Raw genomic sequence first — 57,671 nt, forward strand, 5'->3', positions numbered from 1 at the left:
ATGGCGGCTATTCCGTATTTTCGGGTTCTGGAGCCATTGAGCGTCTTTTTTCAGCCGTTAGAGTTGGGAATGTATTACCTTACGGCGAGTGTGTACCCGGTCAATTTTGTGATCGCCTTCCACTTTTACTACAGCTTTCCCCAGGGGGCACCGAAATCAAGGTTTTGGGAAAGTGTGAAGTATGTCCTCTATGCCCTCAGCATTGTGCTCACCATTGCCTATCGTGGGCTGGATGTGGTGACGTTGCTTCCAACCCCAGACGCATTAGCCATTTTTACGTCCTACACAGTTCTATTTCAGCTTCAGACAACACTCACGTTGATTTTGTACTTGCTGGTATTGTCTGGAATTTTCGTGGTGGTGGTTCGCAATTACCGATTGGTGCCACAAGGAGACCAGCGACGGCGAATCAAACTGGTGGTTTACAGCACTGCCGCCGGAGTGGCTCCATTTCTTTTAAACATTGTCCTCGAAGTATTTACCGGCCTGGTCAGTACCGGCCTGTTACTGATTTCAGAACTGGCCCCCATCATTATTCCGGTTGGGCTTGGGTACACGATTATCAAGCACCGGGTGTTCAACATTCAGGTGGTGATCCGTCGTGGTGTGCAGTACCTGCTGGCCAAAAATGCATTGCGGGCATTGATTTCATTACCTTTAATTGCGTTTGTTGTCACCGTGTTTGTGAACCCTAATCGAACAGTGAAGGAAATACTGGTTCAGAATCAACTCCTGGTTGCCGTTTCATTCCTGGCTGGCATTGGCCTGATTTTTCGCCAGCAGGTGACTCGGTGGGTTGACCGCAAATTTTTCCGGGAAGAATACAATCAGGAACAGATTATGTTGCGGTTGATTCAGGAAATGAAAACCTTGAATTCATTTTCTGAAATTTCAAAACTGGTCAATAAAGAAGTAGACGCGGCGCTGCATCCAAAATCAATGTATGTTTTTGAGAAAGAACAGCATCTGCAGGCCCAAACCCTGGTCTATTCGACCCACCGACTTCCCCAGCAGCTTTCGATCCCGGACAATTTTCAACTTTTAAGGACGGTTGAACTCGACCTGCAGGTGTTGGAAGCACCATTTATCTTAAAAAAGCCGCTCCCCAGACACGAACTGGAGTGGCTTGAAGAACTAGGCGTCAATTTGATTATTCCGATGTGTGGAACGGATCACGGTTTGATTGGATTGCTACTGCTCGGAGAAAAAAAGTCCGAAGAGCCCTACACCCCAACTGACCAAAAGTTGTTGCTGGTCATTGCCGAACAAATGGCGGTCGTGTATGAAAATACCCGGTTAAAGGAACGGGTTGGTCGGGAACAAACCATGCGCAAGCAAGTGCTGGAGCGTCTCGAAGAACAAAATATCAATATCGTCAAGGAATGCCCTGACTGTGGTACCTGTTATGACAGTACTGATGAGTATTGCACGAAAGATAATGCCGAACTGGTCTTGTCACTACCCGTCGAGCGGGTGATTGAGCGAAAATACCGGCTGGAGCAATTGCTGGGAAAGGGTGGCATGGGAGCCGTCTATGAGGCCACCGATTTGCGGCTCAACCGGCGAGTTGCGATTAAAATCATTTTAAGCAGCATGTTTGGGAATCCAGCGGCACTCCGACGGTTTGAGCGTGAAGCCCGGGCGGTTGCCATGTTGAACCATCCAAATGTAATCGCCGTGCATGACTATGGTCGAACCAGTACTGACGGTGCCTTTCTGGTGATGGAACTCATCACGGGCATTTCCTTACGGGAAGCAACGCGGCGACAGGGCGGCACTTTGGGTTCGGATCTGGCAGCCGATTGGTTTGAGCAAATACTAAACGGCATCCAGGCGGCCCACGAATCTGGAATTGTCCATCGGGACCTGAAGCCAGAAAATATTCTACTGGTTGACCAGCCCAACGGTCAGAAAGTTTTGAAGATTCTGGACTTCGGGTTAGCCAAAATAAAGCCAACTGATGGAACGGAAGTCAGTAACATTACAGAGGCCGGGACTGTCATGGGAACGATGGGATATATGTCTCCCGAACAATTTTCAGGTGAGGAAGTTGATGAACGAACTGATTTATTTACCGTGGGTGTGATGGTGATTGAAGCCTTAACCGGACAGTTGCCCTTTCGCAAACGGACCATGAACGAATATCTGGCGTCGCTGATGTTTGATCATTTTCACCTGAGAGGGGAATCCCCCGAGATTCAGGCGCTTGACCGGGTACTGCAACAGATCCTGGCCAAAGAGCGAACCGGGCGTTATCCAACCGCGGAAGCGTTGAAACGAGCACTGATTCCCGCAATCCGTCGGTGTCCACCACTGGTGGTATCTCAAGCAAACGAAGTAGAGATTCATCAGACATTGGAGGGAATCAGTGGGGGCACGGGTATCAGAACGCTCCCGGATTTTGGCCGCGGTGATGACAATCAAACAATCTCAAAATTTGGTATCTCAGGTGATCATCAAACGTTGGGTGATCTTTCAATTGGGAATAATCAGATAACCGGTTTCAACCCAGGTGACGAAAAAACCAGGGACTCATAACCCAAACCCTGGTTTTACCTCCGATCAGGTGATCTGAAAAACACGAAAAACCACAGGATTCTTTCGTTCAGTGACTGACCAATCCCTCAGGGAATGGTATTGTTCACTGCTGGACTGCTTCCCCGCAAAGTTTAGCATTTATTTTGGTTACGGTAACTTATAATGGCTTCATCTGACCCAATCAGCACCCTGTCCCCTCCCTTTGTTCCTTCAGACATTGTTCTTCCTCATTCAAATAAATCTGACGTAGCGGAAGCCGTTTCAGGATGGTATTTCCGATTGAACCAGATTCACCCGGTCTGGATCGCTGCGATTCTGTTTGGAATCATTACACTGGTGGGGTATGGAAAATCCCGAAATTACACGGTGTTAAATTATAAGGCGGCAGATTATATTTTGGAGGACCGTGCGATTCGGTTTCTGGACTGGGAGCATGTGTCCTACATCTTTACTACCGTCCAGCAACTTGGGTATACCCCAATCCCCCGGCTGTCTTTTGCCCTGGATTGGGCCCTGTGGGGAACCGACCCAGCCGGTTACCGTGGAACCAACTTTTTACTGTTCTGGTTTGGCGTGACGCTGGTTTTCCTTTTCTTTTATGAAGTAACAACCAGACGGTTTACTGCCTGGGTGATTGCGCTGTGTTTTGCCGTGCACCCTGCGCAAATCGAAAGTGTCGTCTGGCTGGCTGGTCGAAAGGATGTGCTGGCAACTGTCTTTGGATTTGCGGCCCTCTGGATGTATCGCCGGGCTGTGGTGAATCCAGAAATGGTCCCGCCACTATTGACAGCCCAGAGGTGGCCACGGTGGGTGTGGTACTTCGGAAGCCTGATCCTGTTTATCCTGGCACTACTGACCAAAATCCAATGGGCCGGGCTATGTTTGGTCATTCTTGCACTCGATATCTATGAGCGCCGGCTCAGCTCGTGGCGGGTATTACCTCGATACATCCCTTTTTTAGCGGTTGGTGGTTTTTTATTTGGATTAACCCTGAAAATACAAATTGCGCAGACCGGAAAGCCACCATTGATTGATATTGGAGCAGTCTGTACCCGAATTGACCGATTTGTACTGACCCTCTGGCACATGATATGGCCAATGAACCTTGTCCCTGCCGAACCGGATCCATTCATGTCAACCTGGTTTTCCATATTGGGGTTGGGTGTACTTGCCTTGATCCTGGCCGAAGCCAGTTCGAGTCTCCGCAAAGGGCGACGCGAGATTTTTTTTGCAACAGTCTGGTTGCTGGCTTTTCTAGCCCCCTGGGCCAGTTTTGCTGGTATTTCAATCATGGGAATTGACCGGGTGATGTCAGTGATTGTTATCGGTATTTTATTTCCTTTGGCAATGGGAATCAGCCGGTTGTCTCCTAAAGTAGCTTGTTCAATAGTCGCGACGGTAATTATCTTCCTGGCAATAAGTACTTTCCGTACTATTTCAATGTGGGAAAAGGATTGCACTGTCTGGCGGGCGGTTGTAACCAAATATCCAACTGAAGTGTTTGCTTTGGCCAACCTGGTTTATGCTGAAACTGAAGCTGGGAATTTACAAGAAGCACAAAAAGCCTACCAGCGCGGGCTTAAGATTACAGAAACTCTTCCAACCATTTATCCGGCCTTGTATGGTGCTGGGGCGGCATTGGCTGAAAAACTTGGTGATGAGCCGCTTAAACAGCTTCAAGTCGGATTTAGAGATGCCCCGTATCAACCCCAACTCATGTCATATGCTGGACAACTTGAAATTTCGAAGGGCCGGTGGGATCGGGCTGAGTATTTCTTCCTGGTCGCTGATCGAATCGAACCTTCGGCGGGGCGGGCGGGGGTTTTAGCTCAGGTGTACTTAATGTTAAACAAGCCAGATAAAGGGCTTGGGTATATTCAAGTCGCACTCAAGAACGACCCATTTCAAGAAGACCACTGGCTCCTGAAGGGAAAGCTCTCAGAAGCGAGTGGAAAATTGGATGAGGCAAAAGCAGCCTATCACCGAAGTATTGCTCTGGCGCCAAATCTGATCGAACCACGGTTTCACCTGGCTCAACTCGCCTTCCGGCAAAATCACTTTGCAGAGACGATATCTCTGTTAAACCTTGACAGTACGACCTCTCCACATCTGGTTCTTTCAGCCAGTGCCCTGGATTTACTGGCAACGGCGTATCAAAAACAAGGGAAGCCAGCCCTGGCCCTGGCCACCATGATCCAGGTGACTCAAAAGGAAGACAATCCAGACTATTGGATTAAGCTGGCGCGACTTCAACTTGAACTTCATCAGGACCCAGGTGACTCACTGAGTCGCGCCCTGGCTTGTGATCCCGAACGACGCCAGGGGCTAGCGGCAGATCCCTCACTTGCCCCTTTCTTGGGGTTGAAGTAGGGGGGAGCTGAGGGCATAAGCGCCAGGATAAGGGAGCAGCGTCCGATCTGGACAAGGGAACAAGGGGACACGGGGACAAGGAGAAAAAAACCTTCTCCCGCTCCCAACCGGAAGGCATTCACGCTCTCAACGTCGGTGGAATGCTCTCCTTGTCTTCGTGTTTCCCCGTCTCCTTGTCACACACCGACTCACCTTTCCTTGTCCTGGCGCTTATGGGGGCCGAGAGGTAGTGTTGTCAGGAAAAAGGCTTCAATCTGGATCCTGTTTGTCTGGAGCTGGGTTCCTGACGAAAACCTGATATCAAGATACCTGGGTTTTTGACACAACAGCTTTATTTTCAATAATATACCATCCGATCAGGGAAACGAGGCAGGATGGGATCACGACCGCGAGCCAAAAACTGGTCCCCGGAATCCGGCAGGCAATCTCAGCGCTGGCGGCAGCAAGTAAGCCCACGTACGACCAGGACATAAACCGAATATGCTTTGAAAGCCAGTATTGGCGCGGGTGTTGTCGAATCGCGTACCAGACACCAGCCACTGTGTATCCAAGACTGATCAAGGCCAGGATATGAAATGGGCCAACAGTTTTGAATAACCGGTACAAACTCAATGCCGTAAGATTCAACCCCATCATGGCCGAAAAATACAAATGGCCGAATGTCCGGTGGAGCCGGGTTCCTTTGGGGAGTGTTACCACCAGGAAGCCAAAAAAAATTGCAGTTCCTCCCAAAATAGTGTGGATCAATCCAATTGTACTCATGCTCTTTTCATTTAGGTGAGAGGAACCTCGAATCCAGCCAAACACCAGGCCGCAGCCTGCTCAAACCCTGTCTCCTCTCCCCAACTCCTTTCCAGTTTGTTCAATGGTGTGAGGATAGAATGCTCTGGCGACTGTACGCAGCCAGGCAGGGGACTTGAAAACCCTGGTTTCTGAACGGTTGAAATTGGCGACTGAACGGGCGTTTGGCACAAGCTGGGCAGATTGGCAAACCTGACTGGTTTTGAGACAATCAGGTGTTTGATTCCACCATCAGTTTCTGCCTTTCGATATGTCACACCAACAAGTGAGAGTTCCGAGCCCTGACTGGCGGGCGACGGCTTTGCATCCAGCCTGGCAGCGGTATTGGCAAGAGATGGCTTCATTTCTGCCCTATTTTTTCATCGGGATTTTCCTGGCCTTGATTCCGACTGGCCTCAACTTTTTTGATTGGCAACGCAAGGGAAAACTCTGGAGTGGAGTACTCAACTCGCTGACCTTCAGCACCACCATCAGTTGTACAATCTGGGTCACCTTTGCCGTGGTGTATGGTGTTGCCACCTGGTTATCGATTCGTCAGCATCAACCAATTTTATTGAAACCCTCAATGCGGTTGATCGGAAGCGGGTTGGTGGGCAGTGTGGGAATGATGGTTGGGATTTGGCTGGCACTCAAGATTCAAAGCTGGCGGTTCAACCAGGTCCTTTCACTGTCAAGTTACTTTTATTCGATGCTCCAGGGCCTGTTTTTTGGGTTGCTTTTTTTCTTCCATCTGGCCTACCGGTTTGCCAGGGAAGATGCGCTCAAGCTGGAGGCGAGAGTGGCTGAAACCCGGTATCAGGCGCTTGAACATCAAATGCAGCCGCATTTTCTGTTCAATGCTTTGAACAGTCTGGCTGAACTCATTGAATCAAAACAAGATTCAGCCGCTGAAATGGTGTATAAGCTCTCTGATTTGTACCGGGCGATTTTGACAAATTCACAAACCAAAACAGCAAGCCTCAGCTCCGAATTGTTCATCGTGCGGTCTTATCTGGAGTTGGAGCAACTCCGATTAGGGCGCCGGCTTTCATTTGAAATCGAATCGTGCGTTGACGATCAGTCGGTTTTTGTTCCAGGGCTGGTTTTGCAAATGCTGGTTGAAAATGCAATCAAACACGGTGTGGCGCCTTCCCTGGATGGTGGAAAAATCATGATTCGGGTGATCCATCAGACTGATGGCTGGTATGGAGCTGAAGTGGTCAATACCGGGTCGTCCGCTGGCCAGACTGAACCCGGAACCCAGACCGGGCTGACCAATATTCGGGAACGGCTGGACCTCCTCTATGGCACAAACCACAATTTTGAGCTACGGAACAACGCACGTGGCGGCACAATCGCCAGTTTCCGATTTTCGGGAGTTCATCTTGTCTAACGAGCGACGTGTTTTAATTGTGGATGACGAGCCCCTGGCGCTTCAGAAGCTTCGCCGGTATCTGGAGGGGAGCGGTTTTGCCCTCCACATTGTTGAAGCTGAAAATGGCTTGCGGGCGGTGGAATTGATTCACGAATTTCAACCGGAGATTGTCTTTTTGGATATTCAAATGCCTGGTTTTTCGGGGTTTGATGTGTTGCGGCAATTTGAGCAGCGTCGGTTTTTGGTGATTTTTCAGACGGCGTTTGACCGGTTTGCGATTCAGGCGTTTGAAGAACAGGCGTGTGATTACTTGCTGAAACCGTTTACACCTGCCCGCTTTCAAAAAGCACTCGGCAATGCCATGGGGCGGCTGGTGGATGAAGAGAAGCTCCAGCAACTGGAGTCGAAACTGGCTGAACGAGCTGGACCGTTGCGACGGCTTGCGGTCAAACAGGGACTGCGCACTAAAATTCTGGAAGATCACGAAATCCACTGTTTTGTCAGTCGAGACCACTGTACCTGCGTCTATTTTGGCAGTCAGGGCGAAGCGATTCTGGATCTTTCCCTCACTTACCTGACGACACGGTTAGATCCGGCCCGGTTTCGGCAATTTCATCGCAACAATATTGTTCGGATCGAATCGGTACGCCATCTTCACCACACCCGCACTGGCGAAGTGATGATCGAACTCTGCAATGGTCTGAAACTTCCCGTTTCCCGCAGCAACCGGCGAATCGTTCGTGAATTACTCAAGGAAATGTGTTAGTACTCAAAAGTATTCTTCTAGGCAACCAGATTCCAACCTTTGCCTGGTGATAGTGATTTTCGACTACCTGCAAAAGAAATGCCTGATCTGTTGTGAGGGAAGTTTGAGGTCTTTTCATTATATTAAGTTCCTCCAGGTGTGGAGCGGTGGCTAGCTCGATTCAGATCAATCAATGCTACAGGTAAAACAAAACATAGTCTCAGAGTCCTAAATCCCTATTTTCAGATTTTTATGGATGATCAATCTCAACCTTCCCTGGGGTCACTCTCTATCAATACCAGCCCGGTTGACCACGGTTCCGTCGAAAAAACAGACTGGCCGCACTGGCTTGGCTGGATTCGATCTGTCCACCCGCTATTCCTTGCAACACTGGTGCTTGGGATCCTGGTTTGGGTAGGGTTTGGTCATTCCCGCGACTATGCCTGGCTCAAGTTTGACACTGAGAAATACGTTCTTGAGGATCGAGCAATCCGGTTTTTGGATTGGGAACATATTTCTTCGATTTTTTCCACCTACTATTTCATTAATTACAACCCGCTCCACCGATTATCCTATGCCATTGATTACGCCCTCTGGGGGTTTGATCCTGGAGGGTTCCGCAGCACTAACTTTCTCCTTCATTGGATTGCCGGGGTATTTGTCTTTCTCTGTTTTTACAAACTCACCCATCAGCTCACCCCAGCCTGGCTGACATCTATTTGCTTTATTATTCACCCCACGCGGGTTGAAAATGTAGTCTGGCTTGCGCAACGCAAAGATGTTTTGTCGGCTGCTTTTGGTTTTGCTTCGATTTGGATGTACCTCAATGTCTGGCGTGATAACTGCTTGCAAAATCAATCTGAGGCCCTACAGGGAGCAGAGGAGTCGTCCGGCCCTGCTTTCAACTCATTGTGGTTTATAGGCAGCCTGTTTCTGTATGCCTGCGCACTGGCTTCTAAAGCTCAATGGGTTCCTTTGTGTGGCATCTTGATACTCATTGACCTGTATCAGAGGCGGAAATTGACCTGGAAAGTGTGGATGGGCTATGTTCCTTTTTTCCTGTTGTCAGTTGTGTTTGCCTGGTATGCCATTGATTCACAACTGATTGTTGGAAAAAAAGGTGCCTACAGCACACTTACCCTGGTTGACCGCCTTTCTAAACCCTTGCTTGGAATCGGTTATTATCTGTGGCGGATCGTCTGGCCGGTAAATTTGTGTCCCCGGTATCCAGAGGTGTTCAGCTTTCACCGAGAACTCATCGGATTAGGTCTGCTGACTGTTGTTCTTGGGGGGATTGGAATGGTTTGGAGTTGGAGACAGCGACGAGAGTTCTTCTTTGGGGCTGCCTGGTTCCTCTTTTTTCTGTCACCAATACTCAATTTTCTGCCAGGAAATCTCGTGGTTGCTGATCGCTATTTGTATGTTGCGATGATTGGATTGATGCTTCCGCTCGGCCTGAAGCTCAGTCAATATAGGACAGAAATCGGATTTGCCGTGATTGGCTTGGTGACTGTTTTACAGCTTGGACTGACTCTCCGTTATGTGCCCAAATGGCAAGATGACTTTACTCTTTGGCAGTACACAGTTTCGTTAAGTCCAGATAACATCTTTGCCTTCACTGCTTTGGGACAAGCCCAAATTGAGCGAAAGGAATATGCTGCCGCCCGGAATTCACTAAACCAGGCAATTGCGATTGGTAGGTGGTTCTCCCCAATTTATTTGACCCTGGCTAAAGAGGAAAAAAACTTGGGAGGAGATGCCATGGCTATCCTTGACCAGGCCAGGCAAAGGTGGCCTGACGTTTCTGAAGTGATGGCTGCTTATGGCTACTACTGGGTACTGCACCAAAACGACCTGGAAGCTGAAAAATGGTTTCTTCAGTCGCTCCGCCAGAAATCAACGATTGAAGTTTTAAAACACCTGGGCACCGTTTATGAAAGGTTAAATGAGCCGGACAAAGGGCTTGAGATGACATTTAGAGGGTTGCAAACTTACCCGTTTGATGAAGAATTCTGGCTAGTGCTGGGCAGACTTTTAGAAATGAAAGGGAATTTAACCCAGGCTGAGGAAGCCTATCACCAGGTGGCCCGTCTTGCTCCAGAGGTGACGGAAGCCCATTACCGGTTAGCTCATTTTGCCTACCAGCGAGGTGATATTCAGACTGCTGAAAACTCTTTTCAAACCATGTACTTAAACCTGAACGGCAAACAAATGCCCGCACCCGCATTAAACCTTTGGGCAGCGGTTTATCGTCAAAAGAAACAATATACACTCGCAATTGCAAAGTTAACCGAAGCACTTCATATCCAGGAAAATGCAGATTACTGGCTCAATCTTGCTTTACTGCAAGTTGAGATTGGGGAGAACCCACAACCTGCCATCGAGAAAGCCATTACCCTGGATCCTTCATATAAGGACAAAGTGGCCAAGCACCCTCGATTGGGCCCGCTGCAAGCAACGAGTTCCCAGAAAGCATTGATCAGACCTTGACGCTATGCGCTGGCTTCTCGTATGTTTGCTGGCTTTCCCAGATAGAGACTCCTAACAACGTTCCTCTAAACTTTTCTCAGTGGTTTTACGGCAATGAATACTCGTCAATTTTTTGATCTTTCCGCAGTTCGTTCACCCAAACGGTGGATTCACATACTGATGGCCGTCACTGGTTTTGCAGTGGCTGCTTTCTGGTTGTTTTCAACTCCGGCAACTTCACACGGGCAGGTGCAAGATGGTTCAGCGACTGCCCGTCCATCCAGTCCATCTCTGGACGAGTTTCTCACCCCTGAAACTCGATTCCAGTTGCCTGCGGCGCTGGTCAATGCCCCGCTCGAAGATCCAGAGGACGCAGACGATGAATTTGAAGTTGACGACACCGCTGATGCTGCACGTCAGGGGACAGCCAAAACTCCGAAAATTAAAAAAATTCAACCCAAACGGGTTGCCGCTGCCGGTCCCGAATTTCGACTCCGGGTCAATGGCGAAAACTTTAAAAATGGCGCCGCGGTGTTGCTCAATGGGACGGCGGTTCCCACCATTTTCCGCAACCGCCGAAGTCTGTTTGCCCAGGTTCCAACCAGCTTAACCGTGACGGCTGGAACTGTTTCCGTGGTGGCTAAAAACCCGGATGGCACCACCACCCAACCCGCTTCATTTGAAATCGTGAATGGATTGGACGGACTGGAAATCACGGCCCTGCAACCAGCGATTGTGCTCGAAAGCACCCCTGATTTTGTGCTGAAAATTGCCGGAACTGGTTTTCGCGATAAAATTGAGGCGCGGGTGGCGGGTATCAAAACCGCCCAGCTTGTGCGTCGTCGGGAGCCAGATGGACTGGTGTTGTTGCTGGTGCGATCACGCGATGTGGCCAAAGCCGGTTCGGTGCCAATCCAGGTTCAAAACAAAAATGGTCTCTCCAAAGTGTTTAATCTGTTGATTGCACCGCCGCCACCGCGAATTGAGTCAACAGACCCAATTCGGCTGGAACTCAATGCCGCTGATACCGAAGTCAAAATCCGAGGCCGAAACTTCACCAACAAGGCCCGCGTCATCGCCAGTGGCACCGTTATTCCGTCGGAATTTGTCAACGACACCCGGATTGACGCCACCTTCCCCGCGGCATTGCTCAAAGAAACCAAACAGCTTGAAGTTGCGGTTGAAATCCCGGATGAGGGAATTTCAGATTTTGCCTTGCTGCCAGTGGCTGAAACGGATCCGATTATTTTTGGAATTTCACCGACCCGGATTGTCGCCGGTGAGCCTGATTTTCAGTTGAATATCAGCGGAATCAACCTGACCAAGCAAAAGAAGAAAACCCGCGTTCTGGTCAATGGCGAGTCCGTCAAGTTTGAAGATACCAGTGGACGCGAATTACGAATTCAAATCAAAAAGGAACTGGTGGAATCTCCAGGTTCCATCACGATTATGGTGACCGTGGATGATGTCACCGCCAACACCGCAACGTTGCTGGTTGAGCCGGCCACCACCACCTCAACCATGGCTGGTGATACCCCTGGTTTTCGGGACGGTGTGACCACCAAAGCCTGGTTTACCCGCCCCAGCCGGGCCGCTATTGGCGCCGATGGCAAAATTTATATTGCTGATCAACTCAATCATGCCATTCGTCAGTTTGATCCATCTTCTGGTCAAGTCACCACAATTGCCGGGGATGGCATTCAAGGATATGTTGATACCGCCGACATTGACACCACCGACAAGAATGAAAATAACGACCGGGTGCGATTTAACAATCCACTTGGGGTCGCCGTGGATGCGGCAGGTGTCATTTATGTCGCTGATTTTGGCAATGATGTGATCCGCCGGATTCGCCGCACCGACTCGCAGGTGACGGTTGATACATTTGCCGGTGAGAACATTTTGAGCAAAAACGAAGACACTGGCTTTAAAGAACGCGTCGGTCGGTTTGGGTTTATCAACGGCGATGGCGACGAATCCCGATTCAGCGGACCTGACGGCATCATTCTGGCACCAGATGGAAAATTATATGTGGCCGATGCTTTTAACAATGTGATTCGGGTGATTACACCGCAGGGTGAAGAGCCGCCAGTCGTATCGGCTGTTTTTGGATTGGCGTCGCCAGGAATTGTGGATGGTGAAGGAATTGGGATTCGGTTTAATCGCCCAACGTCCATCGCCCTCAAGGGAACTCAGTTGTACGTGGCTGATTACGGGAATAATCGCATCCGAGTCATTGATCTCACTGGTCCAAGCGTTACTACCTTAACCGGCGTGGTGGGTGAAGGGAATAACGACGGCCCACGGTTTACCGCCAAATTGAATGGGCCTCTCGGGTTGACCGTCATCGGCGACGAGGTTTTTGTGGTTGATAACACAAGCAATCGCATTCGCCGGGTTGAGCCAAACGGAGAAATCAGCACCGTTGCCGGCAAGGTCGAGGAATTTGCCGATGGCCTTGGCCCCAAAGCCCGATTCCGCCAGCCGCGTGATTTACTGACCATTGGTCAAAGCATCTTTGTGGTTGACCAGGGCAACCACCGCCTCCGCCAGGTGCAGTAAAGACCGTATGATTTCTTTTATCAATCGTCAGCGTCGTGAACGGCTTGAAAGAACTGTGATTTGCCAGCTTGCCGAGCAAACCGCTGACCTCCTTGGGCTCAGCCGGTTTGAAATCAGTCTGGTGTTTGTCGGTGACCCGGTGATGCAAACGCTCAATCAGCAATACCGGGGAATTGATAAACCGACCGATGTGCTGTCATTTCCACTCATTGAGCTTCCCTCGCCCTATGAATCAGGTGCTGCCACTCAACTCAAGCGGTTTCAAGTAACTGAAGGGGATATTCTGGGTGAAGTTGTGATTTCAACCCATACGGCGCGTCGGTATGCGCAGGAACTCAACTTGACATTCCCGGTTGAAATTAAGACACTGATCATTCACGGAATATTGCATTTACGCGGATATGACCATGAAACGGACCAGGGGGAGATGCAACGCCTTGAGCGGAAATTGCGCAAGCAACTCATCACCAACCAGGTCGAATGGTAGCTCGGGGTGTGTGGTCAATCTGGGTTGAGACGAGTTTCTTTTCCTGGAAGCCTGAGAGCACTGGCTCCCAGCTTTCATTCCAGCCTTGTTCTCAACGTGATATTCTCCGAGACAGCTTGATTTCCTTTGTTGCCCCTCGATTTTGGCAATTCTTTTCTTTCACCTCGACTCCGTGCAGCAATTTGAAGCTTCAAACCCTCAAGCGGATTTGTTCACAGCCTTTTGGATGTGGATGTGATCAGTGAGCTGTTAAAATTTTTTCAACATCTGAATTTGCTCTGATTGACAGGTGTGCTGGTGTTGAGGCCGCAGTTTTGCGGGCTGTAACCGCCCGGTTTTTCAATTATGGATTATGAGATAGCTTTGGCCAGCTTCACGCTGGTCGTTCTGGTGATTTTGTCAGTCGTCGAAAGCGCCCATGGCTGCCTCAGCGATCTGGCACTGCGGTCGCTTGCTTCCGAAGCCCACAGTGCCCATCCAGCCAGAGCCCGATTTTTGCGCTATTTGTTGGACCATCGCCAGTTGTTTTGGTTGACCTTATCATTCGGAATCCAGACATCCATCATTCTGCTCGCTTTGTTGCTGGCTGACCTGATCGGCCACTTCCAAATCATCCCCCCGATGTTTGTTTTGCCGCTGGTGTTTATCGTCACGGTCACCCTGGTTCTGATTTTTCGTCAGTTTTTACCTCGATTGCTGGTTCAAAACTCACCAGGGCCATTTCTGATGCGGTTGTTACCCGTCTTTGAGCCCTATTTTCGAGTTGCCTACCTGTTTGTCTTTCCCGTCCACGAAATCCTCAAGACGTTTCGCGAATCCCAGGACCTCAGCGTGACCCCCGACAGTTTTCAAACGGCTGGCTCCGACGAAGATTTGAAAGCACTGATTGATGTTGGGGCAGAAGAAGGCATCATTGAGGAATCCGATAGTGAACTCATCCAATCCATCATTGAGTTTGGCGACACGGTGGTGAAAGAAGTCATGACCAAGCGTTCAGCCATGGTCTGTATTGAGGATTCAGCCACAATTGAGCAAGTCCGCGATCTCATGGTCCAGGAACGACATTCACGGCTGCCGGTATATCAGGGGAACCCAGACAATATTGTGGGTGTGGTCTATGTTCGCGACCTGCTGGGATGCTGGAGTGAAAACCAAACGACTGAATTAGCCGGAGTGATTGCCCGTCCTGCCTATTTTGTCCCTGAAAACAAGTCCGTCGCTGATTTGCTGGAAGATATGCAAAAGTCAAAAACCCAAATTGCACTGGTGATTGACGAGTTTGGTGGTGTCGCCGGGTTGGTGACGATTGAAGACATTTTGGAAGAAATCGTGGGCGAAATCGAAGACGAAGACGTCGAGGAAACCAGTCCCGAAGAACTGGAGATTGTCGAAGAAGGGGAAGGCTGGTATCTGGTCAGGGGCAGTACTGAAATTCGCAAAATTGAAGTGCTGTTTGATGTCGAACTCGAAGCCGATGATTTTACAACTGTCAACGGGCTGATCATTAAATCCCTCGAACGCGTCCCCAACGCTGGAGAGCAGTTCTTCCTGCGGGGGTTACACATTGAAATCCTCGAAGCTGACGGGCGCGCAATTCGACGAGTTCGGCTTCAATGGCATGATGGTACTGAATCAACGATGGCAAACCGCGAAACGGAGGCGGCCAATTCTTCCAATTTTGAACTTTAGACAGAGCAGAAATAGTGAAATAGTGAAATAGTGAAATAGCTTAGCGTTACGTCTCAGATTGGTTTCTGTCAATGCCTTAATTTTTGTGGTTTTGACTATTTCACTCCTTCACTACCTCGCTCCTTCGCTACCTTGCCAGGCTGGTACATTTTACATGCCACGACGTAATGCCCACCCACTTCCACCCCTGACTGAAAACCTTCCGGGAATTCTTGAGAGTTATCAATTTTTTCTTCGATACACCAGGCCCTACCGTTTGTTGTTTATGGTGGCATTTTTTGCCCTTGCGGTAACCAGTGGGCTCAGCCTTGCCTTTCCATTTTTATTTGGAAGATTGGTGGATGTGGTTTTTCGGCATCAAAATATTGACCGCCTGAATTCATTTCTATATGTGCTGGTCGTGATTTTGGTGGTGCAGATTATTTTTAATGTTGGGCGCTCCTATTGCCTGCACTATATCTCGGAAAAAATCGTCACTGATATTCGCAAAGACCTGTATGCCCACATTCTCAAATTGTCGATCAACTTTTTTGCCAATCGGCGGGTTGGGGAAATTGCCTCCCGATTAAATGCCGATGTGACATCAATTCAGGCCACCATTACTTCCAATCTGGTTGATGCTGTCCGTCAAATTGCCTGGGGGATTGGCGGCGTGACCGCGATGGCCCTGCTCAATTTGAAAATGACCCTGTTAACCCTGGCAGTATTACCATTTTTGGTGATTGCCGCGATGCTGGTTGGTCGCATTGTTCGCAGCCGGAGTCTGCGAGTTCAGGATTATCTGGCCAAAGCAAACGCTGTTTTAAAAGAATCGTTTTCTGGGATTCGAACCGTGCAGGCGTTTAACCGCGAACCTTTTGAATTTAATCGCTATATCACCTATATCGAAGGTGCTCACCACGAAGCCCTCAGCCGCGCCAAAGCCCGGAGCATTTTTACTGCTTTTGCCGAAATTACCTTGTTTGGCGGCATCCTCTTGATGTTGTGGTTCAGTGTTGGTGAAATCAAAGGGAACCGTCTGTCTGCTGGACAGTTAATGTCTTTTTTGTTGTATGCCACTGGAGTCAACGCCGCCATCGGTGCTGGTGCCGGGCTGTATTTGGCGGCACAACAGGCGTTGGGCGCGTCACAACGAGTGATTGAACTCTTCAAAACCCAGCCGGAAGTAATTGACGACCCACGGGCTGTTCCGCTTACCAAAGTTGAGGGTAAAGTCGAGTTTCACAATGTATCATTTTCCTACCCTGGGCACGAAGAAAAACGAGTGCTGGATGGCGTCTCGATTACGGCCAATCCAGGGGACGTCATTGCGCTGGTGGGGCTCACGGGGGCTGGAAAATCAACCATTATTTCCCTGATTCCGCGATTTTATGACGTGCTTGGCGGAAGCATCACCCTGGATGGTCAGGACATTCGCCAGATTCCCCTGGTTGATCTGCGCGAACAAATTGCGATTGTTCCGCAGGATGCCGTCTTATTTCATAGCACGGTACTGGAAAACATCATCTATGGGCGGGTGGATGCCACCGAAGCTGAAGTGGAAGTTGCTGCCCGGGCCGCCCATGCCCACGATTTTATTCTGGCGCTCCCCAACGGCTATCAAACCGTGATCGGAGAACGGGGGATTAAGCTTTCTGGCGGCCAACGCCAGCGGCTTTCGATTGCTCGGGCGTTGCTGAAAGATCCCAAAATCCTGATTTTAGACGAAGCGACCAGCTCGCTTGATTCCGAGTCGGAACGGCTGGTTCAGGACGCCCTCGACAAGTTGATGCGGAACCGAACCAGTTTTGTGATTGCTCACCGGTTGGGCACGATTCGGCAGGCGACTCGGATCCTGGTGCTTGATGACGGAAAAATTGTTGAGGAAGGTACCCACGAAGAGCTTCTGGATGCGGATGGGCTCTATAAGAAGCTCTACTCGCTCCAATTTCGCGATATCCAGAGCGAGTCGCCAGAATTAGCCGTGTCAGAGTTTGAATTTGAAGAAGAACCCGTCGAAACTGAAGAATGAAGAATGGGGAATAAAGAATAAAACCAGGCGAGAGCGTTGAATCTGATTTGGTCAGTGACTTGCTTGTGGTTGGATGAACTACTCGCTACTCACTTTATTTCGTCTCTTCATCAAATAAATCATCAACCAGCATGGTCCATCCCGATAAAGCCGGTTCAGCTTCGGCAAAGTCACCGCGTCGGTAAATCGTTGGATGTTCAGGGTTTGTCGCCCGATAGACCCGAATGACCTCATCACTTTGCAAATCAACATCCCAGACGACTTCGGTCCCAGCCTGAAAATAATCAGCCCGCCGTCGGTGGAGTTCTTCTTCTGCCTGAAGCCCATAGTCATTTTCACTGCGAATCTCAACTGCCAGAACTGGTGCCTGAGGAAAAAAATCTTTATCCGTTCGGGGGCCGATGTAATAAGCAACATCCGGGCTCAGATGTTTTCGGTGTGGCAGGTGAACAAAAAACGCCGCGTTTCCAGGAACCGCGATTCCAAGTTTATTGGTTCGAGCAAAAACCCGCAGGCTGGCGAAAATTTCTCCGCTGACCTGACTGGTCAAGGCTGGTTTCGCTGGTTTGAGTAGCAAATCTCCGAACATCATATGCGTCACGGAATGAAGAATAAAGTTAGTGGTTAGTGGTTAGGGACTGTAAAAAATCAACTTCCCGTTTTCGTTTGGGAATCAGGCATTTGGATTGAGCATCCTGAAAGGCTGCAGTTCGAATAGCCGGTGGTTGCTCAGCTACAGGGAGCTACCACCGGGAAACGGCTCGTTCGCCCAATCCCTCCCCGCTTCGCCCGCGCCCCGTGGGGCGCGGGCAAAGCGGGGAGGAACAAAGGGGTGGCCCTTGTGGGTCCGGTGGTAGGCCCAAAGCGGCCAACCGACCGGCTATCCGAACGGCAACGCTTCGCGGTGCACAACCAAAAACCTGAACGTAAAAGGGTGACCACGCTCCCAGGAACTTATTTTTTAACGATCCCTTAGTGGTTAGAAATCAATATTTTCGAAGAAGAACCAGGAACCAAGAGCTAACCACTAATCACTCACTAGTTTCTTCATTCCTCAGAGGACAGCCAGTGAACGTTGGACACCAATGTGCTGAAAATAGGCTCGGGCCCGGTTGGCGTCAGAGTTGATCTGAATGCGGAGTTCATCCAGCCCATTAAATCGTTTTTCATCGCGAAGCCGGTGCAGAAAACGCGTTCTCAGGTTTCGTCCATACAGGTCGCCCTCAAAATTCAAAATATGGGTTTCAACCACCCGATCAATACCCCCGACCGTGGGGCGAACTCCAATATTGGTGACACTTTGTCGCCAGACTCCATCAATCAAACTAGCGGTCACATACACACCATCCGCCGGAATGACCCGATTGACAATATTAAGGTTGGCGGTTGGAAAAGAAAGGGTTCGACCCAATTTGCGACCTTCGACGACTTTGCCCTCGATGCCATATGGCCGACCGAGCATCCGGCGCGCCAGATTGACCCGGCCAGCGCGAATGAGCCGCCGGATCATAGTTGAACTGATGCGGCGATTGCGCAACAACACTTCTTCAGCCTCAGCCGCGACAAAGCCAAATTCCCCAGCCATCTGCCGCAACAGGTCAATTCGACCTTCTCGGCCCCGTCCAAAAGCAAAGCCTTTTCCAAGGTAGACTTCCTGGGCTTTGCACTTTTCCCAGAGGTGTTTTTGGATAAACTCGCGAGCGGTAATGGTTGAAAATTCGGGAGTAAACTGAACAATAACAACTTGTTGGATGCCAAGAATTCCCATACCTTCGATGCGCTGTTGCAAGGTTTGTAGCAACGGCGGGGCTGTTTCTGGGTGCAAAACAGCCCGGGGATGCGGATCAAAGGTAATCACGGTGGGTACACAGCCGAGGTCCGCCCCGCGTTGGGCCAGGATCTTCATAATGGATTGATGGCCAAGGTGGAGCCCATCAAAAACTCCAAGCGTGAGCACCGTTGGAGTGGAAATCTCATCAATGGCATCAAGGCCATGCAAAATTCGCATAAATGGTGAGGCAGATATTTTCTCTGCTGATCAAGGATTTCACGCCTCGACTGTCACTCGTAACCCGTCATAGGCTAACTCCACCCCTGACGGGAGCTGCGCTGAAGCACGGGCGTGATTCATTTTATGAGAGATATGCGTGAGCAACGCACGTTGTGGTTTGAGCAGCGCAATATACCGTAGAGTTTCTTCCAAATGTAAGTGGGTTGGGTGTGGTTCGTACCGTAAACAATCCAAAATCAGCACTTCAAGACCTCGGAGTTGATCAAGCGCCGGTTCCGGAATCACATTGCAATCTGTCACATAGGCCAGATTTCCAAACCGAAAGCCCAGGACTGGAAGTTTACCGTGGAGAACTTCGATGGGGGTGATTTCAAGGCCAAACAGGGTAAAGGGACCCCCAATCGTATGGGGCACGATCAGCGGGATGCCCGGTCGAGGCTCGCGTGGAAACGCATAGCTGAAAACGCGTCTCAGTCCCGCCCAGGCAATTTCATTGGCAAAAAAGGGAATTGGCCCCTGTTTGTGGTTCAGTGGACGGATATCGTCCAGGCCGAAAACATGGTCCGCGTGGCAATGAGTGATCAGCACTGCATCCAGTGATTTGAGCCCAACCCGGAGCGCTTGCTGACGGAAATCAGTTGACGTGTCAATCACAATTCTGCGATCCCCGTGTTCAATCAACAACGAGACCCGAAGGCGGTTGTCACGCGGATCAGTTGACAGGCAGGTCTCACAGGTGCATCCAATCGCTGGTACACCTGTTGACGTGCCGGTTCCTAAAAAGGTGACGTGCATAGCTTTTTGAATGAAGAATTGAGAATGCCATTAAACCATTGTATCAACTTGAGTTGCGATGTCTTTCAACTTACCCTTGTTCTTGCTCGAACCCCTGGATGCGTGGCTGGAATCTGATGACTAACTTTGGGTTACAGATTTTTTCTTGGTGACTTTTTAACCTGGTTTCTTCATTCTTCATTCTTCATTGCAGAGGTTCTCCCGTCATGGCGGCAAAGCGATCTTTCAGGTTGTGCAACACCTCATTGAGAACTTGAGACTCTTCGCGCGCCAGGTTATTTCGGGTCTTGATGGTGAGCATGTCGAGCACCTGAATCAGGTGATGAGCGGTGCCAAGGTCAACTTCAACCGGGCCATAGCCGGGATTGACCATCCCTAAACACATCATGGCCTGGCCGGCCAAACTCAAGATAAAGTCAGAGAATCTGGGGTCTTCAACGGGCTCTATTTCATCAAACCCAGGAGAAACTGTTGAACGTGCAGTGGATGGGACAGGAGGGGTGATTGATTGAGTTGGCGCATCTGTTGAAATTGAAGTTGTCTGAGTCGCCCCAACTTCAGATTCTGGAGCTTCTTGTACTTCCCGAGGTGTGCCGTCTGAATTAAATAAGCGGCGGTCACTGACTCGAAATGAGGGTTTCTTTTCCTCGCCCATAAACACGGATCCTCCAAAAAAGGGACAAAAATGACAAGATGATAAGGTAACAAAAAGACAGGATGACCAGGGGCAATCTGAAAGAATCGCAAGAGAATAGAATGATAACCCCCAGTTCATTCTTCACTCTCACGCTTCATTTCACAAAATTCCCTAAATACTCATTAACTATCACCTTCCAGGTTGGGTTGACGCGAACGCCCCACACGCGGGCTACGGCGTTTCCGACGGAGTTCGACCAGATCAGTTTCCAAATCACGCACATCCCGTACGGAATCTTCCATTTGCGTGTAAATAATATCAATTTTCTTCATTGCAAAAACAATTATTTCAGTTACTTGCCGGAGTGAAGCCACCATGGCTTTGTGAACAGCCAGGACATCCTGATTTTCCTCTGTTTCGTTCCCGGCTTGTTCGAAAAATTGCTTGAGTTCTTCGCGATGAAATTCAAGTTCGCTTCGCATCCGCTCACGTTCAACCCGCAGGCTGAGCAATGCCCGGTGCGTCCGCTCCAGTTCGATATTTAAATTTGTGGCGGATTGGCCATAGGTCGAAACGCTTTTTTTAATCACTTCCAGGGTGGCCAGCAAGCGATCCTGTTCAGCCTGATTCGCCGCTGGTTCAAAAAAGTGAGAGGGAATTGGGTTTGCTGTTCCCAACAATGCATCAATTGGCGGCATGTCGGGCAGGGTTGGTGCGGCTTCGGGTTCAAGCAATGATTCCACTGGCGGCAGGTGGGCGGAAATCGGGCCGGCTGGGGGCGGATACGATGATCCAAGGTTGGAAGCCAGTGGTGGATGCGAGGGGGAGGTGGTGGTCGCTGGACGGGCAGGTGGGGTCACCCCTTGAGCCGGTGATTGGGTATTCATGAGTGCCCGGAAGGTGCAGAGCTTGATGTGCTCTGCCGCCTCCAGCGACACACTGGACGCAACCGATATTTCCTGGGCGGATGCCATCACCAGATCGTTGAGGCGGGTAATCCCAGCCGCATGGATCTTTTGAATATCAGCCGGACTGACATCTTTGTAGTAAGGTAACATCTCTGAGATCAGATAGTTACTGGCTGTTCGAAACCGTTCTTTGACTTCACTCCCTTGTTGTGATTGCAGGGTTTGGGGTTCCTGGCCAAGGCTTTGCTGAATGAGTCGGGTTAATTCAGTAAAATCACGGTTTAAATTTTTGGCGTCGCGTTCGGTCAGTGTTTTGCGTTTGCCTTGCTGGATATCAGTCAGTGGTCGTTCAATCGCCTTCAAGACGTCATAAATATCGTGGTATTTGATGGTATCCGCGGCATTGATCAATGGTTTTAAGGAACCGGTGCAGGCATCAATGGTGCCCCGAATCGTGGACATTAGACTGGGATTGGCGGCGGCTTGAGGGACGATCTCGGTTAATTGACGAATGGCATAGCCCACCGGCTCCAAAAATTGAAGCACGATATTGCTAAACATTTCTTTCAGTTCAGCATCGGTTTGACGATCATGAGCCAGCCGTTCTTGAGGCGTGACCGCGGCATAAGCCCCCGATGGAGACATCAATCCGTCAATGGCGGCTGAAATATCCTCATCTCCAAGTTCCGCCAGTTTTGAAGCCAATTCCCCGGCGAGCGTCCGCTTCCGCTTGGGTTGTTCTTCTACGGGAAATCGATTTTCTGGTTCGGGCATACAAAAGGCTCCTTGGGATAGCTGACCGTGAGCGAGTGAGGGAGTGAAAGAGTGACGTGGTGAAGGAGTGAAAGAATGAAGTCGTTGAGTCTTGATTCGCCTCAATGTCCCGTCATCCTTTGAAATCCTGTGATTTTTCTCTTTCGCTATTTCGCTCGTTCGCTACTTTCACCTGATTGAATCTGATTTTCCAATGCGGCAACGCGTTCCTGGAGTTGATGAAGTTGTTTGAGCAGATCGGGTAGTTTGGAGAAAACAGCAGATGCTCTCAGCCATTGACGATTGTCAATGGCTGGATAGCCGGAGACGCGTTTTCCAGCTTCCACCGAGTTCGGGATACCGCTTTGGGCGGTCGCCAGCACGCCGTCGCCAATTGTGAGGTGGCCGGCGACCCCAACCTGGCCAGCCAGCGTGACCCGATTTCCAACCGTCGTACTGCCTGCCAGGCCCACCTGGGCACACAGCAGCGTGTCTTCACCAACGGTGGAACCGTGGCCGATTTGGACCAGATTGTCAATCTTGGCACCCCGTCGAATCCGGGTTTCGCCGATGCTGGCCCGGTCAATTTGAGTGCCGGCACCAATTTCAACGTCGGCTTCCAGCACAACCAGGCCGGATTGAACAATTTTATACCAGCTTCCATCTGGCTGGCGGGCATATCCAAAACCATCACTCCCAAGCGTGACCTGATTTTGCAACCGGCAGCGAGGACCGATTTCAACAAATTCCCGGACGACGCAGTTGGAGTGGAGATAGCTCTCGTCTCCGATTTTGACACCAGGGTAAATGGTGCAATTTGGATGGATCGTAACCCGGTCGCCAATGAGGGCGTGCTCTCCAATCACCACATAGGCACCGACTCGGACATCCTGTCCAATCCGTGCGGTTGCGGCAATCACGGCGGTTGGGTGAATACCAGGTTCCAGATCAGGTGGTTGGTAAAACAAACTGAGGACCTGGGCAAACGCCAGGTAGGCATCAGGTGCCCGGAGGATAGGTTTGGGCCAGGTTACTGAAGCTGTTTGGTTTAGAATCAAAGCCGCGGCACGAGTGGTTTGCAATTTTGGAGTGTACCGTGGATTGGCAAGAAAGGCTAAATCCGTTGGTCCAGCTTCATCTAACCCGGCCACACCCGTGATTTCACACTCCGTATCGCCTTCAATTGTGTAGTTGAGTCGGGATGCAATTTCAGAAAGCTTCATAAAAAACAGCGGCACTTTGAACCTGAACCAGCCCTTGAAAAAACTGACGAATGGTTCAGGTTGAGCCAAGTGCCGTAAAATCAACCAAAAACAATGAAATCGAAGGAGAGATTGTGGCTGGTGCTTCGTGAATCAGTGCCTGGTGCCTGGTACTTGGTGCTTTGGAACCAATACCTTCCAAGAACCAGGCACCAGGCACCATGTCCTATTCCTTAGGCGTAAATCCCACGCAACGTCAGGTCACGGGCCATGCGTTCAAGACCCAGCATATAGGCACCCATGCGCAAATTCACACCATGTTTTTCAGACATATTCACCACATGGTGGAAGGCCCCATTCACCATATCAGTCAGGCGTTCTTTAACGACATCTTTGCGCCAGGTGAAGCCCATTCGGTTTTGGACCCATTCAAAATAGCGAATGCCCGCGCCACCGCTTTCACCCAGAATGGCTGGAATCACAAACACCCCCCGGTAATCCAGGATTGGTTCAGCCATACCTGTCGTCGCGCCATAGGCAATTTCACACAGAATCCGGCATTTGGTTTTACGAGCCACTTCAGCCGTGATCTGTTGTTGGCGGAAGGCTGGGACCAGCACGTCGCAATCCATGGTGAGCAATTCTTCGTCGTTGATGGCATCACCTTCTGGATATCCTTCGAGCGTTCCTTTCTGGCCAAAATAATAGAGCACATCTGGGATATTGAGGCCATTGGGGTTATAGACACCGCCGCCCAAATCAGCAATTCCAGTAATGACATAGCCGGCTTCATACAGGAACTGGGCGGCTGATCCACCGCGCCGACCAGCCCCCTGGATATTGACGCGGGTTTTGTCAGGCGACATTCCCAGCTTTTTGGCTGACTCGTTGATCATACAGGTGGCCCCATAGCCAATGGCTTCACGTGAAAAGTGGGAGCCTCCCATTTCAAAGGGTTTGCCAGTCACAATTGACCGCACGGTATGGCGGGCGTGCATCGAGTAGGTATCCATGATCCAGGCCATGACCTGCTGGTCAGTACTCAGGTCTGGCGCAAGGATATCGCGTTCCGTGCCAAGGATATCAAGCATTTCAGAGATGTAGCGGCGAGTCATGCGTTCGAGTTCCGATTGGGATAATTCTTTCGGGTCACAGAGAATGCCTCCCATGGATCCGCCAAACGGGACATCCACCACCGCACAGGTATAGGTTGACCACAACGCCAGGGCGCGCATTTCGTCAAGGGTAATGTCTGGGCGATATCGCAGCCCACCCTGCATTGGACCGCTGGCAATGTGGTGTTGGACACGATAGCTCTCAAAGACACGAATTTCACCGTTATCCATGTGAACTGGAAGGTTTACCACAAACTCGCGGCCTGGAAACCGCAGTAACTTTCGCAGGTTCTGATCCAGGTTCAGTTTTTCGGCGGCCATTTCAAAACGCCCAATGAGCGTTTCAGTCAGGCCCATTTCACCGATAAGAATTTGAGATCGTTCGTTGGTGGCTGAATGGGGGTTATTCAGGAGGTCAGACATAGGGCGTTCTATCCTCGAAAGTTCTGGCTATAAAAAAAGATGAAAAGGCATTGGCAGGCAAAGCGGAACCTACCAGTGAAGAATGGATGCGAACCCACTGGATGTGATTGGGGGTTCCACAAAGAACTGAGGACCATTGCAGGTGATGATTTGCAGTACAAGATGAGCGATTGATGGTTCAGGGATGCCGATTTTTGCCCCACATCTCAGCCTGGGTCTCTCAAAAAACGACAGAGGTGCAACGGAAAGACAACGGACGAGAACAATAGCTTGAGTGTCTTCAACCAGACCGTTTTGAAGAATCTGGGAACGATTGGTTCATCCTATCTTCGGCGTGGAGACCCGGTCCTTGCTGGGCCGGGAGGAAACGCCGCTCCTGCTGTGTAAGAAATTGAAATGCAGGTGGGGGAATCGCTCCCACCCGCTCTGCTTGAGGGAAAACTACCCTCAGTCATCTCCTCGCGGAGAGTTGTGCGTACCGGTCTGACTGTGACCGCCGACCGGATTCGACGTACTCTCGACCGGATTTGGGAAGGTTTGCCGTGACCGGCACTGGCACTGACTCCCATGCCTGTTTAACCGGTCACCGTAGAGCAGCGGACTGAGGCGGCATCCGCAGGTACCTATATATTCTTCCCAATCGGTTCCCGTGATTTGCACGGGGGTCTGGTCAACTGGAGCTTGAACCGATCTCCCCACACCGACCATCCATCAGGATGGCGTCGTGGCGACACGACTCAAGCTCGGCCCTTGAGGGCCGAATCTGTTGACTGATTGTGGGACTTCAATTAGGCAAGACTTTGTATCACATCAGTTAGTGTCAGGCAACACGAACAAAAGGGTGATGAATGAAGAATTGAGAATGTCTTTAGTGATTCGTGGTTCGTGGTTCGTGGTTCGTAATCAATATCTTCAAAGAACCAGGAACCAGTCACCAAATATTTTCTCCATTCTGAATTCCTTCTGGTGATTCCCAGGCTCGAAGTGGACAAGCCTCAAATTTTCTTCTATAACCGAAAGAAAAGCCGAGGCGATGTCTCATGGCCCTCAGCCCTCAATGGTATAATACCAACCTGCAATGAAGTTCCCGGATTAGGAAATAGTCAAATAGTTCAATCAAAGAAACTTAGCGAACTACTGACTACTGACTACTGACTACAAACTGATACAACATCCGTCTGGAGTGTGTTTATGAAATGTCCTGAGTGTGGAACTGATGCCCGTGAAGGAACCCGGTTTTGTCGTTCGTGTGGTGAACTGTTGACCGATGCCACGGGTCCGTTGACGAATCCACCATCGGCGATGCTTCCCACACCAGCGCCGCCGCCCCCCCTGGTTGGGGCGCCACCGCGTCCGTCTGGTTCGATTCCTCCAGTCTCCACTGCTCCCGGAGCCCCATCTGGTTTTTCTCCACTCTCACCGGCTACTCCACTGTCAGGGTCACCCGTTCCGTTTTCTTCGGGGATTCCTCCCGCTGTGGCGACTGGTAAGATGGCCCCGCAAGCGCCGATTGCTCCAACGCCGGATCCAGGTTCTTTCCCCTCAGGCGAAAATCGGCCTCGTGCTGCCACTGCGGGTGGGTACTCGCTTGCCCCGCCACCGCCGACTCCAATTGTTCGTCAAAAAACGACTTCCAAACCACTGCTGATTGGTGCTGTTTTGGGGGGCATTGTTTTGGTGGGAGGTGCAGTCGGAGTTGGCTATCGGTGGGGAAAGGAGACGTCTGATAAGCAGCTTGAAACCAAACAAAACGACTGGAAAGGCTCATCTATCCCGCAAAAAGAACGGGGGGAAGTGCGGATTAACAAATCCTATCTGAAGCGGGTTGAAGTGAGTTTTATGGATGTTGCTCCCCAAAGTGATGCCGAAATTGTCTTTGTGGAAAGCAATAAAGGACGCCACTTTCCAACCGGTGTGAAGGCCCTGGTGCTTCAGCTTCAAGGAAATCCTCCTGTTGACACCCAACTGACCCTTGTCTGGAAACAAGGATCAACCGTCATCCAACGGACAAGCAATCGGGATGAACTCAATAACCTGGGGCGGTTGCCAGGGGGGGCAAATTTTGGAATCTATAAAACAAATCGGGCGCCGATTGAGGATGGGGAATACGAGGTCGTGGTCGAGGAGAAAAGTGGGGAAGTGGCTGCCTACGTGAAATTTGTGATTGGCAAGTAGGGGGAGAATGAAGAATGAAGAATGAAGAAGTCTTTGGTTCCTGGTTCTTCTTCGAAAGTATTGATTTCTAAGCACCAGGTACTTTCTTCATTCTCAATTCTTCATTCTACTTCATTCTTCATTCTGGAAGGTTTACTGGTTTTCTTCGGCAAAAACCGGCTCATTGGAATTGAGCATCAGTCTCCAGGTTCGATCCAGCATTGGTTTCAATTTCTCAATTTCCTGGAGCGTCATCGTCGGCATTTCAACTGGTCCAGCCGCACCAGCTTTGCACACCAGCGAGTCTTGCAACGCAATGGCTGAAACATCAACCAGCGGAATGGTCGTTCCACGCGCCCGATTGATGGCCTCGATATAGTAATTGCACACAACGGCCTGGCCAGTGGCAGTTGGGTGGAAGCCGTCGAGGCTAAAAATGCCGCCCAGATATTTGTTGGTCAGTTTTCCAACTCCGGCGACGGTGTACCCATCCTTCACCACTTTCTTAAATTCAGCATCCACATCAACCAGAATGGCGCCGGCGGCAGTGGATTGTTCTTTAATGACCGCGTTGTATTCAACAATTCGCTTTTGGATGTTTTTGACTTCTTTCTTGGTCAACACGACTTCGGGGGGCAGTTTTTGGCCTCGGGCGAGCAGTGGTAACCCAGGAAGTGTCACGTAGTCCTTCTTTTTCACGCCAAACACAAACTGAAGCGTTTCTTTATTGATCCCAAAGTTGCGGGAAATATCATCCTGTGAAAACACAACCGCGAAGGACGTCAGGTCAGGAATGTTGAGGGTTACAATCGTGGAGGCCCCGGATGCTTTCGCTTTCGTCATGATTTCAGTGTAGCGGGTACGGAAATCGGCAAGCGGGGTTAATGATGCGTCTGTTCCAGTCAAAACCGCCCCGAGCGCGTCATTGCCACCAACTTCGGCAACCAGCAGGGTTGTCGGCTTGAGGGCGGCGACCCATTCCATCTGGCTAAAGGCAATCGGGGTTGGGGCCAGGAGTCCTGGTAACCCAAGGACAAAATCAGTGATCGTGATTTTCGCCGGATCAAGCGTGGTTGGGCGAGTTGACAGTACATCCAGCAGTTTATGTCCTGGGACGGAGAGTAAAGTTGCCTGTTGGGTTGGGTTGGCTCGTTGTCCAAATCCCTGAATCGCGGCTGAATCACCCACCTTCGCCGCACAGACCGGTTTGGTGAGTTGGAGTTGACCATTGGGTGGAATGCCAGGATCTGAAATCAACGGCAAAACAATTTGTGTCCCAGCCTGTTTTGCCAGCAGATTTGGATAAGACGCGACCTGCCCGGATTGGAAAAAGGCGTTGCTTTGGAACCCAGCCGAAATACTGGCGCCAATCACAACCAGCCGGGAAAAATCGGGTGCTCCCTGGCGTGGCGCTGGTGCTTTGGGTTTGGATTTGGCCAGTAAAGCAACTGGTGCCACCTGAAGCCCAAGTATGGCCATCAGCAGGCAAGAAAAGAATACCAGTCGACGAAATTTCATGTTTCCCCCTCGAGAGTTGAACAGTGGATTAGGAACGTTAGCTTTTAGGATGAGCTGGAGTTAGTGATGACGCAGAGAGAGTTCAATCTTAGGAGTGCTGCGAGTTGAGAGCAAGTGGAATTTGACGGAATGATGTTGTGACAGGGTGACAAGGTGACAGGGTGACAGGGTGACACAGTGACCAGAATAAAAAATCATTCTCAATTCTTCCACAATCCCCAGAGTCTGACCGTTCCGTCATAGCTGCAGGAAATAGCGTGGCGGTCGCCGGGAAGGAAGGCGACTTTATAAACTTTGTCTTTGTGGCCCATACAACAGACCAGTTCCTGACCTGAAACCAGATCCCACAAGCGGATGGTGCGATCTTCACTGCCGGAAAGCGCCTGAGTGCCGTCAGCCGAAATTGCGACGCTCGTGACATAATTTCCATGTCCCAGAAAACGGGCGGCTTCGCGGCCTTCAACCAGATCCCACAGCCGCAACGTTGTGTCCTGGCTGCTTGAAATTGCTTTGGTTCGATCTGGGGAAATCGCCACACCGCTACCGATTGGCGTGGCTTTGCCTTCCAGTCGTCGCATGCGCTGCTTGGTTTCACCTCCCGAATGACCTGGATGAGAATCACCTCCGAGCACCCGCCGCCCATCAATTGAAACCCGAACGCTGATTGCTTCTGATCTGGCTGCATCCGAAAGGAGTGACTGGACTTCCTGCCCGGTTTCCAAATTCCATAAGTGCAGGTCGCCACTTAATCCAATTGACAAGGCAAACGACCCATTCGAAGCAAAGACAATATTGGCCACATTGTCGATATGACCTTGCATTCGATGGAGTTGCGTCCGGTCTTGCAATTCCCAGAGACATAAACTGCTGTCCTGACTGCCCGATAACAGCCGTTTTCCATCAGGTGAAAACGCCAGTGCCGTGACTTGCTGATGGCCTGATAAACGGTTTTGTTCCTGACCGGTGGCAAGGTCATAAATTCGGATGGCATCGTCAGTGCCGCTCACCGCCACCAGGCAACTATCAGGTGAAAAAACAGCACAGCGGTATGGAAAAATTCGCCGATTCCCGAAAGTGCTTACCTCTTTTCCAGTTTCAGTTTCGAGCAGGGCCATGGTCTTATCCTGTTTAGCTGAAACAAAGTGGCGGCCATTGGGGGCAAACGCAATGCTGGTGACGGCGGAGTGGCCCACGAAGCGCCGGATTTCTCCGACTGTAGCCGGCAAATCAAGTGGAACCGCCATCCGTTGAACGAGTTCAGCCGGTGGTGGCGGTGGCGGGACTTCAACCGTTGGAGTCGGTTCCGGCTCAATGTTTTGAACTGAAATGACTGACAGTTCAGTGACCAGCACCGGTTCGGGGACGGGGGCCGGCTCCGGCGATTGGTCTTCAATGGAAGTCAGATCCGATTCCTCAACTGCCGGGATGGTATCGGACGAATCAACCACGGCAAAAAGCTGGTCTTCAAACTGTTTGGCATCCCAGGGCCCGGTAACTGGAATCGGAAACACCCGCTCTTCAGTTGCCTTTTCAGCAGTGGGTGATGGCTCTGGTGGCTTTGGGAGTTGAGAGACGAGTGGGGCGGTGCGATCAATATCAGGCGGAGCCGTTGGGGGCACGTCAAACAAAACAACTTTTGACGGCAAATTCGGGGTAAGTGCAAAGGGGATTTCAGTTCGAATTGTCGCCGGCTCCAACAAAATCGGTGCCGTTGGGGGGGAATGAAGCGTCGGTTGGGTAATCTGACCCGAAGGTCCTGGGCTTGAGTCTTCCCGGTGCAAAAACATGACCGGATCCGCTTCAGGTGATGTTCCCTGTGAGGTTGGGGACTCTACCGTCGGGCTGAATGTGGAGCTTGACAAAAACAACTGCCGTTTATGGTGTGTGATTCGGATGAGTTCATCCGCAAATTCCTCAGCCGTGGGCCGCAACACCGCCTGTTTCGAGAGCGCCCGAAAGATCAGCGATTCAATTTCAACCGGAATTTCAGGAACATATTGTCGCAACGACGGCGGCGGATCATTGGCCTGCATCCACATCACCGCGACCAGATCGCCGTCTTGTGATTCAAATGGAAGCCGACCACTGAGCATTTGATACATCATAATGCCCAGGCTATAAACGTCAGACCGTCCGTCATAGGCTTTATTTCGAACACGTTCCGGAGCCATATATTCCGGCGTTCCCATCACAATTCCGGCCCCCGTCAGGCTCCGACCACTGACATTGGCGGCTGAACCCGAGAGTTTGGCAATCCCAAAATCCAGGACTTTCACCACTTCGCCGCGTTTGGTTTGATGGAGATAGATATTGTCCGGTTTAATATCGCGATGGACAATCCCGGCGGAATGAGCTTCGGCCAGAACATCACAGACCGGGACAATGATTTCGGTTGCCCGTTGAAGGGAAAGTTTTAATTTCTCACGCAGTTCATCAACCAGCAGCCGGCCATCGAGCAATTCCATCACCAGGTAGGCAAACCCATCCGCCGTGATGCCAAAATCGAGAATTGAAATGGCATTTGGATGGTCAATCCGGCAGGTTGAGACACCTTCAAGCCGAAAGCGTTCCAGTTCTTCAGCGGTGGCATTACTGACATTGGCATGCAGGATTTTGACCGCCACCGCCCGACCCAGCCCGAGGTGGATCGCCCGATAGACAACCCCAAACCCTCCCAGGCCGATGGGGGCTTCAAGACGGTATTTTCCGTCCAGCACAGTTCCAGATGGTTGATCAATGGTGCCCAATGACATCGAACTCACCCAACGAAGACAACAAGAAAATCAAAACCAGAGTACCTGGTCAAGTTGCAGGTGGTTTTGATTTGGGATTTCCTGGAAAATGATTCGGAGGATCGGATCTTCATTCTGAATCACAGATGGTGGTTGAAACAAGCGAAAAGTGAACTGCTCTGGGTTCCGGGTGCTTGATCTCCTTCGCGCATGTTTTTGCGCGTCAATGGCACACCATTTTCCGGTTCTGGTTTACCCACTTCAAATCAACACAGGGAAGGAACTTATGACGAAATTGATGATGGTTGCAGTCATTTTAATGAGCTGGGGGGGCTCAGTTTTGGCTCAAACTGAGATCAAGCTGCCAAAAGGAAAGTCGGTATTGGTGGATGGGCAGGTGTCGGCAGGTGAATGGGATGATGCAACGGAAATCAAAATCTCCGACCAGATTACTCTCGCCGCAAAAGCCAGCGGTGACTTTATCTTTTTCGCTGTCAAATATCCAAAGCCAACCTATTTTGGGGTTGATCTCTATGTCAATTCGGTGGCTGGTCAGTTGGTGAATCTGCATGCTTCGGCCAAACCAGGCGAACGGGAACTCAGAGATGGAAAATGGCCTGACTGGACGTGGTGGAATAACCAGGGCTGGATGGTGAATACGTCACGGGGCGTTATACCATTTGGGGTTGAGGGTATCGGGCTAAGCGCTAAGGGAAATACAATTTTTTCAATAGTTTAGCCACGCCGTAATACGAGGAGTTCATTCCAAAATAGCGTTAAGTACCTTACCGAAAATTTCCAGACATTTTAACCACGAAAAACACGAAAAACACGAAAAAGATCAACCACTTACCAAACCCAATATCTCAGGAAACTTATGACAAGGTACTTACCTTTGAACGGCGTGAATTCCTCCCCGACGAAGTCAAGGAATATCAAATCCGTCGCTCGCGATTTCCCGCCAAAACCTGGCGGGTGATGCTCGAAATTCACACCAATTCAACGATTGCCTTTCCTGAAAAGGCGGAATCGAAAAATTCCGAAAAGTGGTTGAAATTAAAGTTCTAACCCACTGCTCCAGGATAAGGATTTCAGGTCCAGAGGGGCATTATATAATAGCCGTGGGCTTCGCACCACGGCTTGGGACTGAGGGCTGAAGACTTCGGGCTGAAAAGCCCTCGGGCTCAGGGCTTGGGGCTGAGGGCTGAAGAAAGCGGCTGAAGAAATTGGTTTTATTTCATCCCTCATCCTTCATCCCTCATCCCTTCCTTTGCTCCGAGCTTGCGAGTCCTCAGCCCAATGTCTTCAGCCCCAAGCCCTGGTTCTTCAGCCCTTTCCTGGTCATCGTTTTCCCTCCAAATTGGCCCACTCTCCGGATTGAATGAAGGCTGCCCAGTAAAACGGATGTTTCCACCGGTGGCTTCTGAGCATTTGCAATTGAGTATTTTGAAGGCAATCACTGCGGCCTTCACCATTTTTGAGACGCTGATAGAGCCCGCTCATCAAGGTTTTGGCTCCAAGATCCGACACTTGCCACAGACTCATCACCTGAGATTCGCTTCCGGCCAGCATCAGTGCCCGCCTCAGCCCATAGACACCATCACCCTGAATAACCTGACCCAGCGCCGTTTCGCAGGCTGAGAGCACCACGAGTTGCGTTCCCCACAAATCGAGCTGGGCGGCTTCAAGCGCGGTGAGGGTGGTTTGCCCGCTGGTCGCCGCCCCCTGGTTGGCACCGGCAAAAAAGAGTGCCGAGCGCAGCAATGGGTCTTCATTCTTCGCAAGATCAAGGTCAAATGATGGGGTTTCCAGGATGTTAACATTCCGGCCTTCAGGTTCTGGATTAGCCGTGAGTCTGGATTTCGACAAAAACACCCCATGGGTGGCTAAATGGAGAATTTGTGGGCGATGGGTGTCAATCACCGTCTGTTTCGTCGCTGCGCTTTTGGTTTTTAACACTGCCTGGGGATAGAGTTGCTGGATTTCCAACCCTTCACTGGCGGTATTGACCAGCCGGGCGAGCGGATGCAAGGAAATTCCAGCAATTTTTGGTTGTCCTCCCTGGCCATAATCCGGGTCCGCCAGCACCATCGGCGGGTTTCTGAACTCAAACCGGGTTTGCGCTCGCAACAAATCACGTCCGCTGGTGAGATAGGTCAACCGGTAGTGTTCAATTAGAAATTTTCCTTGCCTGTCAATCAGTGCCCCAAACGGCAGCACATTGAGTGCCCCATCGGGCGAGAGCAACAGGCGTTTGTCACCTGGTACTTTTTCAAGGATGGGGTGCATCACTTTCTGGTGGAGCTTCTGGGCGAGGATTTTGAGAGTTTGAGGGGCGTCCTTCTCACCGGGAAGATTGAATACCTGGCCGAGTGGAATTTTTTTGAGCAGTGCATTCCGAAAGTTATGGGTCAATTTGTCAATTGCTTCGACCTCTCCCAAATCCACCCACTGCGGATTCCCGGTGCTGGCAAGGATATACCCCACATAATGGGGTGTTCCATATCTTTTTATTTTTGAGTCATAGGGGGCGTAGGTGACGAACTCAACCAGTACCGCGTCCGCTGGAATAGCTTTCTGAATCAGTTCCAATGTGATGGGCTGAGTTTGCACTTTATATTCAGCACTTCGGATACTGACTCTGGCTTCGGCTTGCTCTGCTTTCTCAGTTAACTCTTTGAGTTGGGCTTGATGAGCCTGGGGACCTTCGCGTCCGGGCCCGCGAAGGGAAACCGTGGCGAGTTGTTGTTTGGCACTGGCCAGATCGTCGAGCAATTTTTGGTCTTCGGGAGCGGCATATCGTCGCAACGTGGTGAGGCTGGCCGTCATCGCGTCAAGCCCACGGCCTTTTCGGCGCAACGCCGCCAGCATCGCTGCTCGGAGTGCCTCCAGGTTAGCTGGCGCATAGTTGACATGGAGCGAAATTGCGAGATCCATAAACCGGAGGGTCTGGTTTAAATACAACAACTTCTGGCGCTCAGAGCCCGTGACCAGGTTGTGGGCAAAATCACGTTCCATTGTCTCGTTGGCCTGGGTTTGATAGGCAATCGCCTGTTCGATATGGTTTTGCCCGAGGGAAACCAGTGCCAGCTCTTTCAGTGTGTGAGAAATTGATGGGTGATCAGGGCTCAGCACTTTTTTCCTGACTACCAGTGCCTGCTGAAACATTTTTTCCGAGGTTTGATAGTCGCCTTTGGAAAAGAAGGTCATTGCATAGTTGGAGAGGTTATTGTTAGTTAACACGTGATCCGGTCCCAGTGTTTTTTCAAAAATGACCGCGGCCTGCTGAAAAGACGAGTCAGCCTGGGGGTAGTCACCCAGGAAATTATAGACCCCACCGAGATTGCCCAGGCAAACGGCCACTGTTGGGTTTTCCGGCCCCAGTACTTTCTTTCTGATTTCAAGCGATTTTTGATAATAAGGAATCGCGCGGGCGTAGTCTCCTTTGTTGACATATAAACTCGCCAGATTGTTGAGACTGATCGCCACCCCCACAGTTTGGGGACCTAGCAGTTTTTCCTTGATCGCCAGCGACCGCTCAAACAACGGTTCAGCCTTGGCAAAGTCGCCTTTGTTTCGATACAACACCGCCAGATTGTTGAGGTTGATGGCCACTTCCGGATGTTCGGACCCAAATGCCTTCTCGTTGATGGCCAGTGCCCGTTGATAGAGTGGTTCTGCCTGGGCGAAATCTCCCTGATTGCTCAGGAACTCGGCCAGATTGTTGAGACTCTGTGACACCAGCGGATGATTGGAGCCAAACGCCTTTTCCCTGATTGCCAGGGCTTTTTCAAATGCCGGCAATGCCCGGATGAAGTCACCTTTGGCTTGATAGAGCCCCGCCAGGTTATTGAGGCTTTCAGCCACATCCGGATGGTGAGGGCCAAGCTTCTTTTCGCGAATGGCCAGCGATTGCCCAAACATCGGTTCCGCTTTGGCAAGGTCGCCTTTGGTTTTATTGAGCCAGCCCAGATTGTTGAGAATTGTGGCGACTTCGGTGTGTTCGGGTCCGAGGACTTTTTCATAAACCAGTCTGGCCCGTAGCAAGAGTGGCTCGACTTTGGCAAGCTGGCCACGTTGGAAATACAGATACGCCAGGTTGTTAACGCAATCGCCCACCAGTTTGCTTTCCGGTCCATCCGTTTTTTCAGCCATCGCCAGTGCTTGTTGAAAGAGTATTTCCGCTTTGGGGAAATCGGCTTTGGTTTTGTAGAGGATTGCCTGTTGGTTAAGTGTGCGGGCAACGGATGCGGATTCCGCTCCCACGGTTTTTTCCTTGATCGCGAGCGCCTGCTGAAATGAAACTTCAGCCTGGTCGTAATCTCCCTTATCTCGATGGAGAATCCCCAGCATATGGAGGCACTCACCCCGGAGCGGATGTTCCAGGCCGAGTGTTTTTTCACATTTTTCCAGTGCCTGGGCCGCCAGTGTCAGGCTGTCATCATACTTTCCCTCGCCAAAGCGTTTTTCAACCTCACCGAGCAGCGTTTCAATGTCATGGAATGCCCGATCCTGGTCGGTGGCGACCCGCAAGACTTTGACCTTGAGTTCATATATGCCGGAAGGCGCGGTTTTATCCAGTGAGAGGATTTCCAGGCGATACTCTCCGGAAGTTGAAAGAATAGCGGAAAGCAATTCTGTTCCTTCCTGGCCAGTTGGTGAATCTCTTTCCTCAACGGTTTTTCCCTCTGGACTGACCAACCGCACGACAACATCAATCCCTTTTTGGTTCACCGCCACATTGAAAAAGTCGCCGGCTTTCAGGGGAATCTGAAAGGCGCGGGTCTCACCGCCTTTGAGTTCACCTGTTTCCATGGTTCCTTCACGGAGTATGGTTGATTGGATGAATATCGCTGTATTTGAAGGGTTTAGCGGCTTTCGATGAGTATTGGTTGATGAGGTTGTCAGGTGAAAGCTACCGAAGAAAACACCGAGTACAAGGCCAATCGAAACGAATCTCAGATGACGAGGCATGATTTCTCCTTTGGATTCGATCTCAGAGGGAAATTCAGGCAGGTTATGCAGGAGATAGTGAGGGTATCGTGCCTTAGCGCTTCCCGTCCAGGTTGATCCAGTGCACCTGGCAATGATGATGGTTTGGGAGGCTGGTTGCGAGGGGAACGTTCAGAGTTCAAGCTTCAGCTTGTTTGAAGTGCGTTGAAGCCATTGTTTGGGAACAACATTGAACCGATAGACCCTGGAAAGGATCAGACCCGAAGTTTACTCAAACACCACGTTGGCATACACATCGGCCAGCGCCAACTGACAGTCAATGGCTTCCAGCGTGAGAACTGCTTCAGGGCTGCCCACGTCAAACCGTTTCCACGCACCGGTTTCCTGTCTGACGAAGCGAGTGATGTGCGGTGCATTTTGGGCGACCAGCAGATATTCCCGCACGCTTTCAAGTGCCTTGTAGGCTTCAAATTTTTCTTTCCGGTCAAAAGCTTCCGTTTGAGGCGAAAGCACTTCGACAATGAGCACCGGGTTGGTCAGAAGGCCAATTCCCTGGATTTTTTCAAATTGAGCTTCATCACAGGCAACACTCGCATCAGGATAGCGATAGGGGGAAGGATTGGTGTCTTGATTGGTATTTCAGCGCTGAAAGCTTCACATTGCCTTTTTTTCAACTGGCTGTGGAGTTCAGCAAAAATATTACCCGCGATTCGTCCGTGCTGTTCACTCCCACCGCTCATGCAGAAAATCTCGCCGGTGTAGTATTCATAGCGGGCATCACCGACGCGTTCCAGTGCAAAGTATTCATTCAACGTGTAGAAGTGTTTGGGTGGAGAGGGAGCTCTTGGCATAGTTTACAGAGCAGGTGAGAAAGTTTTCAAAGCATTGATTTATCAATCAGGCGTAGATCAACCGCCCCTTCGGTTCCGGAATCGGACGCCCAAGTTCTCTGGCAGTTTCAATCCATTCGCGGATGATCACTTCAGCATTGGTTACAGCCTCGGTGTAGGTCGCCCCATCAGCCATACAGCCAGGAAGCTCCGGGACTTCCACCAGGAATGCCTGATCATTCTCACTCCAATAAATGATCATTTCGTAACGGGGTTGATCGGTCATTTTTGCGCACCTCCAAGTAATAACATTCCGAACCTGTTTTACTTGATATGCTTTCGCTTTCACTCCAAGTGGTTGTAAGTTAAGGATTTCTTCGACGCCTTCTTTGGTATAGATGTGATGGCTTCCTCGAATGCGTTCGTCAAACCCTAAAGAGAGAAGCAAATGACATAATCCACTAAACTGAATGTTGTCATCCGAATGCCCTGTTAACACTTGAAGCAAGAGTTTATCAGATTTGCCCATAGCAAGTATTAAAGCAGGTCCTATCCTTGGAGAGTATTTGATGATGGAATCGTCATCTTACCTCAGACAGAACGCCGTTTCGAAGGATTTGGCGCTCTGTTGCAGACCGGGAAAATTCAAAACTTCGGAATTACTGGGAGATGGCCAGTACGGCTGCATAGACATCCTGGACCACCATCGCCATTCGCGGGTAATCGAGTGTGTCGGCGGTATCGCGGGCGGTATGGTAGCGGTTGTTTCGAAAAAATGCCGTATCGCTCACCATCACGGCGCTGTATCCGGCTTCCCAATAATTCAGATGGTCGGAAAAGTCGAGTCCTTCAATGGTTGCCGGAGCGTTGATGGAATACACCGGGAGTTCCGACCCGGTGAGCATGGCCTCCTTGATTTTGCTCACCAGATTACCTTCGCCCAATCTTCCGACGACTGAAATAAAGTTGCCTTGTGACGGGTAAACTCCTTTGAGAATTGCCAGCGGGTAGTGCTGACTGTCGGGGGCGTCACTGAAATATCCGATCATTTCCAAAGAAAACATAACCCGTATTGGGATACCTGCTTTTTTGAGCGAGGCGGCATGGATGGCGCTCCCCATGAGTTTGGTGCGGAAGTACGGTGGTTCTTCCAGTGTGTAGGCCACCAGCTCGACCCGCATCGGCAACTGAGCTTTGCCCAGCAGATAGCCAAGTTCAATCAGTCCAGCCACTCCGCTGGCATTGTCGTCGGCTCCCGGCAAAGCCTCACACGCATCGTAATGCGCCCCGACCACGATTCGCTCTTTGGTATCCGGCCCAAACAGCGCGATCACGTTACGGTAGGTTTTCCCGCCGGCTTCAAATGGCTGATCCGAGACAATTCCTTTGGCCTGAATGAATTCCTGGCGGATATATCCAGCCACCCGGCCAAGATTGGCCGGGTGGCTCTCATCCCGTGGGCCAAGACCTTCCGACACCATCCGGACATGGGCTTCAAGCCTCGCCGGTTGAACTTTGGGCAGAGACTGGTTGACCTGGATGGTGCCAAAAACCGGCTGAGTCACCGTGCTCCAGATGATCAAAAGCAGAATACAAAATCCCAAGCCGAGCCCTGCCAGGAAAATCCGAATTCGTTTCCGGCGTTTCGTTCCATCATTCCATAGCGTTTCGTTTGAGGTGGTCATAGTCCATTTCCTTATTGCCCGCCGGATGAACCTTCCGATTTACCTTTGAAGGTCAGGCCCTGTTTGCGAGTGTTGTAGATGGCATTTTCGCGAAAGTACTGTTGCCCGCGCTCAAAACTCCGGCTGTCGCTGTGGTCACGAATGGTGGCTTCAGTCAATTTTGGAATGGTTTTCATGCCAAGAAATCCCTCGGGCTTGAGAATTACTGCTCCACAGAGTACAACCCAGGTGAACAGTTGATTGGTACCAGTAAAAATGAATCAAGAGGTTATGTCATGCAATATCCAGTTTTTGTGCAAAGTCATTCGAGCCATCAATTTGTTGCTTCAGTTGTTGGATTTCCCAATTGTGTGGCTCAAGGACAAACTCGGGAGGAAGCCATCGCCAAAGTCAAATCGGCTATTGAAGAGCAACTTTCGCAGGGGGAACTCATTGTGGTTGAAGTTGCTTCGAAAAGTGACCCATCTTTACCCAATCCCTGGTTGAAATATATGGGGATATTTGCTGATGACCCAACTTTCGATGATTTTTTGGAGGAGGTTTCTGCTTATCGACGGCAAATGGATACCCCTGAAATTGGATTCCCCGACCATGTTTTATCTTAAAGCGTGAGAATTAAACTACTTTCAAAGATATAACTCCGTTGCCGAAAGGTCACTTGAGCTTGACACTTCCGCCCGGAGGGCGATGGAAAGTAGCCGGTGGCAAGTGTCGCTTTGGACACGCGGCCACCGGAAAGAGTCGCCATTAAGGGTCGCGCCCGGATGGGCGCTGGATTAACTTCAAGTTGGGTGACATTCGTTGGATGATAATCGGACTTCTGGTGCAGCGCCCTACCGGGCGCGAACGCTTCGCGGCTTGCGTTCCGGTGGGTGCGCCTCAAAGCAGGCTTCCACACCGGCTAATTTCCGTCGCCCATCCGGGCGAAAACCGACCTTTCTGCAACAGAGAAAGATCTAAGGCAGTGTAAAATATCAAAAGCCCGCCAGGATTGGCGGGCTTTTGATTTGATTGGCGCACCCGGAGAGACTCGAACTCCCAACCCTCAGATCCGAAGTCTGATGCTCTATCCATTGAGCTACGGGTGCAGATGATGTGACTTTTTAGGGAACAGTCAGTGATTGAACTGGGTTTCTACTGTACTATTGGCCACCCTGTCAATAATCTTTTTAGCTTCATCCAGAAGGAACATATCTTTGTGAGTCAGTCAAACCGTGGTGCGGACCACCTTTCAACGGGCCAGATAACCGGCGTGTATGCCGCGCTGCTGGCGGTTCAGCTCTTTTTTGGAATCAATTATTACGCATCGAAAGTTGTCCTCTCAGAAATTCCTCCGCAGGCATGGGCGGGTATCCGGGTCACATCGGCGGCGGTGATACTGTTGTTGATTCATTCGCTGTTTGTCCGGCGCTATCCAGCCCGTGAGGATCTGCGCTGGTTTGTCGGGTTCGCTCTTTTTGGCATTGTCATCAATCAAATTTTGTTTGTCGAAGGGCTGGCACGCACAACACCGACTCATTCGGCGATCATTGGAACGACCATTCCGGTGATGACCCTGATCTTTGCGGTGCTGCGTGGGGAAGAGCACTTACGGATGTTGAAAATCCTGGGCGTTGTGCTTTCCCTGAGCGGTGTGTGCTGGCTGCTGGGGATTCATCGGTTTCAATTCGAGTCACAACAACAGTTTGGCGACATTCTGACCTTTCTCAATTGTGTCTCCTTTGCTTTTTTTCTGGTTCTGAGCCGCAACGTCGTAGCCAGGTACGATGCCCTGACTTCGACCACGTTCCTGATGGTTTTCGGGGCGATTGGTGTTGACCTGGTGTGCGCCAAACCACTTTTTCTCTTCTTCTCAACTCAGGTGTCGAAGGTGTCAGCCAGCGCCTGGTGGCACGTCGCCTATGTGATTGTCTTCCCGACGGTTTTGACCTATGGGCTCAACTACTGGGCACTCAAACGGGTGGATGCCTCGATGGTCGCGGTGTTTATCTACATTCAGCCAGTGGTTGCCGCCAGTCTGTCAGTGCTTTTTCTTGGCGAAACCATCACTGTGAAACTGGTGGGCAGCACGATTCTGGTCTTTACCGGAGTGCTCCTGACGATGCAGCAGACACAGCAGTGGGTGAGTCAGTGGAGTTCGATATTGGGAAGAAAGGCTGACTCCTCATTGTCACTTGAAGAAAGTGTCCCACCCTGTTAGTTCGCTATATATGCTTTAAAACACATTGTTTATGGGGTTAAAGTGAGATTGCGGGCAGGCACTGGTCTGGAAAGTATGGTAATTTTTTTCGGCAAATATTCTAAAAACCCCAGTGTTTGCAGATCTCATCTTTGATTAGGAAATGGTTGATTGATATATGAGCGCACTTCTTGCAGAGAATTCCTATCGTCCAATTTCAAGGCCACGAAGTTCACATTTGCAACTTGTACTGCCAGATTCGGTTGCTCTGCCTGAGACTGGATACTTTCGGGCAACACTCAACATTCCTGGTATCCATGTTCCTGAACAAACCTTTGAACTGCAAAAAAAGGGAAATCTGGTTCAACTCAGGAACCAACCTGAACACCATCATCCGCTGGTAAGCATTGAATTTACTGTAAATCCTCAAAATGGAATTCCTTCCATTGCCTCGGCATCTATCGCTTTGGCTCGTACAACACTCCGTGATGAGTTGTGTTACACCCGATATTTATTGGCACTGAACACGGCTCAGGAATGTTCTTTTGAATTTGGCAAATCTTCCCTCAAACTCCATTTTCCGCCGTTGCCTGAAGACGAATTGAAGAATTTCAAAGGGCGGGCAGCTATTTGCCGCAAGCTACTGTTTGTTGAGCAGTGTTTTACACGACCTGGACAAAGCTTCTTTACCCTGCCTGAAGGGACACTCAATCAAGCTGAAGTCCGGGCAATTGAATTTGCTTTTCGGGCTTGTTCAGAAGGTGAGTTTTCCGTCCGAGCTGGACGTTTTGAGATTCTTTTGAATTCCCTGGACTCAATAGATTTGGAAGAAACCCCTTTTTCCGAGCCGGGCGCGTTCGAAATGCTCCTGGATGAAAAAAGTCAGGGCCCAGTCGAAGTGTTTGGCAAGCGGTTACCTTTGGGACCCATGATAATTCAGATTTCACACGCAGTGCTTGAAAATTCAGAAGTTATCGAGCCGCTTCGTCAAAACCAGGGTGTTTCCACAACCCTACGGCTGGTCGTTGTGGATAATCAAATGCACTACAAGTTTCCTAAACGTGTTTCAAGATTATCGAAAACCCCAAGCTCCCGACTCAACTTCTTTCGAAAGCGATTGGCTGCTGAAGAACCTCCGGAAATTTCATCGCTGCTTGACCTGCCCTTAGAAGAAGAATTGACGCGTGAAGAAGCCACAAAAGCTGCCGGCAACTGGCTTTTCCATGGTCCGTTGCCGAATTACTTTGTGCCCGGGCAGGCGCAAAGTCGAGACTCCCAAACCTGGCTGATTCCCATCTGGCTCATGGACGAAGGCAAAACAAAGGGTGTTGAACAGGTTGGTGAAATGCTTGTTCACAAAAGAACTGGGGAAATTTTAAGTCATCCAATCATTGAAGAACTTTTAACGCGCCTGCTGGAACGAACACCTGTACCCCAACTGCCAGATCCAGAAGTTTTAAAACTTTCCAAAATTCGGGCACTTCCCCAGGATCAAATGAGGTTGAGTGAGCTTCTTGTACTGAACCGTGAGGGAGAGTTGGACGAAGAAGGAGAACATTCACTTGATGAAATGATGAGGCGGTATAACCTGGGTCTTCTTTATAAGTCAGAAGCTTTAAAAGAGGCTGTACAAAGGGGGTTGCGTGAGCCGCTCAGATAAGAGTCGGAGGGCCTATCTCGACCCAGAGACCAAACGAAAAGTCCGGGAAATCCACCATGACCAATGTTCTTACTGCCAGGTCCAACAGCAATTTGTGCCTGATCCATTGGAATTTGAGCACATTACCCCTGTGAGCAAAGGGGGATCAAATCAAGTAGAAAATCTGTGTCTTTCGTGCGGCAATTGCAATCGCCACAAGGCCAGTAAAACACAGGGAGTTGATCCTGAAACAGGCCAACTCACCGATCTTTTCAATCCAAATACGCAAGTTTGGGACGAGCATTTTAACTGGGATGAAGAGAGCATTTATCTTATTGGCTGTACTCCAACAGGAAGGGCCACAATTGAAGCACTTCATATTAACAAAGTTGAGTTTGCCATTACTGCCCGTCATCATTGGGTAAAGGCTGGCTGGCATCCTCCAAAAAAGTAATCATTGCCTGACAGGAGACATCAGCATGTCAAGTCGCTTATCCCAAACTCAATTATCCCAGGTTGTTTCAGAGGTCACCCGACTGGCGCATCAGCGTGAGGAACTGGAGCGCTCCACGTTGGAACGCGCCGAGGTCGAGCGGATTTTGCGTGAACTGGACCTGCCGGCGGAATTGCTTGATGATGCGATGGTTGAACTGGAACGCCGCGAACTGGTCGTTCAGCAAAAGCGCTCCAAAAATCGAATGATCATGGCAGTAGCGGCGCTGGTGCTGGTGCTGGTGCTCGGTGTTGGATGGATCTTCTATCTCCAAAGCGCTGCACTTGGGCGCGTCAATGCCGAACCGGGCCAGATTACCCTTGGTGCCAATGATGCACGGGCGGTGCAGGTCATCAACAAACAGGCAAACAGTGAAGTGTTTAATCAGGTCGTCTTGCGCGACGCTCCTGAAGGCAAAGAACTCAACTTGAAATGCAAATGGTATGATCCGACGGGCAAGGTCTATCGGGAAAACACCTACCGCACCAAAACAATTGATAAGTCAGTCTGGCCAACCCACTGCAAATGCCAGCTTGGTTCGGATGCGGCTTCAGGGACCTGGAAAGTTGAGCTTTCGCTTGAAGGCCGGGTCATCAGCACGACCACCTTCACAGTAGAATGAAGAATGAAGAATTGAGAATGAAGAATGAAGAATGAAGAATGAAGAAAAAGAACTTAATACTTGTATTCAAATGAATAGCCTTTCCTCATTTGACCAGGATATTTTCCGTCCCTCACCCCTTTTTCCATGAAAGCCATTCTCGGCAACTGGAACCCTGCCAAATCTTCAGAACCAATAGCCATCTGGGCCAAACTGCGTGGTCGTTTCGGGCAAACCTGGAATTTTGAAGCACTTTCTTGGAACCCGGAACCCGCCTTTTCTCAACTTGCCTGGCAAGGTCAGGTCACAGTTCAAAAATCGGTGCAGAATATCCGTTTTTTCGTCAGTGCTTCCGGTGTGGGATCCAAAGCTGATATGGTCGGTGAAATAACCGCGAGAGGGCTGCGGCTTGAAAGCGATTCATTTGGCCGGGTGCCGCTCTTCTGGACCACACACAATGGTTCAATCTGGTTTTCAACCGAACTCTCTTTGCTCATCGAAGTAACGGGCCGTTCAGTGGTTGATCCACAAGGTTTGTATGGCTATGCCTGCTTTTCATACGTGCCCGCACCGTTGACCCCAATCGAAGGTATTGCTGCTGTACCTGCTGGGGAAACACTCTGCTGGCAGGCACCGACTGGTACTCTGGAGAGCACTGAAAAAACAATTGTTCGGAAATCCCTGCGCACCCACGAATGGTGCGAAGATCGAGTGACGGCTGATGATGAAGATTTAGCCGTTTCAGCACTTCGTCGGCTATTAACCGAAGCCATTGAATCCCAGGTGACAGATGTTTCCAGCAACCCGGTCGGGGTATTCTTGTCTGGAGGATTGGATTCATCCATTGTTGCTGCCCTTCTGGTCCGGGCTGGGGTAAAAGTCAAAGCCTATTCGCTTGATTTTGGTAACTATGGATTGCCGGAACTTGAATTTGCTGAAGCAGTTGCCAGTTATTTGAGAATTCCGCTGGTGAAAGTTCCAGCCCACCCAAAGCAGATCCGGCAGGCACTCGAAGCAACGGTTCATTCGCTGCAGCTTCCATTTGGTGACGGGGTCACCGTGCCATTGTATTTGCTCGGGCAGGCTGCCAGCCGGGATGTGCAGATCGTGTTTAACGGCGAAGGCGGCGACCAGCTTTTTGCCGGATGGACCAACAAGCCGTTGATTGCGGCTGGAGTCTATCAAGCATCGGCAATGGATGAATTGCGTTTGATGAGTGAATATCTGAAAACATTTCACCGACTGCAAGGCTATGAATCTTCTGTGTTTACCGATCACATGCTGACAGCGTTGGGTGATTTATCCCCGATTGGGTGGATTCAACCGGCTTTGGATGGAGGGTATTGCCAGTCATTCTTACATCGAATGCGCCGGGCCGGGCTGATGCTGAAAGGTGCCCAAAACATCCAGCCTCGCGCAACGCGTCTGGCCTGGGTGCACGGACTGGACGTGCGATCCCCTTTTTGTTCCTATCCTTTAGCTGAATGGACGTTTCAACTTTCTGGGGAACTCTGTTTGCGGGGCCCCTGTGAAAAATATCTGCTCAAACGCGCGGTTGAGCCGTGGCTTCCGGGAGAAATCGTCTGGCGAGAAAAGCGTGGCATGGGAGTACCGTTAACTGAATGGTGCCTGGGACCGCTTTGGGGAAAGCTTGGATGCTGGTTAAATACAAACACACTTGGCGCTGAAGACCACTGGCAAGCGGACCTTCCGCTTCGAGTCGCATTGGGGCAGTTCAGCGGGCACATTCAGGGACGCCGGATTGGTGAAATCTTGTGGTTACTTCTGGTCTGGCAGGTCTGGCGCAAAACCGTGGCTGGTGAGAAACTCTGGTCGCAACCGCTGCGAAGCCCCTTTCGCATGCCATTTCCAATTTTACGGTTTCTGGAGCGTGCCCTGGTTGAATAAGAACGGGTTCCGGGTTCCGGGTTCCGGGTTCCGGGTTTTCGAAACTAAACAGGGTTTGGGGGTGAAGACATCGGGCTGAAGAATTGGTTTTATTTCATCCCTCATCTTTCATCCCTCATCCCTTCAATTGCCCCAAGCCCGAGGCATTGATATGAATTCACGTCACCGACCATTTTCGATTGAAACGGCTGAGATGCTGCTGGAGCAGTATGGCTCACCACTCTATGTCTATGATTCAGAAGTTTTAAATGAAACTCTCCGGCATATTACCCAGGCGGTGGCATACGCCAGGACGCGATTTCACTTCGCCAGCGTCACCAATGGGAATCTGGCCCTGCTGAAGATCTTCAAAGATCATGGTTGGGGACTCCATGCCAATACTCCGGGTGATGTTTTTTTGGGACTCCGGGCCGGGTTTGATCCACGGGAAATTGTGTTTAGCGGTGGGAATCTGACTCGTGATGAATTTGAACAAATGCTCCGGTGGCAGGTCGCAACGCTGAATCTGGACAGTCTCGATCAATTGCGGTCATTGATTGATGTGTATCGCAACTGGTCTGAGAAAAAATACCTGCCGCGTCTTGGTTTTCGATTAAACCTGCCTGACCTGACTGGAAAAACACGAACTGGAGTTTCTCCAGCTGAGTTTCCGGCGGCACTTGAACTCACGAAGAATTCTGAACTCCAGGTGACGGGCCTTCATTTTTATCGGGGCACAGGGACAAATTCGACCACCTCATTTACCAGCGTCATTGCCGAAGTTTTGAAAGCCGGGAAACAGTTGCCAGCCTGGAGCTATCTCGATTTTGGCGGAGGCTTTGGATATGCCTACCATGCTGACCGTCCAGGGTTTGACTGGAAAATGTTTGGTGACGAACTCACCCGTCAGCTTTCAGCGTTGAACCAGCCTGTTGACCTCGTTATTGAACCTGGACGGGCCGCGATTGCCAGATGTGGAACGTTGTTAACTCGTGTGGTCTCAGTCAAATGGCAGGGAGATCGCCAGATTGTCGGAACCGATACCACGGTTGGAAACATTGCGGTCCTTAGTGTTCACGGAGGCCATCGGGAAGTCTGCTTCTGGAAAGACAGTTCCGCGCCACGGTTTTCCACAGATGTGTGCGGAAATTCGACGTTCTCGCGTGATTATCTCAGTCGTGATGCGCAATTGCTGGAATTAAAAGCCGGGGATGTGCTGGGAATTCTGGATGTCGGTGCTTATGGATATGCGATGTCGTCGCATTTTCTCCACCGTCCGCGACCGGCTGAAGTGCTGTTAGGGCAGGGAAGCCCACGTTTGATTCGCGAACGGGAAGGGTATGAGATCTTACTCAATGGGCAGCTCTGCCGTAAAGAAAAAGTAGAATTCTGACATTTTTGTTTAGATAAGAGTATATTTAGTTAACAATGTCAGGGGGTAAGCAGGTTGAACAGATGAAACTGGGTTTGTCCCATAATCCATAGAAAGTTTCCTTCTATGAGCAAGCATATTCTTGAAGAAATCAACCCACGAGTTTTAGGGGCACGACTGCAAGATTCACGTCGAGCTTCTGGACTGACTCAACAGGCAGTTGCCGAGCAATTGGGAATTGCCAGGACCACTCTGGTTGCAATTGAAAAGGGCGAACGCCGGATAACTTCCCATGAACTCCTGACACTGGCCAATCTGTATGGGCGTTCTTTAGCTGAGTTTGTCGGGCGTCCAGTAACTGAAAAGAGCTTTATTCCACAATTTCGCGCCAGTTGGGGGAAAGAAATTGAAGGGGATGCCGGGCTTGCGGAGGCAGCTATTCGGTTACAGCAGTTTGCTCAAAATTATATTGAACTTGAGGCACTGTGTGGAATGCCTCTGGCAAAGTTTTACCCACCTGTTTACGACACAACAGGGCGAGTACCCGAACAAGCTGGGGAAGACATTGCAACGGCGGAGCGCAACCGGTTGGGGCTTGGAGATGGGCCCGTAAATAACCTGCGGGAACGCTTTGAAACGGATATTGGTCTTCGGATTTTCTATTTTCCAATGCCATCGGAAGTTTCTGGTGTTTTTGCCTTCACTGATGAGTTTGGTGGGTGTATCGGGGTCAATTCAAAGCACCCATTGGAGCGATGTAACTGGTCGCTGGTTCATGAATATGGGCATTTTCTGACGACCCGGTATCAACCTGACATCACCTTTCAAATGGCCGCGAAACGGAATTCAGTCAATGAGCGTCTGGCTGATGCTATCACGGCCAATTTCCTGATGCCGGCGAGTGGGCTCAATCGCCGGTTTTCCGAGATTCATCGCATGAAAGGGAATGTCAACGTGGCTGATATTTGTACGTTGGCTCATTTGTATCAAGTGAGTTTTCAGGCCATGGTTCGCCGGTTGGAAGATTTGAAGCGGTTGCCTTACGGAACCTGGGATCGCTTGCTGGTTGAAGGCTTCAAGCCACGACAAGCTCAACAATTACTTGGATTGCAGTCCCACGAATCTGAGATTCAGCCATTTCCAACTCGCTATCTACAGCTTGCCGTGATGGCATATCACAAGGAAGACCTCAGCGAGGGGCAACTGGCTCGAATTCTTGATACTGACCGGATCACGGCACGGACCATTGTGGAGGAAATGAGTAATCGTATTCTTGCCGAACAAGATCAGGACTTTGGGACGCTGCAAGTGGATTTGAGCACGCCACTTGGGGGAAGGTAGGTGTGGTTTGAGTTCCCAAAGGGTCGTTCTTGATGCCTGCGTTTTGATCAATCTGATTGCCAGTGGTGAAATTATTTCAATTCGGCGGGCAATCGAAATGGATTTTATGATTTGCCCGGTGGTGGAAAAAGAAAGTATCTCGTTGCAAACAGGAGATCCTCTTTCACCACGACAGTTGATTGATCTTGCCCCTTTTATCCAATCAGGGGTATTGGGCATCCGGGAACTTACAGATCAGAGCGAAGAAGGGCTTTTTGTTGATTATGCCGCCAGGCTCGATGATGGAGAGGCAATGTCCCTGGCAATTGTTCATTCAATCGGTTGCAAACTGGCAACTGATGATGCCAAGGCACGGAAAATCTTCCTTCAGACGATCAATCAACCCGACCAATTGCTGTCAACCACTGAAATAATTCGACAATGGGCAGAGAAAGAAGGGGTCACCCAGTCATACCTGAAGGCTGTTTTGCTGGCGATTCAACAAAAAGCCCGTTTTTTTCCTTCAAAAAATGACCCTAATTGCAAATGGTGGTTTGATGTTCTTGCTCAGTAGCCAGTAAGTCCAAGATTTTCAATTGATTGCAAAAAAATATGGAGTGCGCCAGCAAGAAGACGCACTCCACAAAATTTTATCCAAGGTTTGATTGAGCCTCTGTATCTGGCAAGATCAAATCCCCGCCTCCAAATCAGTTTTACACCAACTCTGACTTGCGGAAGAAGAAAGCCACTTCAATGGCGGCATTTTCTTGCGAATCTGAACCGTGGCTGGCGTTGCGTTCAACGTCGGTGCCAAAGTCGCCGCGAATCGTGCCTTGTGGGGCATTCTTTGAATTGGTTGGCCCCATCAGATCGCGCCAGGCTTTGACGGCGTCTTCTTTTTCGAGTGCCAGGACCACTGACGGTCCAGAGGTCATAAAGCCGACCAGATCTTTAAAGAAGGGACGTTCGCTGTGGACAGCATAAAACCCTTCGGCATCAGCCTGGGTCATGTGGATCAGACGCATTCCACGCACTTTAAATCCATTATCCAGAATGCGTTGCAAAATGTGACCAGCGTTTCCGGCTGCCACGGCATCCGGTTTAATGATTGCAAATGTTAATTCAGTAGCCATTCGGTAAGTAAAACTCCTTAATCAAGAATGAAGAGAATGAAGAATGAAGAAAGTGGTTAGTGGTTAGTGGTTAGTGGTTAGAAATCAATACCTTCCAAGAGCCAGCTTAGTGGTTAGGAATCAATACTTTCCAAGAAACAACCACTAACCACTAACCACTACTACTTAGTGTCCAAGAACTTCGGCAACTTTCTTTCCAATATCCGCCGGGCTGTTCACGACGTGGATGCCGGCTGCGGTCATGGCCGCCATTTTCTCAGCCGCTGTGCCTTTGCCTCCGGAAATGATGGCGCCAGCGTGACCCATCCGACGTCCGGGAGGTGCGGTTTGTCCGCAAATGAAGCCCACGACCGGTTTTTTCATTTCGTCTTTGACAAACGCGGCGGCTTCTTCTTCAGCCGAACCACCAATTTCGCCGATCATCACCACGGCATCAGTATCCGGGTCATCGTTGAAAATTCGGAGCGCGTCAATGTGCTGAGTTCCAACGATTGGATCGCCGCCGATACCAATGCAGGTTGACTGGCCCAGGTCGAGGTTGGTCAACTGGTGAACTGCTTCGTAGGTTAATGTCCCGCTACGTGAAACCACACCAATTCGGCCTTCGCGATGAATATGAGCGGGCATGATCCCAATTTTGCACTTGCCGGGCGAGATGACACCGGGGCAATTTGGCCCGATCAGGCGGACACCTTGTGATTTCACATAGGCAAATGCCCGCATCATATCTACCGTTGGAATGCCCTCGGTGATGCAGACAATTAACGGAATCCGAGCTTCAGCCGCTTCCATGATGGCGTCAGCCGCAAATGGCGGTGGCACATAAATGACGGAGGCATTGGCGCCGGTTTCGCGGACGGCGTCTTCCACCGTGTTAAAAACCGGGATCCCTTCGTGAGTGGTGCCGCCTTTGCCGGGGGTGATTCCTCCGACAACTTTGGTTCCATACGCGACCATTTGCAGGGTGTGAAACGTGCCTTCTTTTCCAGTAATACCCTGGACGATCAGGCGGGTGTGTTCATTGACAAGAACGCTCATGATGATTGCCCTTTCAGGTGAGTGGTGAATTTCGTGAAATCTGGAAGTCAGAAAAAGAAAAGGTGACTGTTTAGCGGGTGTTGAGACTTTTGGCAAGCGACTTTTGAATGAAGAAGCCATCTAGTGGTTAGTGGTTAGTGGTTAGTGGTTAGAAATCAATACTTTCGAAGAAGTATCAAGCACCAGAAACCAGGCGTCAGAAACCAGGAACTAACCACTAACCACTAACCACTAACCACATTCTGCATTCTTCATTCAAAAAAGACTGAATCTCAGACGGATGTAGCGTCGAGGTGATTGCTGGATGTCATAGAGCGTTTTGAAGGCTTCGGTTGTGGTGTCAGCCAGCGAATTTTTCAACCGTGGGTCCTGCAAATATTTACCAATGGTTCCTTCTCCAGCTTTGACTCCATCTGACAGGCGTTTGATTCGAGTACGGAGTTCGCGGACATCCTGTTGGAACTTTGGGTCGTGGGCTAACTTGCCGATTGAGCCGTTACCTGCTTTGTAGCGCTGGTTGAGTTTATCAACCAGTTGTCCCAGTCGTTGATAGGTTTCGGCCATACGGGTCAGTCGGTCGGCCAGCTCTTGATCTTGATAAGCTTTTCCAAGGGTTCCTTTTCCGGCGACAACTTGATCGGCAATTTTCATAATCAGCGAACTCAGGCGATCCAGTCGTTTGCGGAATTCCAGGCTGCGGAGTTTTCGAATGTTACCTGGACCCGTGTCAAGCTCACGGACAAGGCTTTCAACCTCCTGGTTGAGCTGGAGTATTCGGTTTTGAAATTCCTTGCGGTACAAAAATGCACCAACGGAGCCGCGGCCCGCTTTGAGGTTTTTCCCGACTTCATTTAACTGAGTTTGAGCCACTTCAAGGGTTTGAGTGAGGGTTTGGCCACGTTCTGAAAGCCGCTGCAGGTTGGCATCAATCTGGCCTTTGAGAAGATCACCGTCTTTCACGGTGCCGCTCCGTGGATTTCCATCTGCAATATCAAGTATTCGTTGTGCCAGCGAGCCTTCGGTACGCAGGTAGACAATCGAATCCTTATAGATCAACGAGGTCAGGTCTTTTCCCTGAAACGTGGGGTCAAGCAGCATTTCCACTTCAACTTGTGGCGTGTCAGGGCCCACATCAGTGGTATCGAGAAACCGAAAACTTTTCACTTTGCCAATTTTGACCCCGGCCAGTCGAACTTCGGCGCCGCTGTGGAGTCCATCAACCGAATGATATTGCGTATAGAGCCGCACCCCTGAATTCAAAACCTTCACCAGTGAAAAAATCCCAATGAACAGGACCAACACTCCGAGTGCGGTCATAACCAGTCCGCGCCGGAAGGATCGGGATTCTGCCTGGGATGAGGGAAATTCAATGTCGGACATGGTCAGGGTTTAGGGTTCAGGGTTCAGGATCTGGGGCTCGGGGTTCGGGGTTCTTTCAAGGGATGAGGGATGACGGATGAGGGATGAAAAAAATTCCATTCTCACCTGGTCACTTTGTCACCTTGTCATCTTGTCATCTTGTCATCTTGTTCAGGGTTCAGGATTTTCGAATTTAGGTCCTTTTTGCCCTTTTTGTTGTTTTGACTTTTCCCCAAACCCTGAACCCTGAACCCTGAACCCGGCTTAAAACAGCTTCAACTTAATTGTCAGGTATTTCTTGGGGTCCTGGCGGAAGTCAGCCAGCAATTTGGTGGTTTGTGACGACGTCGAATTCAAATTGTCATACAGTTCGGCGTCTTTGAGCAGTCGTCCAGCCGTCCCTTCACCACGTTCAAGCCGGGCGGTGATGGCATTTAAATTGGCGATGGTGGAGGCGGTTTCGCGATAGAGTTTGTCATCGTTGAGTATCAGCCCGAGGTTCCCTTCGCCGCGATCCACCCGATTGACCATATCTTCAAGTTTGACGGTGGTCCGATCCAGCCGTGCCATCACGGAGTTTAACTGATTATAGACAGCTTCGTCCGTGGCCAGTTTCCCGAGCGTGCCACGGCCTTCGTTGACATCCGCCACCAGTTTTTCAACTCGTTGCAGCGTTTCATTTAATTCATTATAGAGTGTTGGATCGCTAATGAGTTGACCTGCCGTGCCTTTGCCCTTTCGAACATCGTTGACGAGTTTGCGCGACTCTTCAACCGTCTGGTTCAGGTTTTCATAGAGCAATTCATCGGTGATGAGTTTGCCGATGGTGCCTTCACCTTTGCTGATGCGTTCGGCAATTTGTTTGACTGAAACGGAAAGTGTGGTGAAGTTGGCCAGAATGTCATCCGCACCAGAAATGAGCTGGCGAATGGTGGTTTCCTGAGAACCCTGGATGTACTCGTAATTTTTGGTAATTGCTTCAGCCTGTTGGGTACCTGGAATGATGTCCACCACTTTGTCTCCGAGCAATCCAACCGACCCAAGGACAACTTTAGAGTCTTTTCGAATTCGTTGACCGGCGGGGCGACCGTCAATGATTGGGTCAATCGCCAGTTCGAGTTCAACGGTGCGGGTGGCCTGGTCGTTTTGAGGAACATCCAGCAGCAGCACGCGTCGCACTTGACCGACCTTCACTCCAGCCAGCCGAACTTCCGCTCCCGGTCGAAGTCCATCAACCCCAGAGAGGCTGGTTTTGACGATTAACTGGTTCCGAAAGGGATTGATATCACCGCTGATGGTCAAAATGACGGCAATCAAAACCCCGATTGACGCAACCACCAAAATTCCAACTCGCAAATCTGCAAAACCAATTTTCTTTTTGGCCATACTTGATACCCGTAATACCAGTTTGTAGTCAGTAGTCAGTAGTCAGTAGTCAGTAGTTCGCTAAGCTCAGTTGATTGAATTATTTGACTGTTTCCTCATGCGAGGTATTCATTGCAAAATGGTGTAACCCTTACCAGGCTTTCGAAGACTGATTTAGTAGCCTTTCCGGCGAAGATTTTTCCTTGATGGTTCAGCTTCAGTTCGGTATTGCTGGCTACTTAGGGACTGTAAAAAATCAACTTCCCGTTTTCGTTTGGGAATCAGGCATTTGGATTGAGCATCCCGAACGGCAACGCTTCGCGGGGCAAAACCAAAACCTGGACGTGGCAGAACGCGCCCCAGGAACTTATTTTTTAACACTCCCTTAGCTACTTCGCTCTGGTTATCGCACATGAAACACCGTGCGTTTGGTTTGTCGTCCAATCCGCTCAACTTTGCGCCAGGAACTTTCATCGTTGAGTGACGTCCAGCGGCGCTCTTCCTTGCGATAGTGCCAGTCTTTATCAATTTGATAGTAAATTTGGACCCCGTGCCCTTCGATAATATTGATGATCTCGTTGTTGTGGTAGTTTTCTTCGTCATAGTCAGTCAGCGCCCGTTGACCCATTTCAGAATACAATTCATTGAGTTCAATCAGTAAATCGTTGATTTTCAAGTCAAGTGCCCTGGCATTGAGGCCGATTTGTTTGGCTTCACGCAGGGTAATCGGGTAATTGTGCGTGGGGTAGTTTGAGTTCAGAGTGTGACTGATTTCATTGGCTTGATTGGGTTCGGTCAGGTGATAGGCGAGAATCTCCTGACAAATTTTGGTTGAAAGGAAGCTGGCTCGATCCACGGCGCCAATCACCAGCGGGTGAATGTAGGGAAAGAGTGCCTGATACGGATTGGTTTCATTTGTCCCGGTGGCTTCCTGTCGCCAGAGTTTAATGACTCGTTGGAGTTCATCCTGACTGACACTGACCAGGTCATTGTCGTGATCAACTGGCGAGAGTTCGTGGGTGATGGAGGTATCCACCGCCGTCAGATAGGCCAGCGGCCCCATCTGAATTTCATCGGCCCCAATCGCCATCATGGTGGCTGCCGATGCACAGGTCAGCGGCACCACGGCCACCAGATGCCCGGCATACTGACGCAGCAGGTTGATCATGCGCAGTGATGCCTGACCCGATCCGCCGTCAGATTTGATAAACAACACAATCGTATCGCGGTGGCCCAGTTTTCGAAGCACGCCATACAGCCCAATCACGTCGTTTTGGCAAACCGATCCACCCGGTGAATTCCAATAGGCAATAAACGTGTGGCCTAATTCGCGCTCAATCTTTGAAATAATGCTTTGGGTTTTTGAAAACAAAACCGGTGGTTTATTGAGTTTGGTATTTTGTCTTCGATCTGGTTGAGGTTCGGTTTTTTGATTCATCAGAAATTCCATTGTGAAATCAGGGTTTCGGGTTTCGGGGTTCAGGGTTCAGGGTTCAGGGTTTACAGAATTCAGATAAGACGTCCAATTTGAATAACAACCATTCCACCTTGATCACCTCAACCATCCAAAACCAGTTATGATTTTGCTTTCCTGAACCCTGAACCCTGAACCCTGAACCCCAAAAAAGTTACTCCATATCCAAAAACGTTTGAATATAAGGATCTTTTGAACTCCAGAGCGCCTGGGCATCGCCTTCAAAGATGACCTTCCCACTGCGCAGCATCACAAACTGGGTATTGGTCTCGTGGTGGCGTTCGCTATTTTTACAAATGGCGAGTTCGCCCATGTCATTAATCGTGGCATGTTCGTGGGCCAGCGTCGTGGCATCCTGGATGCGGTGGGTGACAAAGATCGAACTGACACCTTCCAGGTCACGCAATTTCATGGCCAGTTCGCAAATGGTGCGGGCGGTTGGTGGGTCAAGACCCGCCGTTGGTTCGTCATAGAGGATGATTTTTGGATTTCCAACCAGCGCCCGGGCGATTCCGACCCGGCGGCGCATCCCGCCGGAGAGTTCAGACGGCATTTTAGTAAGGGCTTGTTCAAGGTTGACAAAGCGGAGGGTTCGTTGGACGGTTTCTTCGATTTCTTCTTCATCTGCCCCCTGTTCAAACATTTTAAAACCGACATTCTGGTACACCGAGAGACTGTCAAAGAGCGCTCCGTCCTGAAACACCATGCCGATTTTTTGGCGAACCTTCATCAACTGGTTTTCCGAGAAATGGGTCACATCTTCACCATCAACAATGACCTGACCTGAATCGGGTTTGAGCAATCCCAGGACAAGTTTGAGCGAGGTGGATTTTCCGGTTCCGGAACCGCCCATCAGAATTTTGGTTTCGCCTGGTTTGACAACAAAACTGACGCCATTGAGGATGGTTTGCTCTCCGAACGAAAGCACGACGTCATGAAATTCAATCGCATTGCGTGGTTCATCTGGCATAAGTGAGGTTGGTGGGTGTCATTTGAAGGGATGAGGGATGAAGGATGAGGGATGAAATAAAACCAATTCTTCAACCTAATGTCTTCATCCCGATAATCTTCCGCCCGAGTTCTTCCGCCCGAGACAATTAAAAATTACTCAGGGCAAGCACCAGTTTGGTCAAAAAGAAATCTGAAATCAAAATGAGCAAAATTGAGACCACAACTGACTGAGTGGTTGAGCGTCCCACGCCAACGGTGCCGCCCGAGGTGCGCAACCCGGCCCGGCAACCGACAACCGCCACAATCAAGCCGAAAATAGTCGGTTTCAGCAATCCGCCAAAGATGTCGTTATAGTTGAGGGCTTCGCGGGCAGACGAGACATACACCGAGGTCGGAAGTTTGAGCAGGGTGACTGAAATCATCCAGCCACCAAAAACCCCAATTAAATCAGCAAAAACGGTCAAGACCGGCGCCATCAAGAGGAGGGCCATCAGCCGGGGCATGACCAGTTTACGAATTGGATCGGTACCCAGGGCGCGCATGGCATCAATCTGTTCGCTGACCTTCATGGATCCCAGTTCTGCCGTGATTCCCGATCCGGCCCGTCCAGCGAGCAAAATCGAAGTCAACACCGGCCCAAGCTCCCGAACCAGTGAGGTCGCCACCAGCCGACCGGTAAAATTTTGGGCACCAAAGGATTGAAGTGTGCTGGCGGTTTGCAAGGCGAGCACGGCGCCAATAAAAAAGCCTGCCAGTAAGGTAATTGGCAGACTGCCCACCCCGATCAGATCCATCTGGTGGACTGTTTCGCGAACATACAACGGGCGTTGGGTGAGGCCGCGCATGGAACGAAGCACCAGCATCGTTCCTTCCTGAACCTCGGTGAGCATTTGGATCAAGATATTCATTGGCTCTAATCGTGTGTGATTCGTCCTCCAGGTCAGACGCTATGAATTATGAATTATGAATTATGAAGCAGGTAACTATTTGATATGAAATTAGATACCCAATTCATAATTCATAATTCATAATTTCCATACCGGGTCCGATCCCTATGATAACGGCACGAAAAAGGCATCTGACGTAAAGCCGGCTTCATTGACAATTTGAACGACACAACTGGGTTGATTGAGAAGCTCGACCGGCAATTTCACCAGAATGCGTTGATTGAGTCGGTTTTGCAGGCTGCGTTTGACCTTGACTTGCACTGGTCTCCCATTGAGCAACACGGTGGGAGTTTTGCCCAATCCCTGGCCGCGCACCAGGAGCGCGATGACTGGAGCGTCTGATTTTTTCTTCAACCGCAAGATTCCACTCACCTGAACTCCAACCACTCGCAGGGGATAGCTTGGGGTAATTTGTTTTCCGGTTGAATCCGTGAGCCACATCATGTAGCCACCCGGAGCCGCCGGTTCCCACACAAACCAGCCGCGAGTGGTAGATTGCCGCGTGAATGGAACAGTTACAAACTGGTCACCTCGTTCTGAAATAATCACGGCCTGGGCGGCGCTGCTGAGGAGTTCGCCAAAAACCAGAACCTCGCTTTTCGGCGGTGATGGTTCGGTTTGTCCAGGAAAAACATTGACCGACACCGCCCGAATCTGAGGTGTTGGTGGTGTGGCATCTGGATTTTTGCCCGGTCTGGTTGGGAGCACCGTGACTGGACGGGCAAAGGCTTCGGCTGAAATGCCGTCGGTGACATAGCCCAGCATGACCGCCTTTCCCGCTTCGTTGGCTTTCATCCGCAAGGCATTATCTGTGAATTTTGCCTCCACAATCCGACCGGCAAACCCAAGCACTCCAAATCCATAGGTCAACGGTCGAGCTGCTGGTGCCCGGCTGGTGGTAACCCAGGTCAGTGCTTCACCGCGACGCAGGACAAAATCAGGTGGCAACGTATCCAGTGCTGGAACCGGTGGTAACGTGAGCGCATCGGTCACCGTCAGGGTGATGGGTTCGAAACTGACGTTTCCGGCAAAAAGCTGAAATTGGCCGGAGTCAGTGCTGGCAAACAATTCAGTTGCCACCAAAAGCAAAACCGCTGTTCCGGGTCGCAAGGCGGTCAGCCGCCAGACAATCGTTCCCGAGGCTGGACTTGGAAGCACTTCGATATCAATG

General features: G+C 50.4%; 44 protein-coding genes, 1 tRNA gene and 1 pseudogene (2 of these 46 only partly in view). 20 read left to right on the forward strand and 26 right to left on the reverse strand.

Features of this window, described 5'->3' with window-relative positions:
* Both HY774_13615 and HY774_13620 read left to right on the forward strand, forming a co-directional pair.
* Positions 1-2,538: the 3' portion of a protein kinase gene (locus tag HY774_13615; protein ID MBI4749522.1), read on the forward strand. The gene continues 513 nt to the left of window position 1, outside the view; only the last 2,538 of its 3,051 coding nucleotides appear in the window; the start codon falls outside the window, past its left edge; it ends in the stop codon at positions 2,536-2,538.
* Between the two features lie 162 nt (positions 2,539-2,700).
* A complete protein-coding gene (locus tag HY774_13620; GenBank protein MBI4749523.1) occupies positions 2,701-4,908 on the forward strand; it encodes a hypothetical protein in 2,208 nt (735 codons plus the stop codon).
* Between the two features lie 300 nt (positions 4,909-5,208).
* On the opposite strand, the gene HY774_13625 is transcribed toward HY774_13620, so the two are convergent.
* Positions 5,209-5,670 carry a DUF2306 domain-containing protein gene (locus HY774_13625; GenBank protein MBI4749524.1) on the reverse strand — a complete coding sequence of 154 codons (462 nt, stop codon included), beginning with the start codon at positions 5,668-5,670 and terminating at the stop codon, positions 5,209-5,211.
* A gap of 289 nt (positions 5,671-5,959) precedes the next feature.
* Here HY774_13625 and HY774_13630 point away from each other — a divergent pair, with 289 nt between their 5' ends.
* From HY774_13630 to HY774_13660, 7 genes are all read left to right on the forward strand, one after another.
* Positions 5,960-7,081 (forward strand): histidine kinase, encoded by a 1,122-nt coding sequence (locus HY774_13630; GenBank protein ID MBI4749525.1) that lies wholly within the window; start codon positions 5,960-5,962, stop codon positions 7,079-7,081.
* Positions 6,993-7,829, forward strand: coding sequence for a response regulator transcription factor (locus HY774_13635; GenBank protein ID MBI4749526.1), 837 nt, complete (start codon positions 6,993-6,995; stop codon positions 7,827-7,829). Before HY774_13630 ends, HY774_13635 begins: the two co-directional genes overlap by 89 nt.
* 762 nt (positions 7,830-8,591) lie before the next feature.
* Positions 8,592-10,298 (forward strand): tetratricopeptide repeat protein, encoded by a 1,707-nt coding sequence (locus tag HY774_13640; protein ID MBI4749527.1) that lies wholly within the window; start codon positions 8,592-8,594, stop codon positions 10,296-10,298.
* Between the two features lie 93 nt (positions 10,299-10,391).
* A complete protein-coding gene (locus tag HY774_13645; protein MBI4749528.1) occupies positions 10,392-12,839 on the forward strand; it encodes an IPT/TIG domain-containing protein in 2,448 nt (815 codons plus the stop codon).
* 7 nt (positions 12,840-12,846) lie between these two features.
* Positions 12,847-13,326, forward strand: coding sequence for an rRNA maturation RNase YbeY (ybeY, locus tag HY774_13650; protein ID MBI4749529.1), 480 nt, complete (start codon positions 12,847-12,849; stop codon positions 13,324-13,326).
* A gap of 345 nt (positions 13,327-13,671) precedes the next feature.
* Positions 13,672-15,015, forward strand: coding sequence for an HlyC/CorC family transporter (locus HY774_13655; GenBank protein ID MBI4749530.1), 1,344 nt, complete (start codon positions 13,672-13,674; stop codon positions 15,013-15,015).
* Positions 15,016-15,169: 154 nt separating this feature from the next.
* Entirely contained in the window at positions 15,170-17,026 is a 1,857-nt protein-coding gene (locus HY774_13660; protein MBI4749531.1) for an ATP-binding cassette domain-containing protein, read from the forward strand.
* A 94-nt stretch (positions 17,027-17,120) separates the two neighbouring features.
* Here HY774_13660 and HY774_13665 read toward each other — a convergent pair whose 3' ends face one another.
* The 7 genes from HY774_13665 to HY774_13695 form a co-directional block, all read right to left on the reverse strand.
* The gene (locus HY774_13665) at positions 17,121-17,618 is read right to left on the reverse strand and encodes a Uma2 family endonuclease (GenBank protein ID MBI4749532.1); all 498 of its coding nucleotides are present in this window, start codon (positions 17,616-17,618) and stop codon (positions 17,121-17,123) included.
* Positions 17,619-18,080: 462 nt separating this feature from the next.
* Positions 18,081-19,034, reverse strand: coding sequence for a bifunctional riboflavin kinase/FAD synthetase (locus tag HY774_13670; GenBank protein ID MBI4749533.1), 954 nt, complete (start codon positions 19,032-19,034; stop codon positions 18,081-18,083).
* A 39-nt stretch (positions 19,035-19,073) separates the two neighbouring features.
* Positions 19,074-19,832, reverse strand: a complete 759-nt coding sequence (locus HY774_13675; GenBank protein MBI4749534.1) for an MBL fold metallo-hydrolase — start codon at positions 19,830-19,832, stop codon at positions 19,074-19,076.
* A gap of 184 nt (positions 19,833-20,016) precedes the next feature.
* Positions 20,017-20,487 carry a DUF1844 domain-containing protein gene (locus tag HY774_13680; GenBank protein ID MBI4749535.1) on the reverse strand — a complete coding sequence of 157 codons (471 nt, stop codon included), beginning with the start codon at positions 20,485-20,487 and terminating at the stop codon, positions 20,017-20,019.
* Between the two features lie 164 nt (positions 20,488-20,651).
* Positions 20,652-22,151 (reverse strand): hypothetical protein, encoded by a 1,500-nt coding sequence (locus tag HY774_13685; GenBank protein MBI4749536.1) that lies wholly within the window; start codon positions 22,149-22,151, stop codon positions 20,652-20,654.
* Between the two features lie 146 nt (positions 22,152-22,297).
* Entirely contained in the window at positions 22,298-23,353 is a 1,056-nt protein-coding gene (lpxD, locus tag HY774_13690; GenBank protein MBI4749537.1) for a UDP-3-O-(3-hydroxymyristoyl)glucosamine N-acyltransferase, read from the reverse strand.
* 212 nt (positions 23,354-23,565) lie between these two features.
* Complete coding sequence (locus HY774_13695; GenBank protein ID MBI4749538.1) at positions 23,566-24,804, reverse strand: Glu/Leu/Phe/Val dehydrogenase; 1,239 nt, start codon at positions 24,802-24,804, stop codon at positions 23,566-23,568.
* 1,257 nt (positions 24,805-26,061) lie between these two features.
* Between HY774_13695 and HY774_13700 the strand changes: the two genes are divergently transcribed.
* Positions 26,062-27,045: a hypothetical protein gene (locus HY774_13700; GenBank protein ID MBI4749539.1), complete on the forward strand. Its 984-nt coding sequence runs from the start codon at positions 26,062-26,064 to the stop codon at positions 27,043-27,045.
* A 132-nt stretch (positions 27,046-27,177) separates the two neighbouring features.
* Here the strand turns inward: HY774_13700 and HY774_13705 are convergent, their stop codons facing one another.
* Positions 27,178-28,542, reverse strand: a complete 1,365-nt coding sequence (locus HY774_13705) for a hypothetical protein (protein ID MBI4749540.1) — start codon at positions 28,540-28,542, stop codon at positions 27,178-27,180.
* Between the two features lie 200 nt (positions 28,543-28,742).
* Complete coding sequence (locus HY774_13710) at positions 28,743-31,295, reverse strand: serine/threonine protein kinase (GenBank protein MBI4749541.1); 2,553 nt, start codon at positions 31,293-31,295, stop codon at positions 28,743-28,745.
* 265 nt (positions 31,296-31,560) lie between these two features.
* Here HY774_13710 and HY774_13715 point away from each other — a divergent pair, with 265 nt between their 5' ends.
* Positions 31,561-32,013, forward strand: a complete 453-nt coding sequence (locus tag HY774_13715) for a hypothetical protein (GenBank protein MBI4749542.1) — start codon at positions 31,561-31,563, stop codon at positions 32,011-32,013.
* Positions 32,014-32,615: 602 nt separating this feature from the next.
* Here HY774_13715 and HY774_13720 read toward each other — a convergent pair.
* The 6 genes and pseudogenes from HY774_13720 to HY774_13745 all read right to left on the reverse strand — a co-directional run bounded on the left by HY774_13720 (position 32,616) and on the right by HY774_13745 (position 38,918).
* Positions 32,616-36,089 (reverse strand): CHAT domain-containing protein, encoded by a 3,474-nt coding sequence (locus HY774_13720; GenBank protein ID MBI4749543.1) that lies wholly within the window; start codon positions 36,087-36,089, stop codon positions 32,616-32,618.
* 405 nt (positions 36,090-36,494) lie between these two features.
* Positions 36,495-36,842, reverse strand: a pseudogene (locus tag HY774_13725) (Uma2 family endonuclease).
* Complete coding sequence (locus HY774_13730; protein ID MBI4749544.1) at positions 36,764-37,078, reverse strand: Uma2 family endonuclease; 315 nt, start codon at positions 37,076-37,078, stop codon at positions 36,764-36,766. The pseudogene HY774_13725 and the gene HY774_13730 overlap by 79 nt, the downstream one beginning before the upstream one ends.
* Positions 37,079-37,124: 46 nt before the next feature.
* The gene (locus tag HY774_13735) at positions 37,125-37,343 is read right to left on the reverse strand and encodes a type II toxin-antitoxin system HicB family antitoxin (protein MBI4749545.1); all 219 of its coding nucleotides are present in this window, start codon (positions 37,341-37,343) and stop codon (positions 37,125-37,127) included.
* A 373-nt stretch (positions 37,344-37,716) separates the two neighbouring features.
* Positions 37,717-38,742, reverse strand: coding sequence for a M28 family peptidase (locus tag HY774_13740; GenBank protein ID MBI4749546.1), 1,026 nt, complete (start codon positions 38,740-38,742; stop codon positions 37,717-37,719).
* 11 nt (positions 38,743-38,753) lie between these two features.
* Complete coding sequence (locus HY774_13745; GenBank protein ID MBI4749547.1) at positions 38,754-38,918, reverse strand: hypothetical protein; 165 nt, start codon at positions 38,916-38,918, stop codon at positions 38,754-38,756.
* Between the two features lie 99 nt (positions 38,919-39,017).
* On the opposite strand from HY774_13745, the gene HY774_13750 reads away from it, so the two are divergent.
* Positions 39,018-39,347, forward strand: coding sequence for a type II toxin-antitoxin system HicB family antitoxin (locus tag HY774_13750; protein ID MBI4749548.1), 330 nt, complete (start codon positions 39,018-39,020; stop codon positions 39,345-39,347).
* Here the strand turns inward: HY774_13750 and HY774_13755 are convergent.
* Together HY774_13755 and HY774_13760 are read right to left on the reverse strand one after the other, a co-directional pair.
* Positions 39,344-39,640: a hypothetical protein gene (locus tag HY774_13755; protein MBI4749549.1), complete on the reverse strand. Its 297-nt coding sequence runs from the start codon at positions 39,638-39,640 to the stop codon at positions 39,344-39,346. The two genes, HY774_13750 and HY774_13755, sit on opposite strands and share 4 nt — an antisense overlap.
* A gap of 114 nt (positions 39,641-39,754) precedes the next feature.
* Positions 39,755-39,830: transfer RNA gene (locus tag HY774_13760), tRNA-Arg, on the reverse strand.
* A gap of 110 nt (positions 39,831-39,940) precedes the next feature.
* Here HY774_13760 and HY774_13765 point away from each other — a divergent pair.
* The 8 genes from HY774_13765 (at position 39,941) to HY774_13800 (ending at position 48,807) form a co-directional block, all read left to right on the forward strand.
* Positions 39,941-40,942 (forward strand): DMT family transporter, encoded by a 1,002-nt coding sequence (locus tag HY774_13765; protein ID MBI4749550.1) that lies wholly within the window; start codon positions 39,941-39,943, stop codon positions 40,940-40,942.
* 802 nt (positions 40,943-41,744) lie between these two features.
* Complete coding sequence (locus HY774_13770; protein MBI4749551.1) at positions 41,745-42,581, forward strand: hypothetical protein; 837 nt, start codon at positions 41,745-41,747, stop codon at positions 42,579-42,581.
* A 49-nt stretch (positions 42,582-42,630) separates the two neighbouring features.
* Positions 42,631-43,014, forward strand: coding sequence for an HNH endonuclease (locus HY774_13775; protein MBI4749552.1), 384 nt, complete (start codon positions 42,631-42,633; stop codon positions 43,012-43,014).
* A gap of 25 nt (positions 43,015-43,039) precedes the next feature.
* Positions 43,040-43,675: a DUF3859 domain-containing protein gene (locus tag HY774_13780; protein ID MBI4749553.1), complete on the forward strand. Its 636-nt coding sequence runs from the start codon at positions 43,040-43,042 to the stop codon at positions 43,673-43,675.
* A gap of 354 nt (positions 43,676-44,029) precedes the next feature.
* Positions 44,030-45,562, forward strand: a complete 1,533-nt coding sequence (locus HY774_13785) for a 7-cyano-7-deazaguanine synthase (GenBank protein MBI4749554.1) — start codon at positions 44,030-44,032, stop codon at positions 45,560-45,562.
* Between the two features lie 151 nt (positions 45,563-45,713).
* Positions 45,714-46,934, forward strand: a complete 1,221-nt coding sequence (locus tag HY774_13790; GenBank protein ID MBI4749555.1) for a decarboxylase — start codon at positions 45,714-45,716, stop codon at positions 46,932-46,934.
* 105 nt (positions 46,935-47,039) lie between these two features.
* Positions 47,040-48,254, forward strand: a complete 1,215-nt coding sequence (locus tag HY774_13795; GenBank protein MBI4749556.1) for an ImmA/IrrE family metallo-endopeptidase — start codon at positions 47,040-47,042, stop codon at positions 48,252-48,254.
* Positions 48,255-48,372: 118 nt separating this feature from the next.
* Positions 48,373-48,807: a hypothetical protein gene (locus HY774_13800; GenBank protein MBI4749557.1), complete on the forward strand. Its 435-nt coding sequence runs from the start codon at positions 48,373-48,375 to the stop codon at positions 48,805-48,807.
* A 139-nt stretch (positions 48,808-48,946) separates the two neighbouring features.
* Here HY774_13800 and ndk read toward each other — a convergent pair whose 3' ends face one another.
* The 8 genes from ndk to HY774_13840 all read right to left on the reverse strand — a co-directional run.
* Positions 48,947-49,366 carry a nucleoside-diphosphate kinase gene (gene ndk, locus HY774_13805; GenBank protein MBI4749558.1) on the reverse strand — a complete coding sequence of 140 codons (420 nt, stop codon included), beginning with the start codon at positions 49,364-49,366 and terminating at the stop codon, positions 48,947-48,949.
* A 165-nt stretch (positions 49,367-49,531) separates the two neighbouring features.
* Positions 49,532-50,404, reverse strand: coding sequence for a succinate--CoA ligase subunit alpha (gene sucD, locus HY774_13810; GenBank protein MBI4749559.1), 873 nt, complete (start codon positions 50,402-50,404; stop codon positions 49,532-49,534).
* A 255-nt stretch (positions 50,405-50,659) separates the two neighbouring features.
* Complete coding sequence (locus tag HY774_13815; protein ID MBI4749560.1) at positions 50,660-51,784, reverse strand: MCE family protein; 1,125 nt, start codon at positions 51,782-51,784, stop codon at positions 50,660-50,662.
* A 243-nt stretch (positions 51,785-52,027) separates the two neighbouring features.
* Positions 52,028-53,149: an MCE family protein gene (locus HY774_13820; GenBank protein ID MBI4749561.1), complete on the reverse strand. Its 1,122-nt coding sequence runs from the start codon at positions 53,147-53,149 to the stop codon at positions 52,028-52,030.
* 382 nt (positions 53,150-53,531) lie between these two features.
* Positions 53,532-54,578, reverse strand: a complete 1,047-nt coding sequence (locus tag HY774_13825; protein ID MBI4749562.1) for a hypothetical protein — start codon at positions 54,576-54,578, stop codon at positions 53,532-53,534.
* Positions 54,579-54,756: 178 nt separating this feature from the next.
* Positions 54,757-55,572 (reverse strand): ATP-binding cassette domain-containing protein, encoded by an 816-nt coding sequence (locus HY774_13830; GenBank protein MBI4749563.1) that lies wholly within the window; start codon positions 55,570-55,572, stop codon positions 54,757-54,759.
* A gap of 127 nt (positions 55,573-55,699) precedes the next feature.
* Entirely contained in the window at positions 55,700-56,461 is a 762-nt protein-coding gene (locus HY774_13835; GenBank protein ID MBI4749564.1) for an ABC transporter permease, read from the reverse strand.
* Between the two features lie 144 nt (positions 56,462-56,605).
* On the reverse strand, positions 56,606-57,671 hold the 3' portion of the coding sequence (locus HY774_13840; GenBank protein MBI4749565.1) for a hypothetical protein. It continues 464 nt past the right edge of the window; only the last 1,066 of its 1,530 coding nucleotides appear in the window; its start codon lies beyond the right edge, outside the window; its stop codon occupies positions 56,606-56,608.

It is taken from the genome of Acidobacteriota bacterium, from assembly GCA_016208495.1.
Classification (GTDB): Bacteria; Acidobacteriota; Blastocatellia; order Chloracidobacteriales; family Chloracidobacteriaceae; genus JACQXX01.

Bases quoted from the DNA above. Each gene is read 5' to 3' on its own strand.
- HY774_13630 (MBI4749525.1), top strand. From the start codon at position 5,960: ATGTCACACCAACAAGTGAGAGTTCCGAGCCCTGACTGGCGGGCGACG.
- HY774_13695 (MBI4749538.1), bottom strand. From the start codon at position 24,804: ATGGGCCTGACTGAAACGCTCATTGGGCGTTTTGAAATGGCCGCCGAA.
- sucD (MBI4749559.1), bottom strand. From the start codon at position 50,404: ATGAGCGTTCTTGTCAATGAACACACCCGCCTGATCGTCCAGGGTATT.
- HY774_13785 (MBI4749554.1), top strand. From the start codon at position 44,030: ATGGTCGGTGAAATAACCGCGAGAGGGCTGCGGCTTGAAAGCGATTCA.
- HY774_13780 (MBI4749553.1), top strand. From the start codon at position 43,040: ATGTCAAGTCGCTTATCCCAAACTCAATTATCCCAGGTTGTTTCAGAG.
- HY774_13670 (MBI4749533.1), bottom strand. From the start codon at position 19,034: ATGCGAATTTTGCATGGCCTTGATGCCATTGATGAGATTTCCACTCCA.
- HY774_13700 (MBI4749539.1), top strand. From the start codon at position 26,062: ATGAAATGTCCTGAGTGTGGAACTGATGCCCGTGAAGGAACCCGGTTT.
- HY774_13730 (MBI4749544.1), bottom strand. From the start codon at position 37,078: ATGCCAAGAGCTCCCTCTCCACCCAAACACTTCTACACGTTGAATGAA.
- HY774_13740 (MBI4749546.1), bottom strand. From the start codon at position 38,742: ATGACCACCTCAAACGAAACGCTATGGAATGATGGAACGAAACGCCGG.
- HY774_13705 (MBI4749540.1), bottom strand. From the start codon at position 28,542: ATGAAATTTCGTCGACTGGTATTCTTTTCTTGCCTGCTGATGGCCATA.
- HY774_13620 (MBI4749523.1), top strand. From the start codon at position 2,701: ATGGCTTCATCTGACCCAATCAGCACCCTGTCCCCTCCCTTTGTTCCT.
- HY774_13790 (MBI4749555.1), top strand. From the start codon at position 45,714: ATGAATTCACGTCACCGACCATTTTCGATTGAAACGGCTGAGATGCTG.
- HY774_13820 (MBI4749561.1), bottom strand. From the start codon at position 53,149: ATGGCCAAAAAGAAAATTGGTTTTGCAGATTTGCGAGTTGGAATTTTG.
- HY774_13655 (MBI4749530.1), top strand. From the start codon at position 13,672: ATGGATTATGAGATAGCTTTGGCCAGCTTCACGCTGGTCGTTCTGGTG.
- HY774_13745 (MBI4749547.1), bottom strand. From the start codon at position 38,918: ATGAAAACCATTCCAAAATTGACTGAAGCCACCATTCGTGACCACAGC.
- HY774_13735 (MBI4749545.1), bottom strand. From the start codon at position 37,343: ATGACCGATCAACCCCGTTACGAAATGATCATTTATTGGAGTGAGAAT.
- HY774_13720 (MBI4749543.1), bottom strand. From the start codon at position 36,089: ATGGAAACAGGTGAACTCAAAGGCGGTGAGACCCGCGCCTTTCAGATT.
- HY774_13715 (MBI4749542.1), top strand. From the start codon at position 31,561: ATGACGAAATTGATGATGGTTGCAGTCATTTTAATGAGCTGGGGGGGC.
- lpxD (MBI4749537.1), bottom strand. From the start codon at position 23,353: ATGAAGCTTTCTGAAATTGCATCCCGACTCAACTACACAATTGAAGGC.
- HY774_13835 (MBI4749564.1), bottom strand. From the start codon at position 56,461: ATGAATATCTTGATCCAAATGCTCACCGAGGTTCAGGAAGGAACGATG.
- HY774_13710 (MBI4749541.1), bottom strand. From the start codon at position 31,295: ATGTCATTGGGCACCATTGATCAACCATCTGGAACTGTGCTGGACGGA.
- HY774_13825 (MBI4749562.1), bottom strand. From the start codon at position 54,578: ATGGAATTTCTGATGAATCAAAAAACCGAACCTCAACCAGATCGAAGA.
- HY774_13680 (MBI4749535.1), bottom strand. From the start codon at position 20,487: ATGGGCGAGGAAAAGAAACCCTCATTTCGAGTCAGTGACCGCCGCTTA.
- HY774_13815 (MBI4749560.1), bottom strand. From the start codon at position 51,784: ATGTCCGACATTGAATTTCCCTCATCCCAGGCAGAATCCCGATCCTTC.
- HY774_13675 (MBI4749534.1), bottom strand. From the start codon at position 19,832: ATGCACGTCACCTTTTTAGGAACCGGCACGTCAACAGGTGTACCAGCG.
- HY774_13795 (MBI4749556.1), top strand. From the start codon at position 47,040: ATGAGCAAGCATATTCTTGAAGAAATCAACCCACGAGTTTTAGGGGCA.
- HY774_13830 (MBI4749563.1), bottom strand. From the start codon at position 55,572: ATGCCAGATGAACCACGCAATGCGATTGAATTTCATGACGTCGTGCTT.
- HY774_13645 (MBI4749528.1), top strand. From the start codon at position 10,392: ATGAATACTCGTCAATTTTTTGATCTTTCCGCAGTTCGTTCACCCAAA.
- HY774_13635 (MBI4749526.1), top strand. From the start codon at position 6,993: ATGGCACAAACCACAATTTTGAGCTACGGAACAACGCACGTGGCGGCA.
- HY774_13750 (MBI4749548.1), top strand. From the start codon at position 39,018: ATGCAATATCCAGTTTTTGTGCAAAGTCATTCGAGCCATCAATTTGTT.
- HY774_13625 (MBI4749524.1), bottom strand. From the start codon at position 5,670: ATGAGTACAATTGGATTGATCCACACTATTTTGGGAGGAACTGCAATT.
- ndk (MBI4749558.1), bottom strand. From the start codon at position 49,366: ATGGCTACTGAATTAACATTTGCAATCATTAAACCGGATGCCGTGGCA.
- HY774_13685 (MBI4749536.1), bottom strand. From the start codon at position 22,151: ATGCCCGAACCAGAAAATCGATTTCCCGTAGAAGAACAACCCAAGCGG.
- HY774_13665 (MBI4749532.1), bottom strand. From the start codon at position 17,618: ATGATGTTCGGAGATTTGCTACTCAAACCAGCGAAACCAGCCTTGACC.
- ybeY (MBI4749529.1), top strand. From the start codon at position 12,847: ATGATTTCTTTTATCAATCGTCAGCGTCGTGAACGGCTTGAAAGAACT.
- HY774_13660 (MBI4749531.1), top strand. From the start codon at position 15,170: ATGCCACGACGTAATGCCCACCCACTTCCACCCCTGACTGAAAACCTT.